Here is a 57,671-nt window from a genome sequence, read left to right on the forward strand (position 1 = left end):
GTGTCTCGCCGTACTCAGGATACTGCTAGGGCTCAAAAGAATTTTAAATACGAGGCTATTACTCTCTTTGGCTTACCTTCCCAGGTAATTCTTCTATCCTTTTAAAGTCCCATGTCGCAGTCCTACAACCCCGAGAAGTAAACTTCTCGGTTTGCCCTCCTGCCGTTTCGCTCGCCGCTACTAAGGCAATCGCGTTTGCTTTCTCTTCCTGCAGCTACTTAGATGTTTCAGTTCACTGCGTCTTCCTTCTCATAACCTTAACAGTTATGGATACTAGCCAGTAGCTAGTGGGTTCCCCCATTCGGACATCTCTGGATCAGCGCTTACTTACAGCTCCCCAAAGCATTTCGTCGTTAGTCACGTCCTTCTTCGGCTTCTAGTGCCAAGGCATCCACCGTGCGCCCTTATTAACTTAACCTTATCTTTTACTAGTATATCTTAACTAGAAAAACTCTTGATTATTCACAGCGTTTTCGGTTTATTTTCTTGTTACTATTCGTACAATCAATTTCTTGATCGTGGAATTTGATATAGATATTCAATTTTCAATGGACAGTTTTTAGGATATCTCTATCCTAATGGAGCCTAGCGGGATCGAACCGCTGACCTCCTGCGTGCAAAGCAGGCGCTCTCCCAGCTGAGCTAAGGCCCCACAAGACCTCTCAAAACTAAATAAGACGACCCTAACGTGTTCCATTTCCTTAGAAAGGAGGTGATCCAGCCGCACCTTCCGATACGGCTACCTTGTTACGACTTCACCCCAATCATCTATCCCACCTTAGGCGGCTGGCTCCTAATAGGTTACCTCACCGACTTCGGGTGTTACAAACTCTCGTGGTGTGACGGGCGGTGTGTACAAGGCCCGGGAACGTATTCACCGCGGCGTGCTGATCCGCGATTACTAGCGATTCCGACTTCATGTAGGCGAGTTGCAGCCTACAATCCGAACTGAGATTGGCTTTAAGAGATTAGCTTGCCGTCACCGGCTTGCGACTCGTTGTACCAACCATTGTAGCACGTGTGTAGCCCAGGTCATAAGGGGCATGATGATTTGACGTCATCCCCACCTTCCTCCGGTTTATTACCGGCAGTCTCGCTAGAGTGCCCAACTTAATGATGGCAACTAACAATAGGGGTTGCGCTCGTTGCGGGACTTAACCCAACATCTCACGACACGAGCTGACGACAACCATGCACCACCTGTCACTCCTGCCCCGAAGGGAAAGTCTATCTCTAGACCGGTCAGGAGGATGTCAAGACCTGGTAAGGTTCTTCGCGTTGCTTCGAATTAAACCACATGCTCCACCGCTTGTGCGGGCCCCCGTCAATTCCTTTGAGTTTCAACCTTGCGGTCGTACTCCCCAGGCGGAGTGCTTAATGCGTTAGCTCCGGCACTAAGCCCCGGAAAGGGCCTAACACCTAGCACTCATCGTTTACGGCGTGGACTACCAGGGTATCTAATCCTGTTTGCTCCCCACGCTTTCGAGCCTCAGCGTCAGTTACAGACCAGAGAGCCGCTTTCGCCACCGGTGTTCCTCCATATATCTACGCATTTCACCGCTACACATGGAATTCCACTCTCCCCTTCTGCACTCAAGTTCTCCAGTTTCCAAAGCGTACAGTGGTTGAGCCACTGCCTTTAACTTCAGACTTAAAGAACCGCCTGCGCTCGCTTTACGCCCAATAAATCCGGACAACGCTCGGGACCTACGTATTACCGCGGCTGCTGGCACGTAGTTAGCCGTCCCTTTCTGGTTAGTTACCGTCACATGGTGGATTTTCCACTCCCACCATCATTCTTCTCTAACAACAGAGCTTTACGATCCGAAAACCTTCTTCACTCACGCGGCGTTGCTCGGTCAGACTTCCGTCCATTGCCGAAGATTCCCTACTGCTGCCTCCCGTAGGAGTCTGGGCCGTGTCTCAGTCCCAGTGTGGCCGTTCACCCTCTCAGGTCGGCTATGTATCGTCGCCTTGGTGAGCCGTTACCTCACCAACTAGCTAATACAACGCAGGTCCATCTCATAGTGATGCAGTTGCACCTTTTAAATGAAAGACATGGGTCCTCCATTGTCATGCGGTATTAGCTATCGTTTCCAATAGTTATCCCCCGCTATGAGGTAGGTTACCTACGCGTTACTCACCCGTTCGCAACTCCTTGAACCGGTGCAAGCACCAGTCCTCAGCGTTCTACTTGCATGTATTAGGCACGCCGCCAGCGTTCGTCCTGAGCCAGGATCAAACTCTCATTAAGATGTGTTTGAACTTACTCGTTCTTTCTGTCGCTGACAGATTTATTTCTCGTTTCTTTGACGGGTAATATGTCTCCATATCACCCTCACATTTGGTTCGTCTTATTCAGTTCTCAAAGGTCTTGTCCTCTTTCGAGACAACTATTTTATTCTATCAACTTTTACTAACTTTGTCAACAGCTTTTTTACTCTTTTTTCCGAATAATTTCAGTCGCCAACGCCTGATCAGCTGACAGCTTTATTAGTATACGATATTTAACCCCTTGATGTCAACAGCTTTTTCGCAGTTTTAATATTGCATTTATTTTAATAAAAATTGATAGATGGCTTGTGCACAACCATCCTTATCATTACTGGATACTTCAGCTTTGGCTAAAGATTTTATGCTTGTGTTTGCATTTCCCATCGCAATACCTAAACTTGCTTCGGCTATCATTTGACATTCATTATCACCATCTCCTACTGCAATGGTCTGTTCGATTTTCAACTGAAGGTGGTTTACTAGAAATATTAAAGATCGACCCTTATTGGCACCCCTTGCTGTGATTTCGATACCGGTTTTTTCTGCTTTGACTGTTTTCAACTAAAAATTGAGCTTTAGAACTTTTTTGCCAAACCAAAAATAACTGAGTATAGCTTTTACTATTGGTTTATGTGTTATGAATAGAAAATGACTCTTTTGAATGTAAACCTAACTTTTAGATATCGCAACCACTATCACTTTTGGCCTTTCTGTACTCTGAGATGACTATTGTACACTTGTTCTCTTGAAAGATGACCGACGAATAATTGTTTCTTAAATTTATTTGTAGGCATAAATAAGTACCCCATTTTCTAAAATAGTTCTAAATCGTTTAGCATACTTTATCGATAACTTTTTCATTACATTTTTAAAACTGCGAAGTATTATGAGTGCTCTCAGTACTTAGTTTATCAAAGTTTTAGAGACTATAATGAACAAAAACTTGAACTATAGCGAAATCTCATTATCAGTAAACGATATAGAAATCATAAGGAGTTATCAACTAACAAATTTTAAAGCACTTCCGATAATATTTACCAAAGGATTAGTCTACTCAACTTGCAATAGCCAATATCATTTTTAAACAGGCTATTATGGTTAACTGGTTAATTATTTGCCATCTCATTTTTTTCTTGTTATAATCAAAATAACTTGTAAAATTATAATTTATTAATTAGAAATAAGGAGATTTAATAGTGTCAAAATACCTAAAATACTTCTCTATTGTTACGTTGTTTCTGGCTAGTATCATTTTAGTTGCTTGTCAGCAGCAAAAACCTCAAACATCAGGACGTAACCGAAAACAACGCCCCAAAGACGAGCTAATAGTTTCTATGGGATCAAAACTCCCTCATGAGTTTGATCCCAAGGATCGCTATGGAATTCATAACGAAGGCAATATTACCCATAGCACCTTATTAAAACGTTCACCTAACTTAGATATTAAAGGTGAACTTGCCAAAAAATACAATATTTCCAAGGACGGTCTTGTTTGGTCTTTTGATTTGAACGATGATTTTAAGTTCTCTAATGGAGAACCTGTTACTGCTGAAGATGTTAAGTTTACATATGACATGCTAAAGGCAGATGGAAAAGCTTGGGATTTAACGTTTATCAAGAACGTAGAAGTAACAAAACCAAATCAATTAACTATTCACTTGACAAAACCACATTCGACCTTTACAGCTCAATTAACAGAAATTCCGATCGTTCCTAGACACCATTATAATGAAAATTACAAGAACAATCCTATCGGATCTGGTCCTTACATGGTAAAAGAGTATAGACCTGGTGAGCAAGCTATTTTTGTTCGCAACCCTTATTGGCATAGGAAAAAACCATACTTTAAAAAATGGACTTGGGTCTTGCTTGATGAGAATACAGCTCTAGCAGCTTTAGAATCTGGTGATGTTGATATGATTTATGCCACACCAGAATTGGCTGATAAAAAAATTAAAGGTGCACGCCTTCTTAACATTCCATCAAATGATGTGCGCGGCCTATCATTACCTTATGTGAAAAAGGGGATTATCAACGATTCTCCTGACGGGTATCCTGTGGGTAATGATGTGACCAGTGATTTAGCTATCCGAAAAGCATTGACTATTGGTTTAAATCGTCAAAAAGTTCTAGATACCGTTTTAAACGGATACGGTAAACCAGCTTATTCTATTATTGATAAAACACCGTTTTGGGAACCAAAAACTATTATCGAAGATAATAAAATAACTCAAGCTAAACAGCTTTTATCAAAAGCTGGATGGAAAGAACAAACAGACGGTATCCGTAAAAAAGGAAACCTTAAAGCAGAGTTTGATCTTTACTATCCTACTAACGATCAACTACGAGCTAACTTAGCAGTTGAAATAACAGAACAAGCTAAAGAACTCGGAATTAATATTAAACTTAAGGCTAGTAATTGGGATGAGATGGCAACCAAATCACACGATTCGGCGTTGCTTTATGCAGGAGGACGGCATCATGCTCAACAATTTTATGAATCCCATCATCCAAGTTTATCTGGGAAAGGTTGGACTAACATTACTTTTTATAACAATCCCACAGTAACTAAGTACCTTGACAAAGCAATGACATCTTCTGATCTTGATAAGGCTAATAACTATTGGAAACTAGCCCAATGGGATGGAGAAACAGGCGCTTCAACTCTGGGTGATCTACCAAATGTCTGGTTGGTGAGTCTTAATCATACTTATATCGGTGACAAACGTATCAACGTAGGAAAACAAGGTATTCATAGCCACGGTCATGATTGGTCACTATTGACTAATATTGCTGAATGGACCTGGGAAGATTCGGCTAAGTAACCATTCTAGTTAACATACATGAATTTTAAGTTTGGAGTCAGAGAAAACAAGTTACACCCTAAGGTGGGAATCGTTTCCTCGACTCTTTTTTATCAATTAAGGAGATTTATCTGTGAAACAGCTTCATATTGTAGTCATCAGGAAAATTCTTAGATGTCTGTCGCTCATTCTTGGAGTATCACTTTTAACGTTTGTTTTATTAAAACAATCACCGATTGATCCGGTAATGGCAAGTGTCAATTATGACACATCACTAACACCCGAGCAGTATAAAGCAATCGCTCACCACTTTGGCTTAGATAAACCAGCCCCAGTCCAATACTTTGTTTGGTTAAAAAATTTTATACACGGACATTTGGGAATATCACTTGTTTATCGACAGCCTGTCATTGATATTATCAAATCACGTTTTGGAGCTTCTTTTATACTCATGGGACTTTCTTGGATGCTATCAGGTATTATGGGTTTCATCTTAGGAACTCTATCGGCTTTTTATCAAGGCAAATGGCTTGATCGAGTTATCCGCTGGTTTTCTTATCTTCAAATTTCTGTACCAACTTTTTGGATTGGCCTTATCTTTTTACTGGTCTTCTCTGTACAATTAGGATGGTTCCCAATTGGTATTTCTTCCCCTATAGGCACTTTAAGTCAAGATATTACTCTAGCTGATCGTATAAAACATCTTATTTTACCTGTTTTTACGTTAAGTATTCTAGGAATTGCGAATGTAACCCTTCATACTAGAGCCAAGATGTTATCTGTACTGTCTAGTGAGTATGTTTTATTTGCCAGAGCACGCGGAGAAACAGAGTGGCAAATTTTTAAAAATCATTGTCTTAGAAATGCTATTGTACCAGCTATTACATTACATTTTTCATACTTTGGTGAATTATTTGGAGGATCTGTACTAGCTGAGCAAGTGTTCTCATATCCCGGACTAGGTTCAACACTCACTGAAGCAGGACTCAAAAGTGATACTCCTCTCCTCCTTGCCATTGTTATGATAGGGACATTATTTGTTTTTTCTGGCAATCTTATTGCAGATATTTTAAATAGTATCATCAACCCACAGTTAAGGAGAAAAGTATAACAGTGAAACATAGAACTCTGATTTTTTTACAATTAGGTATAGCCATTTCTCTCATTCTTAGTATTTTAATCTTAAACATTTACTTTTTTAGGATCCCTTTGCAGACTAATGCTGCTTTTCGGAACCTCTCCCCCTCATTAAATCATCTTTTTGGGACAGATAGTTTAGGTAGAGATATGTTTCTTAGAACGATTAAAGGCTTATCTTTTTCTTTACAGGTTGGTTTATTAGGAGCGCTCATAGGAGTTTTTATTGCAACATTTTTTGGCATTCTCGCTGGTTTAGGAAACAATATTGTCGATAAAATAATAGCATGGTTAATAGACCTTTTTATTGGTATGCCTCATTTGATTTTTATGATTCTTATTTCTTTTGTGGTTGGAAAAGGAGCTAGAGGTGTGATCATTGCAACAGCTGTAACACATTGGCCTTCATTAGCGAGACTTGTTCGTAACGAGGTGTATCATTTAAAAAATCAAGAATTCATCCAGATATCTAAAAGTATGGGAAAGTCATCCTATTATATTGTGAAACATCACATCTTACCTTTAATTGCCTCCCAAATCTTTATTGGATTCATTCTCTTATTCCCTCATGTCATACTACATGAAGCATCAATGACTTTCTTAGGTTTTGGACTTTCAGCTGAGCAACCCTCTGTTGGCATTATCCTATCAGAGGCAGCTAAACATATCTCTCTTGGAAATTGGTGGCTAGTCATCTTTCCAGGACTTTATCTCATTGTAATTGTCCATGCATTTGATACTATCGGAGAAACTTTAAAAAAACTATTTTACCCTCAAACCGATTGTTCTTAGGAGGTAATTATATGACAGAAACATTATTAAGCATCAAGGACCTCTCTATCACTTTTACCCAGTATGGACGATTTTTGAAACCACTTCAATCAACTCCCATACGATCATTAAACTTAGAAGTGAAAAAAGGTGAACTATTAGCCATTATTGGTGCCAGTGGCTCAGGAAAGAGTCTATTAGCACACGCTATTATGGATATTCTCCCTAAAAATGCAACTATCTCAGGAGACATGTTTTACAACGATCAACTATTGACCTCTAGACGAATCAAGCAGTTACGCGGAAAAGCTATTACGTTAATTCCACAATCGGTTAACTATCTAGATCCATCGATGAAAGTCAAACATCAAGTCCGTTTAGGGATCTCGAAAAATGCCAAAATGACTCAAGAGAAACTATTTCAACAATTTGGGTTAAAAGAAAGCGATGGCGACTTATATCCCTTCCAACTTTCTGGCGGAATGTTGCGGCGTGTTTTATTTACGACGTGTATTAGCGATACACTTTCTTTGATTATCGCTGATGAACCAACTCCCGGATTACATCCTGATGCTCAACAAATGGTTTTAGAACAACTACGATCTTTTGCAAATCATGGTATAAGCGTTATCTTTATCACCCATGATATTATAGCAGCCAGTCAAATCGCTGATCGTATTGCTGTTTTTAAGAAGGGAAAAGTCATTGAAACTGCCCCTGCTAGCTTTTTTAGTGAAAATGGCGATCAATTACAAACAGAATTTGCTAGGAATCTATGGCGCTCACTCCCTCAGCAACAATTTTTGAAAGGAATCTCTCATGACCTTAGAAGTTAAAAATCTCGGTTTTTATCGCAAGAAAGACCAGTGGGTCTTTAAAGAGATTGATTTAGAGGTAAAACCTGGCCAAATTTTAGGTATATTCGGAAAAAGTGGTTGTGGAAAAACTACTTTATCTAAAGTACTTGCAGGTTTTTTACGTTCTCAGTCTGGTGACGTATTGGTAGACGGTCATCCTTTACCCAAAAATACTTTTAAACCTGTACAGCTTATTCAACAACACCCTGAAAAGACAATGAATCCTTTATGGCCTATGAAAAAGAGTTTGGAAGAAGCCTATTGTCCAAGTCAAGATTTACTTAATGCTTTTGGTATTCAAGAAAAATGGCTAAATCGTCTACCTAATGAACTCTCTGGAGGAGAACTACAGCGCTTTTCTATTGTCCGTTCACTACATCCAGGTACACAGTACCTTATTGCAGATGAAATGACCACTATGCTGGATAGTATTGCGCAAGCTAGGGTATGGAACAGTCTCTTAAAAATTGTAAAGAATAGAAATTTAGGCCTCATTATTATTAGTCACGACTTTATAATGCTAGAAAAACTTTGTGATTATTGCTATTTAATCGAGGAAAATCGAACTATCAAGCTTTGAACATGATATGCATTATGTCTGAGTGGAGCTCTCGAACTAAGCACATCACCACCTAAACCTCTTCTTTCTATAGCATAAATACAGTCTGATTCAGGCAAGGTAAGATAACCTCATTAACAATGTCTTACCTAAATAAGCCATTACAAACGTCTTTTTGTTTGAATAACAACCCGAAACGTCTAATACTTCAATAAAGACCCTTATTGTGAATTCCTTGTAGCGATTTAGCATTGCATCATCAAATAAAGATGGCAATTGATTATGTCACACAGATAATCGAGAAAACTAGTCAATCAAGCAGTCTGCGCACTATCTTAAAAGAAGCACCTTGCAAGGTGCTTCTTTTACTTGATATTTGCTTAAATTACATATAATCCCATTGTCAAATTAAGTCAATATTATTTTGATTTGAATGGTAAGAAAACAAGAATATTACTTAACATCTAAAACGAAAAAGTTTATTGAAAATCAGTTCTCAGAGCTTATTAAATGAATTATTCAACCCCTCACACAGAGGGTTCTTTTATTTGTCTTATTATCCACAGATTACTTGAATTATAATTTCTTGTATATAGCTAAGTATCACATTTAGCGTTTTACCTCATCAATTTATTGATCCTAGTTGAATTCATTTTTTTCTTTTACATTAATAACAAGGGTAGTAATTGAATAGGTTACACTAAACTAGACAGAATTTATAAAGTGTTCTACACTAAAGAAAATAGGAGAACCGATATGTCTAGAAAAATACGTCGCCACTTCACCGATGATTTTAAGCAACAAATTGTTGATCTTTACAATGCTGGTAGAAAGCGTAGCAGTCTCATCAAGGAATATGAGCTAACCCCTTCCACCTTCGATAAGTGGGTTAGACAAGCCAAAACAACAGGTTCATTCAAGTCTGTTGATAATCTGACAGATGAACAGCGGGAGCTGATTGAACTCAGGAAACGCAATAAAGAACTCGAAATGCAATTAGATATCCTAAAGCAAGCGGCGGTGATTATGGCACAAAAAGGGAAATAATCACTGCTAATAAGGATAACTATAGCATTTCAGCCATGTGTCGTTGGTTGAACATTCCTCGTTCTAGCTATTATTACAAAGCTGTAGAGCCAGTATCTGAAGCGGAACTTGAAGAAAATATCAAAGCTATTTTTCTCGAAAGTAAGGCCAGATACGGATCCAGAAAAATCAAAATATGCTTGAATAACGAAGGTATCACACTTTCACGTCGTCGGATTCGACGCATTATGAAGCGACTCAATTTGGTTTCTGTTTATCAGAAAGCCACCTTCAAACCACATTCCAGAGGCAAGAATGAAGCCCCTATTCCCAACCATTTAGACAGGCAATTTAAGCAAGAAAGACCACTACAAGCCTTAGTCACTGACTTAACCTATGTTCGTGTAGGCAATCGTTGGGCTTATGTTTGCCTTATTATTGACCTATACAACCGTGACATCATCGGCCTGTCTCTTGGTTGGCACAAGACCGCTAAACTCGTTAAGCAAGCCATTCAAAGCATCCCTTACGCCCTGACCAAAGTCAAGATGTTCCATTCAGATCGTGGCAAAGAGTTTGATAATCAGTTAATTGATGAAATATTGGAAGCCTTTGGAATCACACGTTCGCTTAGTCAGGCTGGTTGTCCTTATGACAATGCCGTAGCTGAAAGTACGTATCGTGCTTTCAAAATTGAATTTGTTTATCAAGAAACCTTTCAATCGCTGGAAGAACTAGCTCTTAAGACTAAAGACTATGTTCATTGGTGGAATTACCACCGCATTCATGGTAGTCTCAACTACCAAACACCAATGACTAAAAGATTAATTGCCTAGAAAACACTTTATAAATGTTGTACAGAAAAGTGTTGCCTTTTCAAGTTGCCTTTTCAAATCATTAGCGTTAGTACCAAAATAGCTAATGAAATAATGGAATAAGACTTCAAATCTATATTACTTTTATAAAAATAGGATACTAAACTCATCGGAAAGAGATAAGTAAATACTTCTATGATTCTACTAAAATAACGAAGTTGTAAAAATATTAACGCTAAAACATAGTTTATTAGGATGAAAAAACTAGTTGATAAAATGATATTCTTAAATATTCATTGAAACTATCAATAAAATAAATTCTAATTGAGCTTAGTTTTGTTAAAGTAAGCTGTTGATTTATATAATTAGTTTTTGAAGAATAGGTTGAAGTAATGAGTGGAAATATTAGATACAAACCCATCATTGAAAGCATAAAAAATCCATAAAATAAGTCTTCTAAAATAAATGGTTTATCTTGTAAAGGATTTAATAATATAAAATATCCATTGCCAGCAAGGATAAGAAGAAATATTGCAATTAAAAAATTTTTTAAACCTCTTATTTTAGAAAATCGAAAAAGTTCAGCTTTAATATATGTCATTCTTGTCCCCCTACTTAATTATTGAAAGATAGAAATCTTCAATTGATTCAGTTGAGCTGATATTATTTTTTAATTCATCCTTAAAAATATCAGCAATTATTGTCTGTTTATTTAGAAACAAAAATCGATTACAGATTTTATATAAGTCTGAAAGAATATGACTACTGATGATAATTGTTAATCCCTCAGCTTGATTCAACCTTAGTATCGAATTTCTTAAATCAACAACACCTTCAGGATCAATGCCATTAAAAGGTTCATCAAGAATTAAAAATTTTGGGTTATTCATAAGAGCTAATGCAATTCCTAATCATTGTTTCATGCCTAAGGAATAGTCACCAAATTTTTGATTTCTAGCATGGTATAAATCAACCTCTTTAAGTAACTCTATGCATTTTAATTTGTTATTCTTAAGCTTCTTTAATTTTCCAAAATAAAGTAAATTATCTAGACCACTCAAATATGAAAAAAAATCCGGTGTATCAATTAGACTTGAAATAGAGTCCTTGTTGAAATTTTTGTGATAAGTAACATCTCCAGTATGCTTTATTGGTAATTGAGACAAAATTGTTAATAAAGTTGATTTACCTGAGCCATTCCTTCCAACTAGTCCAATGATATCACCTTCTGAAATCTGTAGATTTATATTTTTAATAATAGTTTTATTTGAATATTTCTTCGAGACATTAGTTGTAGTAAGTAGCATCTCACAACCTTTCTATTCAATAAATAAACTTTCAATCGGTTCTTGTAAAACTCTACCCAAAGCTAAAGCTAATTTTAAAGTAGGATCGTATTTGTTATTTTCAATCATATTGATTGTTTGTCTTGAAACGCCACATTTTTTAGCAAGTCCGTCTTGAGTAATCTTTTTTTCTTTTCTGAGTTTCTTAATTTTATTGTCCATATAATTAATCTTCTCTATTATTTTTCCTAATTTGTAGTTTTAGCTTAATTAAATAATAGATATAAAATAGCGTAGCAATTAGCAAGTACTTATAATCTGATTGAATACGAATGGCTAAAACATCTTTGGAAATATTTCCATAATAAGTATTCATAATGAAAATATTAATAAATAGTGAAATACCAGAAATAGTAGTTAAAATAATGCCAATTTTTTTAAAAGCGTTACCATAAAAATACCTGTACATTTCATCTTTAGATTTTTCGCCAGCCATCTTCAAAATAAATTTATAATATAGATAACACATTAACAAAATCAATAAGTTTATGATAATAACTAAGATATATTCCATATTTTCTCTCCTTTTGTCAAGAACATTTGACATTATTTCATCGTTATACTAACAAAATGTCAAGAGTTTTGGACAAAAAATATTAGAATAATTCAACTTATAAATATATAAAAGTTCTAAAATGAAGTTAACCAGTTGAGAGTATGAAAAAAACATCCCAGAGAGATATAATTGTAGTTTATCACAACAACAATTAGAAAGGCTCCAAGATGCAAAACTATTATACACCCAAAGGGAAACAATTGACACTAGCTGATCGCAGAAACATTGAACGTTAGTTCCACGAAGACTATTCAAATCGTGACATTGCTGGAAGATTGGCTAAAGCTCCTCAAACCATTATCAATGAAGTTAAACGTGGACAAGTGAGATAACAAGTGTGTAAAGGGAAATTTGAAGTACTCTACTCAGCTGATTTCGCTCAAGAAGCTTATCAAAACAATCGCAAACGTTCTGTTAAAAAGGTCTCCCTAACCAAGGGACTCAAAGAAAAGATAACTCACTACATCATACACAGATACTCTCCTGAAATAATAGTCAAAACAAAAGGGATTAAGGTCCCTATTGCAACCATCTATTACTTAATTCTTCATGGGAAATTAAGCCTGCTGGAAAATCTATCGAGGTGCGATCAGAGAGCATTAATAAGCGTGAGCATTTTGGAGACTTTGAGATTGATACTGTTATTCAGCCACGAGCTAAAAATGAGTGTCTTACTGACACTAACCGACACAAAGAGTCGCTATCAACTCATTCGCCTCATTCTTGATAAGTCGGATTCTTCTGTGAACCAAGCGCTAAAAGCTATTCTTAAAGAGTGTCAGATTAACTCTATCAAAGCAGACAACGGGGATGAATTCAGTCCATTAGCTGAAGTTTTTAATCCCGAGCACATTTACTATGCTTATCCTTATGCATCGTGGAAACGTGGGACTAATGCTGATACCCCGTTGGTGGCCTAAGGGAAGTAAAAATGCGACCCAGCAACAAGTCGCATGCATTGAAAATTGGATAAATAACTATCCAAAGAAAATACTAGGTTACAAATCGCCCAGAGAATTTTGGCAAAGTAGCTAACTTGGACTTGAAATTTGCTAAGCTTTATTTGGCTTCAATTAATCCTAAATCACCATCTTCACGACGGTAAAGAATGTTAGTTTCACCATCTTCGGCATCAGTATAGATAAAGAAATCATGCCCTAATAATTCCATTTGTAAACGCGCTTCTTCAACATCCATTGGTTTTAATGTGAGATTTTTAGTGCGAACCACTTTTACTTCTGGTGTTTCATCTACTTGCTCTGCTTCAAATTCTGTTGTGAAGACTTGACCAGTTGGAACTTTTTCACGATGTTTTTTTGCAATTTTAGTTTTATTTTTTCTGATTTGACGTTCAATCTTATCAACGACTAAATCGATTGAACCATACATATCTTGTGATACATCTTCTGCACGAAGTGTTACTGAACCAAGTGGGATAGTAACCTCTACTTTTGAAGATTTCTCACGATAAACTTTCAAATTAACACGCGCATCTATTTCTTGCTCTTCATTAAAGTACTTTTCGATTTTAGTAAGCTTTGATTCTACATAATCGCGAATAGCTTCTGTCACTTCGATATTTTCTCCACGAATACTGAACTTAATCATAGGATACCTCTTTCTCGCGCTTGAAGCGCTTTCTTTATCTTTAATACTATTATACCGCTTTCATGAAAATTTGCAAGTTTTAACGTGCGATTGACAAACTTTTGATGTCACTATTTCCAACATGCATTAATAGTTTTTTCAAAGCGATAATGGTGTTACCGGTAGTGTAAATATCATCAATAACGAGGATTTTTGCTGGTAATTCAGAGAAAGTGGAGAGACGATAGGCATCTTTGGATAATAATCTTTCATTTTTAGTTTTAGAAGACTGACGGCTAGTATCCATTCTTTTAAAAAGCATGCAATAGTTAATATTCCCTGCTTCAAGTATAGCAGTCACTTGATTGAAATGACGTTCTTCATAACGCTCCTTGCTGATAGGAACTGGAACAGGAGTAAAATCTGGATAGTCTTTTTTAATAACTTGGGCTAATTCTTGAGCAAAGACATGTCTTAGCAAGTAGTCTCCTTGAAACTTATATTGGCTAAAATAAGCTTTCATAGCAGCGTTATACTGATATAAACTTCTATGATTAACCTCGTATCCTTTGACTTTCCATTCTAAACAATCAGAACATGGAGAGCTTTGGAAAGGAGCGTTACAGGTTTGGCAACTCGTGAAGCTTACCTTTTGAAACCCTTGTTGACACTCCTGACAGAGAGTTGTTGTTTGAGGTTTCAAAAAGAGAATATCCGTTATTCGCAAGGGTAATGGACTAAATTGTTGACATAGGAGGCATATCATTCGAATAACCTTTCTGATTCATTTCTTTAATTTCTTTTCTTGCATTGCGCATTGCTTGGCTAATCCCATCGTGAAAGAAATACACCTTTCCTGTTGGCCTTTCGATAGATCTCCCGACACGACCTGCGATTTGAACCAAGCTTTGAGAACTGTATCCTCGATGCTGTGCCATAAGCACAAAGACATCCACACCTGGGAAAGTAACACCCCTTTCCAATATTGTGGTGGTCACCAAAATGCCTTTCTTTCCTTGACGAAAGTCATCAATGTCTTTAACTCTGTCAGCTGATTGGCTAGAGACACAGGCAATTTGCTCCTCTGGAAAAGCTAACTTTAATAATTCAGTAACTAATTCTGCCATGGCAATAATAGGAAGAAAAATTAGCAGTGGACATCCTGTTTTCCTTTGTTGACTGATAGATTTAACAAGAGCTCGAGGAAGTTTTTGACAGTGAATTTTTTTTAATAGGCCAAAACTCCTGATAAATTTCGGAAGAATCAAAGGATTATCATGAAATCGTCTAGCTAATGTCAACTTCTCTAATTCCCCACTTTTGACCTGCTCTTCCAGTTCTTTGGTCGATGTCGCGGTCAATACGATACTACTAGCGCCTTCTTTAGCGGCTTGCTGCGATGCATATTGTAGTTGATGATTATTGACAAAAGGAAAAGCATCAACTTCATCAATGATTAAAAGATCAAAAGCCTTATAAAAGGTCAGTAATTGATGGGTAGTAGCTACTATAATAGGACTTCTTTGATAAGCTTCTGAGTCAGCGTGTAAAAGAGTAACTCGGCAAGAAAAAGCAGCTTTTAAGCGATTAGCAAGTTCTATACAAACATCGACCCTTGGGCTAGCTAAACAAACCCAACCTCCAGCATTAACAACTGCTGCTATGGCACCATAAATCATCTCTGTCTTGCCGGCTCCGGTAACAGCATGCACTAAAGTAGGTTTTTTAGCATGAACATTCTTGACTAATTGGTTTGAAATACTTTCTTGGTAGGGTGTTAATATCCCCTTCCATTGAAGATAATTGGCTATAGGAAAAGGATGTGGAGGTATATAATAAAGAGGCCTATCAGCTTGATTTCGGCCAAAAACGAGACAGAAGCGACAGTAGTAAGTGCCGCTTGGTAATCTCGCTTCTGCGGTTATCTGATAATGACAGCGTTGACAAGTGACTTTACCTTTTATGATTACTATACTTTCCAAGGTCTTTGCCAGATGATTTACTTCTTTTGGCAATTGATGTTTTAAAAATAAACGACCGTAACTGTTTTCAATACCTTCCATACTTTATTATTCGACTTTCTTTGCTAATTTTGACCTTTTCTTGTAAAATTTTCTTATGGAAAACTACAAAACAATCAAAGACAATGGTCTTTTTGAAGAAGAGATCAAAAAATCTCGCTTTATTTGTCAGATAAAACGTATCACTACGGAAGAAGAAGGCAAAGCCTTTATTACAGCAATCAAGAAAGAACATTACAAGGCTAATCATTCTTGCTCTGCTATGATTATTGGTGATAAGAGTCAAATCAAACGTTCTAGTGATGATGGCGAACCTTCTGGCACGGCCGGTATACCAATACTTTCCGTTTTAGAAAAGCAAGGTCTAACCAATTTAGTTGTTGTTGTCACTCGTTATTTTGGTGGTATCAAATTAGGAACAGGAGGACTGATTCGAGCTTATTCCGGCGTTACTGCTGCTGCTATTAAAGAACTTGGAATTGTTGACGTCAAGAAACAAGCCGGGCTTAAGGTAACCTTGACTTATCCCCAATACCAAACCTATGCTCAATTTCTCGAACAAGTAGCTTTAATGGAGACTGAGACCTTGTTTTCAGACACCATCACAACCGCTATCTATTTTGATCCGGAACGCGAAGAAGAAATCCTAGCTATCTTGACAGATTATTATCACGGTAAGGTTCAGTTCACAATAATTGACCCAAAGATTATTGAAGTTCCTATCATGAAAGAATGATAGGACTTTATTATCAGAGTGATAGTAAATCTGTATTTTACTTTGAACTAGTATCCTCTTATACTTAAACTAGACTATGATGATAGAGAAATGAGGAAATTCTATGACAGCCATTTACCATAATATAACTGAATTAGTTGGACAAACACCTATTGTGAAACTTAACCACTTGGTGCCTGAAGACGCAGCCGATGTTTATGTCAAACTAGAATCCTTTAACCCAGGTTCTTCAGTTAAAGATCGCATTGCTTTAGCGATGATTGAGGCGGCTGAAGCTGAAGGAAGGATTCAACCAGGAGATACCATTATTGAGCCAACAAGCGGAAACACAGGGATTGGTCTTGCTTGGGTGGGGGCTGCTAAAGGATATCATGTTATTATTGTCATGCCTGAGACCATGAGTGTGGAAAGACGTCAGATTATCCAAGCTTATGGGGCAGCACTCATGCTAACACCTGGAACAGAGGGAATGAAAGGTGCTATTGCTAAAGCTGAAACTTTAGCGACAGAATTAGGGGCTTGGATGCCTATGCAATTCAATAATCCTGCTAACCCAGCTGTTCATGAGAAAACAACAGGCCAAGAGATCTTAGAAGCTTTTGGTGAAACCAAAATAGATGCCTTTGTTGCTGGTGTTGGTACTGGTGGAACTGTTTCTGGCGTTTCACATACTCTAAAAATGGCGAGCCCTACTACTGCTATCTATGCTGTTGAAGCTGAGGAGTCTGCTGTCCTATCTGGTCAAGAACCTGGCCCACATAAAATCCAAGGCATTTCAGCAGGGTTTATCCCCAATACCTTAGATATCGAAGCCTATGATCAGATTATTCGCGTTAAGTCAAAAGATGCTCTAGCAACTGCTCGATTAACTGGTGCTAAGGAAGGGTTTTTAGTGGGTATTTCTTCTGGTGCTGCTCTTTATGCTGCTATTGAAGTCGCTAAACAATTAGGAAAAGGGAAACAGGTCTTGACCATTTTACCTGATAATGGCGAACGCTATTTATCAACTGAACTTTATAATAAACCATCGATGCCGTAACAATACTTGGATAGTTGCTCTTCCATTTTTCCAGAGATAGCAACTATCCAAGTAAGAATTTTATCTTCTTGGAAAGAGAACCCTGACCGTAAACTTCTGATTGTAAGAGTAACGAAAAAGAGTCTGGAACGTAATCGTTCCAGACTCTTTTTAATGCTCTTTTTTTAGAAACTGCAAGCTTTCTTTAATCCACTGCGGTAATTGCTCTTCAAGTGGCTTAAAGCCAATCTTGTGCCGACTATTGGAAAAGCGATGACGATGAACAATATGGTGTTTATCTTCTTCAAGCGTTCTGAGAGATAGGCTTGCCTTGTGGGTAAATTCATCCACATCAACAACCTGAACCAGTACCTTATCCCCGATTGCCAATAACTGATTGATATTATCAATGAAACCTGTCTTTATTTCTGAAATATGAATGAGACCTGTTGTCCCATTTTCAAGGGCAACAAAGGCTCCGTATGGTTTAATCCCAGTGATGGTGCCATGCAGTTTGTCGCCAATTTTCATTAGTCAAATACCTCGATTGTTTCAATGATAATATCTTCTTTAGGTTTGTCTTGCGGACCAGTTTCAACGTTAGCAATACGATCCAAAACTTGGAATGAAGTTTCGTCCGCAAGCTGACCAAAAACCGTATGACGACGATCAAGGTGAGGAGTTCCACCATTTTCAGCGTAAGCAGCTGCAATTGGAGCCGGCCAACCACCACGTTCCAGTTCTTTTTTGGCATAAGGGATCTTACTATTTTGAACAATAAAGAACTGACTGCCATTAGTATTTGGTCCCGCATTAGCCATTGACAAAGCACCACGGAGATTATAGAGTTCATCCGAAAATTCATCTTCAAAACTTTCACCATAGATGGATTGTCCACCCATTCCTGTTCCAGTTGGATCGCCACCTTGAATCATAAATTCAGGAATAATACGGTGGAAGATAATCCCATCATAGTACCCTTCTTTAGCCAAACCTAAGAAATTGGCTACTGTTTTAGGAGCATGATCTGGGAACAAGACCAGGGTCATATCGCCATGGTTTGTTTTAATGATTGCTTTTGGTCCTTTATGGTTGGCCAAATCCAATTGTGGAAACTGTAATTCTTTGTCAATCAATCCTAATTCCTCCAAGGCATATAAAATGCCATCTTCTTCAACTTTTTTTGTGATAAAATCTGCTTTTTCTTGCAGTAATGGATGTGATACTCCCATTGCAATACTGATACCAGCATAGTCAAATAACTCTAAGTCATTGAGTTCATCTCCAAACACCAAAACGTTTTCAGGTTTTAACCCTAAATGGTCAACTATCTTTGAAACACCTAGCGCTTTTGAAGTACCTTTCAAGACCACATCCGATGAGTTATCATGCCATCTGACCAACCTAAGATGTTCAGCTAACTCAGCAGGCAACTGCAAGCCATCTCCCTTGTCCTCGAAGGTCCACATTTGGTAAACATCATGCTGTTCGTTGTAATCTGGGCAAACTTCTAGTTGAGCATAAACGTTATCAATGGCATTGCTAATCATTTCATTTCGAGTGGATAACACTGCTTCATGACGCCCTGCCATTCCATAGTAAATCCCCATCTCATCTGCCCATTTTTTATAAGCCACAACGATATCCGCTGGAATAGGCGCTTGGAAAATAATAGTTTTATCATCATCTTTGACATAAGCACCATTTAATTTGACGCAATAGTCAGCATGTAAATCTTGAACTTCTTGTGGAACACCATAACGAGCGCGACCTGAAGCAATACCAACCAAGATCCCTTTAGCCTTCAAAGCCTTAAATACTCTTTGAATCGATTCAGGCATATAGCCCGTATCTTTAACCCTCAAGGTGTCATCGATATCAAAGAACACCATCTTGATTTTTTTAGCTTTGTATTTTAATTTTGCGTCCATACATTCCTCCAATTTGCTATCCCCTATATTATAGCACTAATTATCATCTTGGGGGACTAAATGGTGTCGGAAAGCGTATACAACAGCTTGAGTTCGGTCATCAACTTCTAGCTTAGCAAGAATATTAGATACATGCGTTTTAACGGTTTTCAAGGAGATGAAAAGTTCATCCGCTATAGTTTGATTATCATACCCTTTAGCTAAAAGATATAAAATATCATACTCGCGCGCGGTTAGTTCTTCATGCAAATCAGGGTGTTGATCATGCGCTTTAATTTTTTTGTCTACCTCTGTTTCAATGGCCAATTCACCTTTTGAAACTTTCCGAATAGCATTTAAAATTTCGGCTGCACTAGAAGTCTTTAACATGTAACCTTTAGCACCAGCATCAATGACAGGGTAAATTTTCTCATTATCTAAATAAGAGGTCAAGACCAATATTTTGGCATCTTTCCACTTATCGAGGATTTTCAAAGTCGCCTCAACACCACCTAGTTCTGGCATCACCAAATCCATAACCAGCACATCTGGTTTTAAGGCTAAGGCCAACTCAACTCCCTCACGTCCATTAGAAGCTTCGCCAATAACGTCGATATCTGGTTGTAAATTCAAAAAACTTTTAAGTCCCATACGGACCATTTCGTGATCATCCACTAGTATCACTCTTATATTATTCATCGTTATCTCCCGTCACTATTGGTAATCGAATATCCATAGATACTCCTTTGCCTTTTTGGCTAATTAAATGCATCGTTCCTGCTAAATCATCTACCCGATCCTCAATATTTTTTAAGCCATAGCTTAAATCTCTTACCTCATCCATATCAAATCCAATTCCGTTGTCAAGCATCTTCAGTTGCAACTCACTTGGTGTCTGATTAAGGTAAACTTCTATACGACTTGCCTTGGCATGTTTTAAAGTATTGCTGATAAATTCTTGCGCAATTCGAAAAAGATTATCTTCCATCGCCCTCGATAATTGGCCGATATTTTCTTTGTAGATGACTTCAATGTCGCTTTTATCAGTTAATTCTTTGAGAATCATATGGAGGCCCTCAGATAGGGTGCGATTGGCTAATTCTGTGGGTCTTAGATGCAAGAGTAAAATCCGTAAATCATTTTGAGCATTTTGCAACATGGCTTCGACAGTTATCAGCTGAGTTTGCAGTTGTTCCTTATCCAGTTGCTCTAAACTCATGGAAACACCCGATAGAATCAGCGAAGAGGCAAATAATTCTTGACTAACCGTATCATGTAAATCCCTAGCAATCCGCTTGCGTTCCTGCTGAACAATTTCTTGGCTATCAATAATATAAGCACTTTCCTTTTTTTGCATGTTACTTGTCATATGAGACATCTTCTCAGAAAGCCTGATTAAATTGGTGTTAATTTCAGAAGTTTCCTCTAAATGAATGCGCTGATTATTGAGAATGCGTTTCAAATTTTGATTAATCGTGCGTTTGCTATTATCGTCTAAAATAATCCATAACAAGAGCAATAAGAGGGTCACTGAAACAATTAATAACAAAATGGAAAACCCTAGCCGTTCAACCTGCCACAGGTGACTGCGGAGGTAAGCGAACGTGATGCCTAAGTTGTCCATAACCACAAAAACGATGGATAGGATAGTGATGGTAGAATAGAGCCAAACAAGTGCATAGTAACGTTTTTTCATCGTCTATCCACCTCAACGTTTCCTGCAATCGTGGTGACCACAATCTTTACCTTCTTCAGTTGCTGACTCTCTGCTTCTCTTAGTTTGATGGACTCATTACGAAGATCATATTGCTGACACTCAAAAAAATCAACACTGCCATATATTGAGCTAACATCCAAGGTAACAGCTACATCAATTGGAACTAAAATTTTGGTATTTCCAAAAATCTTGCGAATCACGATAATATTATCCATACCTGTTACAATAACATTGGTTAAGTCAATAATGTCGTTGCCTGAGATGCGAATAATGTTAATATCATCAAAGGAATAATAATCACTTTCATAGTTAGCTGCGCCAATCCACTGATGCTTGGTGTTGTCCACATCAATCTTTTTTTCCTTAAAACGAATCAAGGCAAAGCGATTTTTCTTTTTAACCTGAGAAAAATGATTAATAAAAACGTAAATAATCCCCAGTAAAACAGCCAAGATAATATAGGGATTGAGCATAAAAATTAAGAAAAGAAGCAATAAACTCACTGTTAAAAGAAAATTATTGCGGCTATCTTGATTGTAGAAACGTAAAGCCAATAGAATCAATACTAAAATTAGAATAAAACTTGATAAATCGTTGTCCAAAATGGTCATAATTCCCATTGCTAAGAGCAAGCATTCAACAAGTAAAAAGAATTGAAATTTTTTCATTAGACCCCTCTCATTTCCTTGTATTTTATCAAAAAAGAACTGAAAATGCACCTTTACACGGTAACTCAAAAAAAAAGAATAGCCAGTTAATGCTATTGTAGCATGAAACTAACTATTCTTTCGTTTTTAAGGAGTTTGACCAGTTGATTCCGATGGGCTTAATTCAGTATTACTACTTGTTCCCGTTCCATCATTTGTTGAGGAACTGCTAGAACTTGCCTCAGAACTGGTTGAACTACTTGAAGAATGCGTTTCTTCTGGGTAAAGGTAAAGGCTTATCTCACCTTTTTCAGAGAGGCTCAATGTGGTACCGTAATAAGGGGTTTGACCACTGACAATAGCTTTTGAACTTGGAGAATTAACCTGAACAAAACCTGTTGCTGAACTTGAGCTTGGAGCATAAGCTTTAATCCTTGAAGCTTCAATACCTAATGCTGTCAAAGTATTTACTGCATCAGCATAGGTATATTCTGTTACCATAGGCATAATGACTGTGTCACTCACGGCAACACTAAGAGTAATTTTAGATTTCCCATTAGGATTAAATTTATCCCCTGCACTCGGAGATTGGCTAATAACAGTATTTTCCGTGTATTCATTGGTCACGATTCGTTCAATCTTAATCTTCGATTTAGGAACACCGTAAGTTTCCATCAAGCTAGCCATGGCTTCTTGATAATCAATCCCTTTGTAGTTTTCCATCTCAAACCCTTTATTACCAATTGACAAGTAAACTGTGATAGCTGAACCCTTGCGCTTGGCTGTTCCCGTTGGTGGATCCGTTCGGACAACATTCCCTTCCGCAACAGTATCACTTTCAATCTGTCTCACCTTACCAACTTTCAAGCCTAAATCTTGCAGTTCCTGCTTTGCAACTTTAAGACTGACACCTGTCACGTTAGGAACTTTTACTGAGGTAGGTTTTGTTAGCACCAAGTAAGTGAAGAGAGCCACGCCTACAATAAAAAGAGAAAAGAGGATTTTTAACAAAGTACCCAAGAAACGACCATTTCGCTTCTTTTTTTGTGGTTTCTGGAGCGTATCCATCTGATTAGTGTGTTCTAAACGACTTTCAGTTGTGGACGTAACAGGAGTTGGAGCTACTTTTGGCGTCGTTACTGGTGCCGGTGTTACTTTAGGGAGAGGTTTTGTGCTTTCCACATCATCAAAAATAACTTTCCGTTCACGACTCCGGTTGTAACTGAGAGCCGTCATCAGATCACGACTCATTTCAAAGGTTGATCCGTAACGATCGCTTAATTTCTTAGCTGTTGCTCGGATAACCACATTCTCTAAAGCTTGCGGTACATTGTGGTTTTCGTCAATAATAGACGGAAGAGGCTTTTGGAAATGTTGCAAAGCAATGGTAACAGCACTATCGCCATCATAAGGGATATGTCCTGTCAACATTTCAAAGAGCATAATTCCCATCGCATAAATATCACTTTGAATGGTCGCTTTTGAGCCGCGAGCCTGCTCAGGCGATAGGTAATGGACGCTTCCCAACATAGAGTTGGTTTGAGTCAAACTCGTTTCCGCAAAAGCAACGGCAATCCCAAAGTCAGTTACCTTAACCACACCATTTTTAGTTAAGAGAATGTTTTGAGGTTTTAAATCTCTATGAACAATCCCTTTCTGGTGAGCTAATGTCATGGCAGAAAGCACCTCTTCCATGATTCTGACCACTTCATTATTGGATAGAGGAGCATGATCTTGAATATACTTCTTTAAGTCAGCGCCATCTACGTATTCCATTACTAAAAATTGCTGTCCGTCTTCTTCACCTATATCCCGGATGGCAACAATATTAGGATGGTTTAACTCAGCCATGGCACGCGCTTCCCGCTGGAAACGGGCAACCGCTACCTGATCTGTCTGATAATTGGTACGTAAGACCTTGATTGCAACGTCTTCATTATCCAAGATTAGATCATTTGCTAAATAAACATCCGCCATACCACCGCGGCCAATAGACTTTAGAATGCGATAACGACCAGCAAATAACTTGCCAATCTGAATCATTCCATGTCCTCACTTTCGTTGTGAACCAAAGCGATAGTGATATTATCTAGACCCCCTCTTAGGTTAGCCAAGTTAATCATTTCTTGATTTTTCTCATCAAGGCTGAGTTCACGACCTAAGATATCGACAATCTCATCATTGGAAATCATATTGGTCAAACCATCGCTGTTAATCACAAGGTAATCACCTTTTTCTAGAACTTTGATGCCTAGGTCAGGTTCTACTGGAGCAGCTTGACCGATAGATTGAGTGATGATATTTTTTTGTGGGTGGCTAGCGGCTTCTTCTTCTGTGATTTGACCCGCCTTAACCAATTCATTCACTAAAGAATGATCACTGGTCAATAGGGTATAATGCCCATCATGAACAAGACCAATTCGTGAGTCACCGATATGAGCATAAATGGCGCTAGACTCAACCAAAGCAACTGCTTCAACGGTTGTTCCCATCCCCTTAAAATCTTCGGATTGTCCCAAGTCGTAAATGTGCTGATTTTCTGACTCAATAGTAGTCAACAACCAATCTCTAATCTCACTTAATTCTGTAAAATCTGTTTTAACCCATTCCCTACCAAGATCTGTAACTGTCATCTCGCTAGCGATATTACCAGCTCTATGACCGCCCATACCGTCTGCTAACACTAATAGGGTGATGCCTTTTTTATTATCAAACTTGTTGATAAAATCTTGATTGTTTGAGCGTTTTTGCCCAATATCTGTTTTTAATGAAATCTTCATACGTTTTTTCTGACTCAGTCAGTTTCCTCCTAAAATACTACAAGACTCGTCTGACTTGTCCAATAAAGAAGCCATCAGTCTGGTATTGTTCTGGTGTGATAATAAGATAACCATCCTTGACAATATCTGCTTGTGTATGGTTCAGTTTTACTTGTTCAAAATTAGGATGACTTTGTAAAAATCCTTCGATGACTTGACGATTCTCCTCATCAAAAATAGTGCAAGTACTGTATGTTATTATACCACCTTTACGCAAGGTTTGACAAACACTAGACAATATCTCTAGCTGAATAGCTTGCAGAGCGTTGAAATCTTGACTTTCTTTATTATATTTGATATCGGGTTTTCGACGAATCAAACCAATTCCTGAGCAAGGAGCATCAACCAAAATCTTATCAAAGCTATCCTTTTCAAAATGACGATGAACCTCTCTGGCATCTAATTTTCTTGTCTCAATGTTATCAGCAACTCCTAAGCGATCAGCATTTTCCTTCACCAACTCTAGTTTATGATCATAGAGATCTAAGGCAATAACCTTACCTGTTTTTAAGTAAGAGGCTATATGAGAGGTCTTTCCACCTGGAGCGCTACATGCATCAAGAATTATGTCTTCACCGTCAATGCTTAAAGTAGGAGCCACGAGCTGACTACTTTCATCTTGAATGGTGATATCCCCGTTAGCAAAATAATCACTGGCTGCAAAATGACCTGACGCTTTGGTTAAACCAGTTGCAGATAAAAGGGAACGCTCGGCATCTAAATCTTCAGCAATATTTTCTAACTTCAAAGGATCTGTCACGCGAATACTAGCCTTACTACGCACAAATAAACTTTCCATGATGGCCACTGATCTGTCAGAACCAAATTGGTCTTCTAACTTTTTAACCAACCAAACAGGCAGTGAATACTTGACCGAATAATACTTATTTCGGCGCTTAATTGTTCCCATATCTGGGAGAGGATGGCTGGTGAATTGACGTAAAATAGCATTGACAAACTTCTCTGCACCTTTTTTATTGCCACGATTTTTGGCAATACCAACCGCATCGTTAACAATAGCATGCGCTGGTAACTTATCTAAATAAATCAGTTGATAAAGACTGAGCATAAGGAGATAATAAACCCATTTGTCCAATTTATCTCGGTCTTTGACATAATGGGCTAAATACCATTCCAAGCTAATTTTACGTGAAACGGTACCATATACAATCTCAGTTAATAGAGCCCTGTCCTTAGCAGATAAAGCTTTATTGCTTAGCTGCTGATTAAGCGCTATGTTTGTATAAGCTCCCTGATCAAAAATATTTTCTAAGGTTAGAAGTGCTTTTCCTCGAATACTTATTTTCCAATTATCTGCCAATGAAATCACCCACTTCAAGCTTTCTACCCAGGCCATTTAAGAAATCTGCAATAGCCATTTTAGGTTTCCCCGCAGGCTGCACAACCAGCAATGACAGGGCTCCTTGACCAGCAGCTACCACTAACATATGTTTTGTTTTGGCAATAATTTCTCCTGGTTGTCCTTCCCCTTCAGCTAATTGAGCTTCATAAATTTTAAAACGTTGACCGTCTAAAAAGGTATGCGCTACTGGCCAAGGGCTCATCCCCCGAATATGGTTAAAGACCTCCCGAGCAGGTTTCGTCCAATCGAGTTGTTCTTGCTCTGGTGAGATGTTGGGTGAAAATGTCACTTGGCTGTGGTCTTGAGGAATAGGTTTTAGCTCGCCAGAAAGGTAACCTGGCAAACTATCCAACAAGAGGTCACGGCCGATAAGAGCTAATTTTTCAAATAGAGTCCCCACATTATCGGTTTCAAGAATTGGCGTACTTGCTTTAGCCACCATATCACCAGCATCCATCTCTTTAACCATTTCCATGATGGTAACTCCAGCTTCTTTTTCCCCATTCATGATTGCATAGTGAATAGGAGCCCCACCACGGTACTTCGGCAACAAGGAAGCATGGACATTGATAGCGAACGAAACGGCATCCAATAGCTTAGTCGGTAAAAATTGTCCAAAAGCTGCTGTGACAATGCCGTCAGCCCCAAGTGTCATGAGTTCTGCTAATTCTTGCGAACCTGATAATTTATTAGGTTGATAAACAGGCAAATCATAGGCAAGTGCCAATTCTTTGACAGGAGTCATTTTGATTTCTTTTTTTCTGCCAACAGCACGGTCTGGCTGTGTCACAACCGCTAAAATCTCATAGTTAGGATTTTCCAGTAGACCTTTCAATACAGTGGCTGAAAATTGGGGAGTCCCCATAAATAATAGTTTTGTCATTAATATCCTCTTTTGTCTTTTTGTCATTATAATACGTTCATCCAATGAGCCAGTCGTAGCTAGTTTACATAAACTGTTGTGGTTCATGGTCAATAATTACTTTTAGATTCCGATTGTCAGCTTCTTGACTCCAGTCAAGAAGACGATTGAGCGTGTCTTCCAAACTGTCTTCAAAGCGGTATTTCAAGATAATCTGATAGTGGTATAGGTTATGCGTCCGGGCAATGGGTTTTGGAGTTGGACCTAGTATCCTAATATTTTCTGATAACCCTTCTTTGAGGAGCCCCATCACTTGGTAAGCTTTTTTGACCACATCTTCTTCTGTGTGATGGGAAAGTGTAATCCCCACAGTAAAATAATAAGGGGGATATGCCATCTGGCGGCGAATCGCCATTTCATAACGGTAAAAAGCTTCAAAATCTTGTTTCTTAGCTAATTGAATAGCATAGTGATCTGGATTATAAGTTTGAATCAAGACTTCCCCTGGCTTATAGGCACGACCTGCCCGACCAGCAACCTGTGTTAACAATTGAAACGTTTTTTCTGACGCTCGAAAATCTGGCAAATTTAAGGAGGTATCTGCATTTAGTACCCCAACCAACGTTACATTTGGAAAATCCAACCCTTTGGCAATCATCTGAGTGCCTAATAAAATATCTGCCTGATGCTTCCCAAAACGATCTAAAATAGTCTCATGACTCCCCTTTTTTCGTGTGGTATCCACATCCATTCGCAAAATCCTAGCTTCTGGAATAACTTCCTGTAATTCGTCAAAGGCTTTTTGCGTCCCTGTTCCATAATAGCGGATGCTATGACTACGGCACTCAGGACAAGCACGTGGGATAGGTTTTTGAAACCCACAGTAATGGCAATTCATGCTCTTGGTATCCATGTGAAGGGTTAAGGAAATGTCACAATTAGGGCACTTATCCACATAGCCACAGTCCCGACACATCATAAAACTAGAGTAACCACGGCGATTTAACATCAATACAACCTGCTCTTTTTTAGCCAGACGATCTTTAATCTTATCAATTAAGTAAGAGGTAAAGTTACTAACCGTTTGCTGGCCAAGGTAATCTCGAAAATCAATAATTGTTACCTCTGGAATCTTAGCGAGTGGGTTGGCTCTTTTCGTTAATTGAATAAAATGATAGACACCCTTACTAGCCCTTGCTCGACTTTCAATACTTGGCGTAGCAGAACCCATAACCACAACTGCTTGATGGTATTTGGCTCTGAGCAAGGCAACCTCTCTGGCATGGTATCGTGGGTTACTCTCTTGTTTGTAAGTTGACTCATGCTCCTCATCGATAATAATCGCACCAATACGTTCTAATGGGGAGAAAATAGCGGAGCGGGCGCCAACCACAACCTTAGCCTGCCCTGATTTTATCTTACGCCACTCGTCAAACTTTTCACCATCTGATAAGCCTGAATGCATAATAGCCACTTGCTTTCCGAAACGAGAAATAAAGCGAGAGGTCATTTGAGGAGTCAACGAAATCTCCGGCACCAAAACAATGGCTGTCTTGTCCTGTTTTAAAACCGCTTCAATGATATGAAGATAAACTTCTGTCTTACCCGAACCTGTAATCCCTTCAATCAAGAAAGGCTTACTCGGTTTTCCAATTTGTTCAACAATATCAGTAACAGCTGACGCTTGCTGTGCATTTAAGGTTAAAAAAGAAGACGGTTTGACTTGGTCAAAATATGGCTCACTGCGATTAATTTGACGTTCATCAATACGAATTAAATTATTTTCCACAAAGTAAGCCACCACATCTCGAGAAAAGTCTTGATAAAGCGTTGCAAGTTTAGCTTCCTTAGGATGGGCTAACAGATAGTCTTTTAATAATTGACGCTTTTTGGCACGATTAGAGATGGGATGTGCCTTTAAGGCGTCTAAGTCGACGTGATAATATTTTTCAATTTTTAGATTTTTCTTGTCTTTAGCTAAATAACTAACAGTAATATGCCCAACTTGTATAGCCTTAAGAGCTATTTTTTCCTTCTCGCGGTCTAAGGTAGAATATAAGACTGATGGTTTTCCTTCAAAAAGAAAGTCTCTAGCGGCCTCTTCTAGACCTGGCTCTGGCCTTAGTTCTTTATCATAGTTAGAGTTGAGAAGATTAGGAATCATTGCTTTTAAGAGCGTGATTTTATAAGAAAAAACTGTTTTTCGAAGCTGATCAGCAAGGGTTAATTGTTCTTGGTTTAGGACCGGTTCAGGATCTAAAACAGTCTGAATCATTTTAAGAGGGCTTGAACCTTCCTGACCAAAGCCAATAACAAAGCCTTGCAACAAACGATTCCCCTTCCCAAAAGGAACATGCACACGAGACCCCAGCTGAACGAGGGAGACTAACTCTTTTGGAATACCATATGAAAAAGGCTTGTCCGTTTGCATCAAAGGAATATCCACAATCACGTGAGCTACTTTTTCCATTTGCTTCTCCTTTCTGTCCCATTTGCCTAGGGAAATATGAAAAAATCTAAGATTTTTTCAACCTTAGATTTTTTCTCCTTCTTCTTCTTTTTCTTTAGCAATTTGCTCTTTAATTTTACGCTCTTCTTCTTCTTTTGCCAAGCGTTCTGCTTCAATCTTTGCACGAACAGCTGCCCGTTTTGCTGAAGGATTTGGATGGATAACAACATTTCCTGACTCAATTTCTTCAAGGGCTCGAAGAGTTGATTTGACTGATTTAAAGCCTTGAGTCGGAGTTGCTCCTGCTTCTAATTCGTGAGCACGTTTTGCTTGCAAAATCACAAGTGAGTATTTGGATGGAACTTTATCTAATAAAGTGTCAATGGAAGGTTTTAACATCATAACATTTGCTCTTTTCTATCGATTATCGAAAGTCTTTGTCGTTTTAATCATCTTGTCATAACGGCCAATAACGCGTTCAACACGGAAATGCTCCGTCTCAATAATGCGTTTCACACGCTCTGCCGCCAAAGGAACTTCATCGTTTACCACTGCGTAATCATATTCACGCATAAGGGCAATTTCTTCCTTAGCTCTTTCAATACGTTGCGCAATAACTTCTTGGCTATCTGTGCCACGTCCTACTAAACGATCTTCTAGTTCATCTAAATCTGGTGGGGTTAGGAAAATAAACACACCATCTGGCACTTTGGATTTCACTTGAAGAGCCCCTTGGACTTCAATTTCTAAAAAGACATCAATCCCCTTATCAAGAGTCTCATTAACATAAGTTAAAGGGGTGCCATAGTAATTACCAACATATTCAGCATACTCTAGCATTTGACCATTTTTTATCAATTCTTCAAATTCTTCTCGTGTGCGGAAGAAATAATCAACCCCATCAACTTCACCTGGTCTTTGCGGACGAGTTGTCATTGAAACTGAATATTCAAATTTATGATCTGGCGTTGAAAAAATTTCTTGTCTCACCGTCCCTTTTCCCACACCTGATGGGCCAGAGAAGACGATTAACAAACCGCGTTCAGACATTGTATTCTCCTTATTAATTGCTTTCTAATAGTTTATCAAAAAGGCTAGTCTTTTTCAAGAACATTTTCACAGGCAATCCATAAAGAAAAAGAGGATAATTCCTCTTTTTCTACTTGGCATAATCAACTGCTCGCATTTCACGAATAACAGTCACTTTAATGTTTCCTGGGTAATCTAAGTTGCTTTCAATCTTTTCTCTCACTTTGTGTGACAAAATAACAACTTGATCATCTGAGACTTTTTCAGGTTGCACCATGATACGGATTTCACGTCCTGCTTGAAGGGCAAAACTATTTTGAACCCCATCAAAGCTTGTTGCAATCTCTTCTAAGTCACGAAGACGCTTGATGTAATTTTCCATTGACTCATTACGAGCGCCTGGACGAGCCGAACTGAGAGCGTCTGCTGCAGCGACTAACACAGCGATAATGGAATCTGGCTCCACATCTCCGTGGTGGCTAGCAATAGTGTTGACAACAACTGGATGTTCTTTATATTTACGCGCAAATTCCATTCCAATTTCCACGTGACTACCTTCAACCTCACGGTCAATAGCTTTACCCATATCGTGCAAGAAACCTGCACGACGGGCAAGAGCAACATTTTCACCTAACTCACCAGCCAAAATACCAGCTAGTTTACCAACCTCAACAGAGTGACGTAGGACATTTTGACCAAACGAGGTACGGAATTGAAGGCGTCCCATGATTTTAATCAAATCAGGATGAAGGTTTGGTGCACCAATCTCATAGGCTGCAGCTTCACCGTACTCACGAATACGATTATCCATTTCAAGACGATTTTTCTCAACCAATTCTTCGATACGAGCTGGATGAATACGACCATCTGCAATCAGAGATTCCAAGGTCATACGAGCAATCTCGCGACGAATAGGGTCGAATCCTGACAAGACAACCACCTCTGGCGTATCGTCAATAATAACGTCAATACCAGTTAAACTTTCTAGGGTACGAATATTACGACCTTCACGTCCAATAATACGTCCCTTCATGTTATCATCTGGGAGGTGAACACTAGTGATGGTTTGTTCCGTCACATATTCACCAGCAAGACGTTGCATGGCTTGTGACAATAAGTCTTTGGCTGTTTTGTCTGTTCTATCTTTGATGTCACGTTCGGCATCTCGAATACGAGTGGCAATCTCATGAGTCAGTTTATTTTCTGTCTCCATCAAAATCACTTCACGCGCTTCTGCAATTGTCATCGCAGCAACTTTTTCTAGTTCTGCTTTTTTCTCCTCTTCAAGTTTTTCCACTTGAAGTTGCCGCTCATCAATATGTTTAGATTTATCGGTCAGACTTTGTTCTTTACTATCCAGTACTTTTTCTTTACTTGATAGGTTTTCATCTTTACGATCAAGAGTTAGGGAGCGCTCCGCTAAGCGTGTCTCTAGTTGCTTAAGCTCTTGTCTTTCAGATTTGAATTCCTGTTCAATCTCTTCACGATATTTTCTTGCCTCTTCTTTTGCTTCCAAAAGTAATTCTTTGCGATTTGCTTTACTTTCACGTTGAGCTGTTTTTTTGATGTGTTCAGCATCTACTTCTGCTTTTCCACGGATATCAACAGCATCTTGTTCAGCGTTTAAAAGAGTCAACTCTGCAGCTTCCTTCGCAGACTTGAGTCTAATCGAAATAAGTGCATAACCTAATATTAAACCAATGAGGGCAGAAACAATTAATAAAATAATATTAAACATGTTTGTACCTCAATATATTCTAGATTTCATTAATAGAAAGCTACCTCTTAGTTTATCATAAATTGAGCGTTTACACAATTGCTATTCTCTCTCATAAACCAAGCACTGGTTGCATTTCTAACTCTGTTATTTTGAAAATGACTGTAACAAATCATCCATGATAAATGATTCGACCTCAGAATAATTTTTTTTATGCAAGCGGGTTAAAACCACTCTCCAAGAAATTGGCTGTTCCATAGGAATACATTTAATATCGTTTAACTGGTATAATTCTGTAATAGGTTTAGGACATATCGTTAAGATGTTATGGTTTATTTTCGTAGAGTTGAGCATAAAATCCCAGGAAGAGGAGGTCAAAACAATATTAGGCCTAACTTGATGGCGCTCACAGGCCTCCATCACTAAATGGTGCACCATAAAACTCGGATCGAACAAAGCCAGTTGTTCATTGGTTAAATCTTCCCAAGTGATAACTGTTTTAGACGCAAGATTATGTCGGGGTGATAAACACACCGCTAATTCTGATCGTTGAATTTCGTAGGTTTCTACCATGTTATCAGGAATACCTGTTGGAGACAGTAAGACTGCAATATCAACATTTCCAACCAACAATTCATTTTTTAGTTGGTAGGCCCCTATTTCTTTGAGGTTAAATTGAATGCCAGGATTTTCTAAAATCAGTTTTGGCATTACTTCTGAGAAAACAACTGATAAAATAAGAGGGGGAATTCCGATATTAATAGTTCCCTTTAAACCTTTACTATGATCGTGTAATCTTAAAAACATATCATCATACATGTTTAAAATACGCTGAGCATCATTATAGTAATTTTCACCCAGATAGGTTAGACCAATAATACGTCCTCGTTTGCGTTTAAATAGTTTAACATTTTCTCTTTTTTCAAAATCGTTAATCATCATACTCAGCGTCGGTTGAGAAACATATAGTAATTCTGCTGCTTGGCTGAGGTTAAAATGATTTTCAACAATGGCAATAAAATAACGAATTTGTTTAATATCCAAATAGGATTCTCCTTGTCTTATCAATTGCTTTTTCCGGTATAATTACCTATATTATGACACAAGTAGATGTTAAATGCTATTGCCAACTCTATCAAAAAAATTTATACGCTTATAAAAATTCTATATTTTTATTTTTAGCGTTTTCTTGTTATCTTAGAAGTACAGAAAGCGCTTTCTAAAACTGAAAGGATGTTTATTTTATGAAAAACATAGTTATCGTTGAAGCTTTACGAACTCCTATCGGAGCTTTTGGAGGCTCCTTTAAAAGTGTCTCTGCTGTTGAACTTGGAACAACTGTACTGAAAAAAATCCTTGATAAAACGCAAGTAAAGCCTGAAATGGTTGATGAAATCATCCTAGGAAACGTCCTTCATGCAGGCCTAGGACAAAATGTGGCAAGACAAGTTGCGGTCCACTCAGGAATTCCTGAAGATAAAACAGCTTTCACATTAGATATGGTTTGCGGTTCTGGACTTAAAGCGATCCAATTAGCTGCGCAAAGTATTATGCTTGGTGACGCTGATATCGTTATTGCTGGTGGCGTGGAAAACATGTCACAGGCAGCTTATGTCTCAACTCAGCATCGTTTTGGACAACGACTTGGCAATAGTCAATTGATTGATACTCTTGTTCATGATGGATTGACAGATGCTTTTAACAATTATCATATGGGTATCACTGCTGAAAACATTGCTCAGAAATATGGCATCTCGAGAGAAGAACAAGATCAATTTGCTTTAGAAAGCCAAGAAAAAGCTGCTAAGGCATTAGAAAATCATCGTTTTGCTGACGAAATTGTCCCTGTCTCTGTGCCTCAACGACGCAAAGATCCTTTAATTGTTACGACGGATGAATACCCCAAATTAGACACTACCCTTGAAAAATTACAGCAATTACGTCCTGCTTTTCTCCCTAAAGAAGGAACCGTTACTGCTGGGAATGCCTCAGGAATAAACGATGGTGCAGCCTTATTGATGTTAATGACTGAAGAAAAAGCCCTTGAATTAGGGTTAACACCTTTAGTCACTATTGAAAGCTATGCTAGTGCAGGTGTTGCACCTGAACTGATGGGAACTGGACCAATTCCTGCCACTCAAAAAGCCCTTAAGAAAGCTGGATTAACAATTTCTGACTTGGACTTAGTGGAGTCCAATGAAGCATTTGCAGCACAATCCTTGGCGGTTTTAAAAGATTTAAAGTTAAACCCAAAAATCGTGAATGTGAATGGGGGAGCCATCGCTTTAGGTCATCCTATCGGTGCCAGTGGCGCTCGCATTCTAGTTACATTAATCCACGAAATGAAAAAACGCCAAGTGACCAGAGGACTAGCAACACTTTGCATTGGTGGAGGTCAAGGAACTGCTGTTATCGTGAAAAACAATACTTAGTCTCGTGAAAGTTGGTAGAAAAAATGTGTAAAGAAATCACAATAAAAGAAGCGGTAGCTCACGTTAAAGACGGTAATACCATTATGGTTGGTGGCTTCATGACGAACGGCACACCAGAAAAATTAATTGATGCGCTTGTGGAAAAAGGTGTCAAAGACCTGACTTTAATCTGTAACGATGCCGGTTTTCCTGACAAAGGCGTTGGTAAAATGGTTGCCAATAAACAGTTTTCAACTATTATTGCTTCCCATATCGGTCTCAACCGTGAAGCGGGACGCCAAATGACTGATGGTGAAACAACTATTGACCTTGTTCCACAAGGGACACTTGCTGAGCGCATCCGCAGTGGCGGTTTTGGACTTGGCGGTTTCTTAACACCTACTGGAATAGGAACTGAAGTTGCCAAAGGAAAAGAAGTTATTACTATTGATGGCAAAGAATACCTTCTTGAAACGCCTTTAAAAGCTGATGTGGCTCTTGTATTTGCTAACAAAGCAGATAAAAATGGTAATCTGCAATATGCTGGTTCTGAAAACAACTTTAACCATGTCATGGCAGCAAATGCGAAAACAACCATTGTTGAAGCAAGAGAAATCGTTGAGACTGGACAAATAGACCCAAACGTTGTTCACACTCCAGGCATTTTTGTCAATTATTTAGTGAAAGGATAAGACAATGGTCGTTACAGATACAATTCTTTCAAAAGAAGAAATTCAAACACGTATTGCAAAGCGTGTAGCCCAGGAACTTGAAAATAACACCCTTGTTAATTTGGGAATTGGCTTGCCGACCAAAGTGGCTAACTACATTCCTGAAGATGTTACCATCACCCTACAATCAGAAAATGGGTTTATTGGGCTAACAGGATTAACAGAAGATCATTTTGATCCTACAATCGTCAATGCAGGGGGACAACCTGTCGGAATCAATCCTGGAGGCGCCTTCTTTGACAGTTCAACTTCATTTGGCATTATCCGAGGAGGACATGTTGCTGCTACTGTTTTAGGGGCCTTACAAGTCGACAAAGAAGCAAATATCGCTAACTACCTCATTCCCGGAAAAATGGTTCCTGGAATGGGGGGCGCTATGGACCTTTTGGTGGGCGCCAAAAAAGTCATTGTTGCAATGGAGCATACCAATAAAGGCAAAGCTAAAATTTTAGATAGCTGTTCCTTACCTCTGACTGCAAAAGGGGTCGTGAACCTCATCATTACAGAAATGGGTGTCTTTGAATATCAGGAAGAAGGGTTATGTGCCCTTGAAATCCACCCTGACTACACTTTCGAAGAGGTTCAACGCGTGACGGAAGTAACTCTAATTGATAAAACAAACTAAAGACTAACCGAGAGAAAGACGAGGACATTATCATGACACATATTAAAGAAGTTGCATTTATCACTGGTGCTGCAAGCGGAATCGGAAAACAAATCGGGAAAACCTTCTTAAAAGAAGGGAAAACGGTTGTCTTCTCAGATATTAATAAAGAAAAGCTAGATGAGGTAGTTGCAGAATACACCAATGAAGGTTACGATGCCTTTAGCGTTGTGTGCGATGTTACTAAAGAAGAGGCTATCAACTCTGCCATTGATACTGTTGTTGAAAAATATGGACGTCTTGATATTCTTGTTAACAATGCAGGCCTTCAACACGTTGCAATGATTGAAGACTTTCCAACGGAAAAATTTGAGTTTATGATTAAAATCATGTTAACAGCACCATTCATTGCTATTAAGCGTGCCTTCCCAACAATGAAAGCTCAAAAACATGGACGTATCATTAATATGGCATCCATTAACGGTGTCATCGGATTTGCTGGAAAATCAGCTTATAATTCTGCGAAACATGGTCTAATTGGACTAACTAAGGTAACTGCCTTAGAAGCTGCTGATTCTGGGATTACTGTCAATGCTATCTGTCCTGGATATGTTGACACACCGCTTGTTCGTGGACAATTTGAGGACCTTTCAAAAACAAGAAACATTCCACTAGAAAACGTTCTTGAAGAAGTGTTATACCCACTTGTACCACAAAAACGTCTCATTGACGTTCAAGAAATTGCGGACTACGTCTCATTCCTTGCTAGCGATAAAGCCAAAGGAGTTACTGGTCAAGCTTGTGTTCTAGATGGTGGTTACACTGCCCAGTAATGTAAATTAACAAAATAACTAAATGGGACTAGATTCTGTACAATACATTTGGACTTATCAACTGAAGAGCCCAACCTATGTGAGTGCGATCGATAGCATCACACCTTTAGGCGAGTACAGGTCTAGCCCTATTTTCTTTAAGTTAATGTCAGCAAGGAGAAAAATCATTATGGAAATTATTGGTTCTCTAGGCGTCCTATTAGCCATTATAGCTATTATCTACTTCTCACTAAGAGAAATTAATATTTTAGTAGCTGCTCCTTTAGCAACTGCTATTGTGATTATCTTTAATCAAATGAACCCCGTTGTTACCCTCCTAGGCAAAGCTCCTAACCAATATATGGGAGCCTTGTCTGGATATATTCTTAACTATTTTGCTGTTTTCCTATTAGGGTCCATCTTGGCAAAATTAATGGAAGCTAGTGGCGCAACAACTGCAATTGCTAATTACATTTTAGAAAAAGTAGGACATGACAGTCCCTATAAAATCATGGTTGCTATCTTTGTTATCAGCTCTATTTTAACCTACGGAGGAATCAGTTTATTTGTGGTCATGTTTGCTGTGTTACCATTAGCACGTAGTCTTTTCAAAAAAATTGACCTCTCCTGGCATCTCATTCAATCTCCACTTTGGCTTGGAATTGCGACCTTTACGATGACGATCTTACCTGGAACACCCTCTATCCAAAATGTCATCCCCATCCAATACCTCAATACATCTCTGACAGCCGCTGCTATTCCCAGTGTCTTAGGAGCTATAAGTTGTGTTATCTTTGGTCTCTTTTATATGAAACACTGCCTCAATAAAAGCCTTGCAAAGGGTGAAACTTATGCCACCTATGCTTTAGATACTTCTGACGTGATTGAAGAAAGAGAACTTCCTCAATTCTTACCAAGCATTGCCCCTCTTGCTTCTCTTATTGTCATTGCTTTAGCGGGAAGCATTTTGGGCAGCGAATTTGTGAAGAAAAACATTATCTACATTGCCCTACTTGTGGCTATTTTACTAGCCGTTGTCTTGTTTAAACGTTTCATTGCAGAACCTCTAAAAACAATTAACTTAGGAGCTGTAGCTTCCATCAGTCCCATTTTTGCTACTGGTTCTGCCGTTGCCTTTGGCTCTGTAGTGGTAACCTCTGTCGGTTTTAATGTTTTTTCAAAACTCATTTTAAACCTTCCAGGTAATCCTTTAATTAGTTTAACGGTTTTAACCTCTTCCATTACGGCTATCACTGGTTCTTCCTCGGGATCGTTAGGAATTGTTTTGCCAAACTTTGCTCAATTTTATTTGGATAAAGGGGTTGAGCCAGAGATGATTCATCGGGTATCTGCCATTGCGTCAAATATCTTTACAGTTGTTCCACAAAGTGGCGTTCTCCTCACTTTCTTAGCCTTAACAGGCTTGACTCATAAAACTGGTTTTAAAGAGACTTTCATATCTGTTGCCGGAAGCACTTCCCTTGCTTTAGTCGTGATTATCCTTTCCAATATGGTACTTCATTAAAGAAAGGCTTCCTACTTTCTTATCAAGAGCACTCCAGAGGTCCAGCCTAATAAAATAGTTTATTACTCACTATTCTGAGACTGACTAGTAATTATAAAGAATAGCCTACGCTAGAGCTTAGCCTATGGTCAATCTCCTCCACTTGGCTAGGCGCACGGCGTATAAAAACTACTGATGACTTACCCAGGCAATACATTCTCTTTGAGTTTGTTTCGTTTACCAAACTTCAACCAGTTTCATCCCTAGTCTTTTTATGTTATGATGAAAAGGTAACCATAAAGGAGATTGAAATGACAAAAGAAGTTATCGTCGAAAGTTTTGAACTAGACCACACTATTGTAAAGGCTCCCTATGTCCGCCTTATTTCTGAAGAATTCGGTCCAAAAGGTGATGTCATTACCAACTTTGACGTTCGCCTAGTGCAACCTAATCACAATTCCATTGAAACTGCCGGTCTGCATACTATTGAACACTTACTGGCCAAGCTAATTCGTCAGCGCATTGACGGCATGATTGACTGTTCACCCTTTGGATGCCGAACAGGCTTTCACCTGATTATGTGGGGAAAACATAGTTCAACCGATATTGCCCGCGTGATTAAGGCGAGCTTAGAAGAAATTGCAACTGGAATTACCTGGGAAGATGTTCCAGGAACAACCATTGAATCCTGTGGGAACTACAAAGACCATAGTCTTTTTGCTGCCAAGGAATGGGCTCAACTGATTTTAAATCAAGGTATCTCAGATGATCCTTTTGAGCGTCACGTCATCTAACACCCGTTTCTTGCATAACAAGATAGCTTAGTGAATATGAAAAAGACCAGCCACCTTTAAAAAGGTGACTGGTCTTTTTCATATTATTGGTATTAGTAGATACTAGCTCTATTTTAATAGTCTAAAGCATCTGAGTGCCCTTTGGCATTCCCTACAAAATAACCGGTTTTGCAATTAATAGAGAAAAGATATGTCCCATCAGGCTTAAACATATTATAGTAACCATTGCCATTAATAATATTAACAGGCTCTAAAATATACTGATTGCCTGAAATGTACCCTCTTGCCTGCGAGGTAGCAACAATTTTCTCGAGAATCCCTGGATTAAAAGTCCAAGCAGGATTACCACTATCAGCAATAACTGAATCGTTGTAAGGTACACGAGACAATTGTCTTTGAAGGCTTGCAGGGTTATAGGCCGTGATGCCATAACCAGATGATGGCCCCATTGCACTAGACGTCTGAGCTGCCGGTACTTCTGTAGCCTGCTGTGCTTGAGCTGCTGCCTGGTCACTTGCCGCTTTCGCTGCTTCAGCCTTAGTTGCTAATTGTTGGCGACCTTCTGTAATGCTTGCCTGTAAAACAGCATCCAAGTTGGCATTGCCTGTTGTTAATGTAGCACTTGATAAGTCATCAAAGTTAGCATCTGGCTTGACCTCGGCTGCAACCTTATTCCCGTCTACAATAGCATCTGAAACAAATTTCCCATTGACAGCTGTAATCGCTGTGATTGCTTTTTTCAGCGCATTTACCTTTTCTTTTGCCTTATCATAATAGCTAGAACCTTCTAGAGATTTCAAGGCTTTTTCTAACTCTGGCAAGTTTGTAAAAGCACTATTTTTTAGGTTGCTTTTTGTCGCATCCGTATAAAAGGCACTATATTTTTTCTCAAAAGCTTTGGCATCAGCCTTCAACTGTTGCGCTTTTTTAGAAGCCTCTGTTTTTGAGGTCTGAGTTGTTGGACTACTTGCAGCTTTGTTTGTCTTAGTATTATCTTGTTTAAGATAATTCCAGCCAAATACAGTAGCAATGATGGCTAAGAGCAATAAAAGTAAGGCGATTAACCATCCTCTTTTTTGCCTTGGTTTGCTAGCATCAGTATCAGTAAAGAATTGTTCTCTTACAGGTTCTTCCTGTGTTACCTGAGGTTCTGGAATCGTCTTTTCAACTGGATCCACAGGAACCATTGCTTCGACCGGAACACCTGTTGTGACTGCAGCAGCCTCCACAGAAGCCAATTCATCAGGGACACCCTCGCTTGAAGGCTCTGATAAGTTGGTAGCAGCTGGCTCATTCTCTACAAAATCGTCATCAACAAGACCAACTTTACTCAACTCTTCTCGTTGCTTTTTGATAAAGTTATCTAAACTAGCTGTATCAAGCTCTGTGTACTTAGCAGCATCAAACTTTTGAGAAGAAACTTCGTCACGGTGTTGCTTAATGTACTTATCTAAAATGCTATCATCCTCTGTAACACCTGCTTTTATCTCTGACTCTTTGCGTACCGCTTCACCAACTGTCATTGACTTGGCTTCATTGAGTCCCAATATTTGCGATTCTTTTGTTACTTCGACTTCTTTGCTTTCTTCTGACACGCTTATTACCTCTCTATATCAGATGTCGCTTTACCCGTTCCCCGTAAAATTGATATAAATCAACTCTTAGGGTACCGTTATAAAGTTTACGCTTCTTGTCAGCCGTCTGGCCGTATTTTTTTTCAAACTGTTCATCACTAGTTAGGATAAATTTACTCCATGTTTTCAAAGGAGCAAATGTTTGTCCCATTTCATTATACAAGATGTCAACTGCTTTGTCATCAAGCAACCTTTCCCCATAAGGAGGATTTGAGATAATCACTCCGTTGACCTTGTCTGTGCGGAAATCTTGAAGACGCATTTGCTTAAAGGTAATCACATCGGACAAGCCTGCTTCCTCAGCATTACTTTTAGCAATTTCAATCATACGACCATCAATATCAAAGCCAGAAATATCCAATTCAGCATCATAGCGAGCCTCTTGTTCAGCCTCATCACGAACCTTTTGGATGATTTCCTTGTCGACCCAACTCCACTCTTCAAAAGCAAAGGAACGGTTAAATCCCGGGGCAATGTTCATTCCTATCAAAGCAGCCTCGATGCAAAACGTTCCAGATCCACAGGTGGGATCAACCAGGGGTTTATCTGGAAACCAGTTAGATAATGCCAAAATAGCGGCTGCCATATTTTCCTTGATCGGTGCTCCACCTTTTTGAACGCGATAGCCTCGTTTAAATAAGCTAGATCCTGTGGTATCAATCATAACAGTAGCTTGGTCTTTTAAAATAGACACCTCGATATTAACAGTTGATCCAACTTCCTGCAGTGGGACTCCTTCTGGCCTATGAAAGTACTTTTGTAATTTTTTAACAACGGCCTTTTTGGTAATCGCTTGAACGCTTGGCTCATTGTGCAGCTTTGACTTGACACACTTGGCTTTTGAGATTGGAAACTTAGCTCCTAGAGGGACATAATTTTCCCAATCCAAAGCAAAGACACCTTGAAACAGTTCCTCAAAGGTTCTAGCAGGAAACTGGCCGACGATAATTTTAACGCGGTCTGCTGCCCGTAACCAAAGGTTCGTTTTAGCAATAGCCTCTAAATCACCTTCAAAATAAACTTTTCCGTTTTCGACCTGACAGTCAAAACCTAATGCCCTTACTTCTTTGCCAACAACGGCTTCCAATCCTGCGGCTGCAGTTGCCACTAATTTAAACGTTTCTTTCATAATTCTCTTTCTTTTAAATCAAATAAAAGCTAGCAAGTGCTAGCTTAACCTATTATGCAATTTTCTATAAGCCATGTTTTGTTCCAGAAATGACTAGGTCTCATCTCTTTCGATAATCATCTGTCTACTGTCTAATAACAGTCAGGATAGCTTGTTCGTTTCCAACTATCCCATGCCCCTACCAAAGTTTGGGTTGCTAGCTTGAGGGGTTTACCGCGTTCCATTTTTTACGTTTCCATAAAAACTTCGTCACTGTGGCACTTTCAGAAGTACTTTGGCATATCCAAGGACTTAGCCATTTTCTTCGCCGTAATGTATAAGCACATCCCTAGGCTTATTTGTTCGCCTAGCACAATCACTACTGGCATCACAGCCAGTGCTAGCATGGACTTTCCTCATAGTATTGGAATACTACGCGATTATCCAAAAATTGCACAGTTTTCATTACTCAATAATTTGTTTACCAAAAACTTCTTTTTCCAACCGGCTAATGCGTTTTAGAATGTCAAAATTGGTAGCTGACTGGGTCACGCGTGTTGGTTGTGGCATGGTCTGCTGAGAAGTAGCCGCCACTGTATTCCTAGCTTGAAATTTAGCTTTTTTCAAAGCTTCGTTCTCAGCTTTTAAAGCTTCAATCTGGGCACTAAAATTCTCATAATCTTTGATAACGTTGTCAAGAAATTCATCGACTTCTTTCTTATCAAACCCTCTCATACTAGTCTTAAACTCTTGCTCAAAAATGTCCTTTGGACTATAAATAATACCTGTCATTCTATGCTCTCCATACGGTCAATCTTTTTACTAAACTACGATTTAGTATCATTATTAATGATACAGAAAAATGGCTTAAAAAGCAAGTATTTAAATACCAATCCTTATTAAAAATGCATTACTATTCTTCTACAATCTCATTTAAGCGTTCAAAGGTCAGAAAGGATAAGTCATAATCTGGAAGCTGCTTCATTTTTGCAACCAAGTATTTAAGATTGGTTTCATGTTCTGTATCATAAAAAACATAGGCTCCTTCTGTATTTGCTAATAAAAATTGATGATAGGAGCTAAATTGTTGTAGATTTTCATAAGTTGAAAAGCTATATTTGACAAAATCTACCGCTTTAAATTGGCTTAATAATTCCTGATTTTGTTCATTCCAGTTGTTTCCATGGGTTTCAAAAGGAAATATAGTTGCCACTTGTAAAGGGTACTCTGTTTTCAGGTCGTTCACAACCTCCAATGCCCACTGTTCAAATCCTAAATTTCCTGTAAAAATGAACCAGTCCACTCCTTCTTCCAAGTAATTGATTAGGTCTTTACGAATAGCTGTTTTTATAATCGAAATCCGCTGGTCTTTGGAACTAAAAATTCCCAGCTCAAAGCTTTGATAACCTGTTATCAGAATTGCAGTCATTCAGTGTTATCCTTTCAAAAAATATGTTATAATGAAAATGCTTAAATTTTTAGCATTAAGTAAATGATGTTAGGAGAACAATGGTCAACTACCCTCATAATCTTATTCGACAAAAAGCACCTTCCGTGCCAAAGCAATCAAAACAAAATAAGGTAGGCTTTGCCAATCGCGGCATGTCTTTTGAAGCAGCTATCAACGCGACAAATGATTATTATTTGTCGCGGCAAATTGCTGTTATTCATAAAAAACCTACCCCCATCCAAATTGTCAAAGTGGATTACCCTAAACGCAGTCGTGCGAAAATCATTGAAGCGTACTTTAGACAAGCTTCAACGACAGATTATTCTGGGGTTTACAAGGGGCATTATATTGATTTTGAGGCTAAGGAAACCAGACAAAAAACAGCCATGCCTATGAAAAATTTTCATCTCCATCAGATTGAGCACATGGCAGCTGTTGTGGAACAAAATGGAATTTGCTTTGTCTTACTTCACTTTTCAACATTGAAAGAAACCTACTATCTGCCTGCTCAGGCTCTTATTGCTTTTTATCAGATTGATAAGGGGAACAAATCAATGCCCCTCGATTATATCAGAAAACATGGCTTTAAGATAGTTATTGGAGCCTTTCCACAAGTCCCTTATCTAGACATAATAGAACAAAATTTTTTAGGCGGTGATTACAATTAAAAATCCAAAAATCCTTAAATGGCTAAAGTATGTACTCGGTGCTATCCTTAGCCTTATCATTCTTGTTATTGTTATTGGTGGTCTTTTATTTGCCTTCTATATTAGTAGCGCTCCCAAACTATCAGAAGCTGAGTTGAAATCAACCAACTCTAGTTTGGTCTATGATGGCAATAACAATCTTATCGCTGATTTAGGCTCTGAAAAACGCGAAAATGTGACGGCTGATAGTATTCCAATCAACTTGGTCAATGCTATCACTTCAATTGAGGACAAACGTTTCTTCAATCACCGCGGAGTTGACCTTTATCGTATTTTTGGTGCTGCTTTCCATAATTTAACCAGTAAAACCACACAAGGTGGATCAACTCTGGATCAGCAACTCATTAAATTAGCTTATTTCTCAACCAATGAGTCAGATCAAACCTTAAAACGTAAGGCCCAAGAAGTTTGGCTCGCCCTTCAAATGGAGCGTAAATACACCAAACAGGAAATCTTGACTTTCTACATTAACAAGGTTTATATGGGAAATGGGAATTATGGCATGTTAACTGCTGCGAAGTCCTATTATGGTAAAGATCTTAAAGATTTATCCTATGCTCAGCTAGCCTTATTGGCTGGTATTCCACAAGCTCCAAGTCAATATGATCCTTATACACAGCCTGAAGCAGCTCAAAACCGTCGTAATGTCGTGCTACAACAGATGTACATGGAAAAAAATATTACGAAAGCTGAGTACGAAGCCGCCCTTGCCACTCCTGTAGCTGATGGTCTTCAGCCCCTCCAACAACGCTCGACCTATCCAAAATACATGGATAATTACTTGAAACAAGTCATCGACGAGGTTAAGAAGGAGACTAATAAAGATATTTTTACCTCTGGACTAAAAGTTTATACTAACATTATTCCAGAAGCGCAACAAACCCTCTACAATATCTATAATTCCGAAAACTACGTTTATTATCCAGATAAGGATTTCCAAGTAGCTTCAACGATTGTTGATGTGACCAATGGCCATGTGATTGCCCAATTAGGTGGTCGTAACCAAGACGAAAATGTTTCTTTTGGAACCAACCAGGCTGTCTTAACAGACCGCGACTGGGGCTCTACCATGAAACCCATCACCGATTACGCTCCCGCTATTGAATCCGGTGCCTATAGTTCAACGGCTCAATCTACAAACGATTCTGTTTACTACTGGCCTGGTACAACAACTCAGTTATACAACTGGGATCGCAAATACAACGGCTGGATGACTATCCAATCTGCCTTAATGCTCTCACGTAACGTACCAGCTGTCAAAGCCCTTGATGCAGCTGGCCTTGACTATGCTCGTTCTTTCCTAAGCGGACTTGGTATTAACTATCCTGAAATGCATTATTCAAATGCGATTTCAAGTAATAATAGCAGTTCAGAAGCTAAATATGGAGCAAGCAGTGAAAAGATGGCTGCTGCTTACGCTGCCTTTGCCAATGGTGGTATTTATTATAAACCACAATATGTCAATAAGATTGAATTTAGCGACGGAACAAGTAAAGTCTTTGAAGAAAAAGGCAAACGTGCAATGAAAGAAACAACTGCCTATATGATGACAGACATGCTGAAAACCGTTCTTACTTACGGTACCGGTACTGCTGCTGCCATCCCTGGAGTTGCTCAAGCTGGTAAAACAGGTACCTCTAACTACACCGATGAGGAACTTGCTAAAATTGGTGAAAAATACGGTCTTTATCCAGACTATGTCGGTACCATGGCACCAGATGAAAACTTCGTTGGCTACACTAACCAATACGCTATGGCCGTCTGGACTGGTTACAAGAACCGTCTTACTCCAGTTTACGGGTATGGGTTAGAAATTGCTGCAGATGTTTACCGCAACATGATGACATACTTGACAAATGGTTATAGTGAAGACTGGACCATGCCAAGTGGACTCTATCGTAGTGGAGGATTCCTCTACTTAAGTGGTACTTATGCAAGCAACAATGACTACACTAATTCCGTGTACAATAATCTCTATGGCAATAACACGTCAACATCTTCAAGCCAGTCCTCTTCAGATGATTCAACTGATGTAACTGATGCCAACACTTCAACACATACAGAAAATGGAGCTGAGCATTCCGCTAATGAAGATAAAAAAACAAACCATTAACCTCAAAAACCTTTCGGCTGCTAGGCCGAAAGGTTTTTTTACTGTATTAAGCTAAAGCTCCCATTGGGTCCCATGGTGCTAGAACTTTTGCTTCTGCTTCATAGGCCGCTAATTCCTCTGCACTTAGGAACTCTTTGCGAACAACGATTTGATAGGTATAGTTGTCCATCCAAGCATCGGAAGCGACAAAGTAACCTTTGTCTCCAACTTTATCTCCCCACGAATTTTCAATTTTCCATTTTAATGGTTTTCCAGTCTCATCTAAGTCTACACCTGTTAAAACCATCGCATGTGTCATCAAACTTTCACTGTAATCTAAACGCCCTGCCTTATCTTGGCTTAAGGTGATATCCATGCTAGCTTCAAAATCATAGGTATTTGTTGCTAAAATCCCTTTTTGACGATCTGAGACTTGACCCACATCAGAGCCAAACCAAACAGACTCTCCGGCTTGTAGTTGTTTGATAGTAAGCTCTTTAAAGCGTTCCATCTCTACATTGAGGTAGCGAACCTCACGGCTTCCTACCACATTGCCTAGCATATCAACGGTATAAGATTTGCCATAAGGCTTATCAGCAGTTGGGGCATTGATGACAGATACATAATCAGATAACTTTAAGCCAACAAATTTATCGTAAAAAGCTTGAGGGGTCAATGCTTTTTCAAGATGATACTCATCATCCTTGTCACGGTAAGCAAAGTCAAATTGACGCGGTGGCAAGCCCAAGGTCATGGCTAAAAAGTTAAAAATCTCTTGAAGAAGCTCTGCTTTTCGATCCTCAACCTGTTGGGTATTAGCACCTGATGCAATCAAATCACGAAGAATTTGAGCATCTTGTCGCAACAGTTTGTTCAAATATTGGTTTAGCTCACGACTGTTGCTTGAAGCAATAGACTCTGGGTAAACGGATTTTGGCACAACTCCATATTTTTCAAATAAGGACACCACCATATCCCACTGTCCTCCGTCTTGTTGAGGAACATCTAAAAGAAATGTTACCTTTCGACTAGTCAAGTCTTGATCAGCTGTTGCAATTACCTGCTCCATAAACCAGTTAGCTTTTTCATACTTATCCCAAAAGAAGGTATGTGCTTGTGAGAGTTCGAAGTTTTCTAATTTAAACTCTGTGATTAATTTGTGTCTGAAAGTGTTCAAAGCGGCAAACATCCAGCAGCGACCTGATGCTTTTTGGTTAGACACTTTGTCTTTGGTTAAATCAATAGAGAAGACAAAGTCATTGTCCACTTCACTTTGACGTGTTTCTAATGATTTCAACAAGCCATTGTGGGTAACAGCATTTTCAATAGCTGAAAATTTGGCACTGGCTTTGTAATTAGCAAATAGTTGTTCTGTAAATGTCTCTGTTAATGCTGACATTCGTATCCTCCTAAAATCATAAGATTAAACTCCACTGAAAGAAAATTAGCAATCCAGGGCAACCTAGCTAATTTCAATCTAAAGGATTACTTCTATTATAGACCTTATATGATTTTGTTCAAGAAAAAAGTTAGGCTAACCTAACTTTTTTATATTTTTTAAAAAAATTTCTTTCCGGGTCATTTCCAAAAGTCATCAAAGATAGTAATTGGCAAGTGGCGCTTATGTTGTCCTTTATGCCACCATTTTTCAATAGTTGCTTGAGCTGCTTCGGAAATCAGATTCCCTTCCAAATAGTCGTCGATTTCTTGATAGGTAACTCCGAGGGCAACCTCGTCAGCCAAGCCTGGTTTTTGATCTTCTAAATCAGCTGTTGGAACTTTTTCATACAAAGCAGAATCCGCTCCTAAAACCTGTAAGAGCGCCTTCCCTTGACGTTTGTTAAGCCTAAAGAGGGGAAGAATATCTGCTCCACCATCACCAAATTTGGTAAAGAAACCAGTAATATTCTCTGCCGCATGATCCGTTCCAATAACAGCACCAGCCATTTGACCAGCAATGGCATATTGGCTGATCATCCGCTGACGTGCTTTGATATTACCTTTGTTAAAATCAGAAATCTCAACGCCTGCTGCTTGTAGAGCCTCTACTTGGCCATCAACAGCTGCCTTAATATTAATAGTCAGTGTTTGGTCTGGCATGATAAAAGCCAAGGCCTTTTGCGCATCTGCTTCATCAGCCTGAACCCCATAAGGCAAGCGAACAGCTATAAATTGGTAAGCTTGATCACCTGTTTCCTCCCGTAGCTCTGCAATGGCCATCTGGGCTAGCTTTCCAGCGAGGGTAGAATCCTGACCTCCAGAAATGCCTAAGACATAAGTTTTCAAAAATGAGTGCTTACGCAGATAAGCCTTTAAAAAATCAACAGTTTTTCGAATTTCTTCTTTCGGATCAATGCTAGCCTTGACGCCTAATTGTCGAATTATCTCTTCTTGTAAGGTCATGTCATTCACTCTTTCCATAAGCATCTTTGCGAATTTTATCAATTAGGGTCATCTTATTTTGCCACACATCACGGGCTAAGTCTACTGGGTAGTCTTGAGGATTCAAGACACGCTTGTATTCATCCCAAAGTTTGTCAAATTCTTTTTTAGCATAGGTCTTAATTTCTGATAAGGTTGGTAACTGGTATACCAATTTACCTTTCACAAAAATATCAACCAGAAGAGGAACCGCATCAAATTCTTTAACGGTTTTCTTAATATAGGTATAGGTCGGATGGAACATCTCAATCTCAGTTAATTCATTGACATTAATATCAGTAAACGTGATATAGTCGCCTTCTGATTTACCTTTTTCACGACTAGTGATGCGCCAAACTTGTTTTTTACCTGGTGTGGATACTTTTTCTGCATTATTTGATAATTTGATAGTATCACGCATGCTACCATCTTCTTGCTCAATAGAGACAATCTTATAAACAGCTCCTAAGGCAGGCTGATCATAGGCTGTGATTAATTTGGTTCCAACACCCCAAACATCAATCTTAGCCTTTTGCATTTTTAAGTTAAGGATGGTATTTTCATCGAGGTCATTGGAAGCATAAATCTTAGCCTGAGTAAAGCCGGCATCGTCTAACTGCTGACGAACTTTTTTAGAGAGATAAGCCAAGTCCCCAGAATCCAAACGAACTCCTAGAAAATTAATCTTATCACCCATCTCTTTGGCTACTCGAATAGCTGTTGGGACTCCCACTTTAAGCGTGTCATAGGTGTCAACAAGAAATACACAATCTGTATGGGTCTTAGCATAAGCCATAAAAGCATCATAATCATTACCATAGGCTTGCACTAAAGCATGAGCATGCGTACCTGAAACAGGGATACCAAAGCGTTTACCTGCCCTCACGTTACTTGTTGCATCTGCTCCGCCAATCATCGCGGCGCGCGTTCCCCAAATCGCAGCATCTAGTTCCTGTGCACGACGGGTGCCAAATTCCAAAAGGGGTTCATCCTCAATCACAGAACGAATACGAGCAGCCTTTGTAGCAATCAAGGTCTGGAAGTTAACAATGTTTAAAAGAGCTGTTTCGACCAACTGACACTGACCTAGAGGGCCTTCTACTTGCACAATCGGCTCATTAGCAAAAACCAAATCTCCTTCTTTAGCTGAACGGATGGTCAATTCTAATCGTAACTCTTTAAGATAAGTCAAAAAGTTTTCTGGATAACCAAGTTCTTCAAGGTAAGCTAAATCTGTTTCTGAAAATTGAAATTGCTCTAGGTACTCCACCATGCGCTGTAAACCAGCAAAAACAGCATAACCATTGTTAAAAGGTTCCTTGCGGAAATAGACTTCAAACACCGCATGACGATTATGAATGCCCTGTTCAAAATAAACTTGCATCATATTAATCTGATATAAATCAGTATGGAGTGTTAAACTATCATCTTTATACATAAAGGGGACTCCTTTGAATTATTGTTACTATTATAACATATTTAAAAAAAGGCTCTTGGACTAGGGTTTAGAAATATCTTGAGTTACCGTTAAAGTAAAAAAGAACTGATCCATCATGTCACTCTCAAATAAGAAAGAGTTAATGGATTCAGTTCTATATCGCTAACTATTATTTAAATTTGACATTGCTATAAATCCCAAAAACAATAATCCAAATCATTGCTCCAACGGCACCGATATAGGTGGATTCTTGTAAGAAAAGAGAAATAAAGACAAAGGCAAAGAAAGCAAGGGTCAAAGGCGTTGTCAACTTATATTTTGGCATCAAATAACCATCTGCCATAAAGTCCTTAGATTGACGGTACTTCCAGTGAGCAATCATGGTTAAAGCGTAGATAGCAATGTATACACCTGACGAAGATGCCGTAATGAGTGAGAACGCATCTGCAACTCCTGGTAGGATATTAATCAAAGCTGAGATACCAACCACAACCGCTGAAGCAATAATGGCACGACTTGGTACTCCTTGTCGAGATAAAGTGTTAATCTTTAAGCGATTGGTCAAGGCATTTGGGGTCTCATTAGCAATCTGATAGAGATGACGACCGGTTGAATAAAGGGTTGAGTTAAGCGCTGACGCTGCTGACGTTAAGACTACAAAGTTAATCAAGGCTGCTGCCCATTTAATACCAATCAATTTGAACACCATCACAAAAGGAGATTCATCAACTGGTAACTGATGCCATGGCACAATTGCCATAATAGAGACCAAGGCTCCCACATAAAAGATCACAATACGGGTTGGAATTTCTTGAATAGCCTTTGGTAAAACTTTTCTTGGGTTAGCCGTTTCAGAAGTAGTAATCCCCACAAATTCGATAGCTTGATAAGCAAAGAAAACCATTTGGAAGGCCATAAAGAACTTCAGCTTTCCATTCGGAAACATGGAAAAATGATCAAAAATATTGGAAAGGCTAGCATGGCCTGTATGGGTTTCAAAACCCGTTAAAACCATGAAAATAGCTGTTGCAATCAAAGCCAAAATAGCTACAATCTTAATCATGGCAAACCAAAATTCAGTTTCCCCAAAGACGCGCACAGCAATTAAGTTGATCGAGCTAAGTAAGACTAAGAAAACCAACTGAATCAACCAGGCTGGCCAGGTTGGAAACCAAAATTGCACATAGGAACCAACAGCGGTGATTTCTGCCATGCCTATAAAAATTAAGGAAATCCAATAAGATAGACCTGAAAAATAACCCCATCCTGGACCAATATATTTGGTGATAAAATTGATAAAGGTGTGTTGATCTGGATCATAATAAAGCATTTCGCCGATGGCACGCATCATCATGAACATGAAGGCACCTGTAATCATATAAACGAAAATGATAGACGGCCCTGTCAAGGCAATAGAGCGGCCTGCTCCTAAAAAGAGACCTGTTCCAATCGTTCCTGCAATCGCAATTAATTGAACATGACGATTTTCTAAGCCCCTTACCATTCCATTTTCTAGTTCGGTATTGTCTTTCTGATCTTTTGTAGACATCATAAACTCCATTCACTAAAATACTACTTATTATATCCTTTTTTCAGAAAATTTTCAACATTTATCTAAGAGAGAATTGAGCAAAACTGAGGGTTCTACCAGCAGGGGTTAGCCAACAGATTAATTAAAAAGAGTGGGGCAACTGCTCCACTCCTTCTAGCCTTATGACGGCATATTCTCAATGTAATGATAAACTCCTTGACCAGCAATTGCCCCATCTCCAACAGCTGTTGTGATTTGACGAAGGTCTTTTTGACGAACATCTCCAATTGCAAGAATACCAGGAATACTTGTCCTCATATGATCATCTGTGACAATCCAACCTTCTGAATCGGTAATCCCTAGTTCACTTACCATACCTGTCACAGGAATCATACCAACATAGATAAAGACACCTCCAAAAGCGTGGTCAGTGACTTGGCCCGTTTTCACATTTTCGATTAGGACATTGGAAACTTTAATATCATTACCTTGAATTTCTTTGACAACAGAATCCCAGATAAAGTCAACCTTCTCATTAGCGAAGGCACGGTCCTGCAAGATTTTCTGAGCTCTTAGTTGGTCACGGCGGTGAACAACGGTTACCTTTTTAGCAAATTGGGTAAGGTAGATAGCTTCTTCTACAGCTGAGTCTCCTCCCCCTACTACAAGTAAATCTTGATTTCTAAAGAAGGCGCCGTCACAAACCGCACAGTAAGAAACACCTCGACTGGTATAATCTTCTTCTCCTGGAACACCTAAGACACGGTATTTGGCCCCTGTTGCAATAATGATGGTTTTGGCTTCATAGCTGTCATCTTCAGTTGATACGCGCTTGTAAGAACCAAAATCCTCTACTTTTTGAACAATACCATAAATATTTTCAACCTTAAATTTTTCCAAAGGTTCATACATCTTCATCGATAATTCTGGCCCTGAAATATGATCATACCCTGGATAATTCTCGATTTCAGAAGTATTGTTCATTTGACCACCTGGGGCACCTTGTTCAATAATGCCCACACGTAAATTACTTCTTGCTGCATATAAAGCAGCTGTCATGCCCGCTGGTCCTGAACCTATAATTAATGTATCATACATGCTCTAACTCCTTTGAATAATTCTGTCAACATTGTAGCAATCTCAATTCTTTATTGCAATGATTATGATTTCAAGACAACCAAAACACTCATAAAAGCAAACGATAAAATTGGGATGGTTAAAATAGCAATCATTAACATCTCATATAGAAATGCCTGCCTTTCAGCCAAACTCTTATCTTTCTTGGTTTTTGCTCGCCATAGCGTCCATAGTAAACACACAGATACCATGGTTAAGCTTGATAAGATGAGTCCTTTAAGATAAAGGCTAAAAATTTCTACTAACATATTTCCACCTGGTCATTCTTACTTTTCCACAAACTTTTCCATAACATCAGACAAGAAAAGCCCAGGAATACCTAGACCTTTTTATTATAACAAAAGAATAGCATTAAATGTATGTTTTTGAATAGCTTGCGAAAAATTCTTTGGTTCGTTCTTTTTGAGGATGTCTAAAGACTTCTTCAGGCGTTCCTTGTTCCAAAATTTTACCTTGATCTAAAAAGAGAACTCTATCAGCCACTTGGTAAACAAAATTCATGTCGTGACTAACCAAAACCATGGTCTGCCCAGATTTAGCAGCATCTGCAATCGATTTTTCGACTTCACCCACTAGCTCAGGATCTAGAGCTGAAGTCGGTTCATCTAAGAGCAAGACATCCGGTTTCATAGCGAGGGCTCTAGCTAATGCCACCCTTTGTTTTTGCCCACCGGATAAGTAACGAGGGTAATGATTTTCGCGATCTACTAAACCAACCTTAGCCAATTCTGCTCGTGCCAGTTTAGTCGCTTCTTGGTCAGACAGTTTTTTGACCACCTTAAGACCTTCTTTGACATTCTCCAATGCTGTACGACGTTCAAAAAGGTTAAATTGTTGAAAAACCATGGCAAGTTTCCGGCGCAACATCAAAACTTGCTCTGTGGTGATGGTCTCAAAATCAACCGTAAAGTCATCAATACTAATGGATCCCGAATCTGGTTTTTCAAGATAGTTCATACTACGAAGGAAGGTCGATTTCCCTGCTCCTGAAGCACCTACTAAAGCAATCACTTGACCTTGTTCAATCTCAAGATCCAGACTGTCCAAGACTTTCTGACCGGAGAAAACCTTGCTCAAATTTCTAATCTTAATCATCAACGCAATTCTCCTAACCTTTCATTACTAGCTTGTTCTGGTGCTTTTATAGCCATCCTGTTTTCAATCAAGCGACCTACTTGCTCAATTAAAATACTGATAGACCAATAGACAAGCGCAACAGAGATATAACGTTCAAAATAACGGTAATCTGAACCACCCAAAATTTGTGCTTGAGCAAACAGTTCCACGATACTGGCACTAAAGGCAAGCGATGTTCCTTTTGTTAAGCCTATCAAGCCATTAATCAAGGTTGGAATAGCCACAACAGCTGCATTGGGAATGATGACACGACGATAAACCTGAACAGAGTTCATGCCTAAACTTTTAGCAGCTTCAATCTCTCCTGTGTCAACAGATAAGATTGCTGCTCGAATAGTCTCACTCGCATAGGCTGCTTCATTAAAAGCAAAGGCTGTAATAGCAAAGACAGAAGCTGGAATGGCATTAATATTCCAATCAAAGCCATACTTTTGGTTGAGAAACTTGAGAAAAAGAGGAATACCATAATAAGTCAACATTAGTTGAACGAGAATAGGCGTGCCTCGCAAGAAACTCACAAAAACGGCTTGAATAGGATATAAGATTTTGACTTTATTAATTTTAACAATAGCAAAAATCAAAGCCAAAATTAAGCCGAAAACAGCACCTGCCAGTGTCAAACCAAGGGTAATTGGAAGGCGTTGGATAATATTTGGAATGGCATCAAAAACAGCATGCCAACTAAAAAGTTTCCCATGTGGAATAGGTGAGATGAGTTGATCATACCAAGCCCAACCACTAGTTAAAAACACTGATGTCATGGATTTCCCCTTTATACTTCTTGTCTTAATATTCTAACACTCTTACACCCACATGTAAAATAGTAAATCTATATTATAGCAATAAGCAAAACTTATCACGACAGCTTTTTTGTCAGCCTCTAAAACCAGATGGATCAAATCGTTCACTTCTTAGGGAAGCTCCGAAACAAAGTCTCCTCCAAAAAAGTCCTGACTGTAAGTTTGTAATTGACCTGACTCTTGTAACTTGGTTAATCGTTTATTAACAAATGTTTGTAGTTCTTTCCCTTTTTTATCCTTAGCAAACACATAATATTCTAGACCATCTTGATGGTTGGCTACTTTTTCGGTGAGGCGATTCACTTTTAAGGAAAATCCCTGCTCTTTAATAGCCGTCTCTAAAGAGATAGCATCATAAAAAAGAAAATCTAGCTGACCTTGTTCAACTTGCTGCAAGCGTTGGGTAAGAGGAACTTCTCCTGAAGCGTAACCAAGCCTAATAGGTTTCTGATTGGGATGAGTTTGATTCCATCTTTCTAAAACCTGCATGTAGTTGGTCCCTGCTATGCCTTGTGTTTTTTTTCCTGAAAGTTCCTCAAAACGGCGGTAAGCTCGTAATGGTTTGCTTGCTATAGCATAATGAGATTGTGAAATAGGCTTTGAAAAGAGGTATTTTGCTGCTCTTTCCTTACTATAACCAAAATCGTTAGCACCAATATGGTATCGTCCAGAATCAATCCCGGATAAAATTGAAGGAAAAGAAACTGTCTTAATGGTGAGACGATAGGTTTTGGAACCTTTAAAAATTTGTTTCAACACTTCAATATCATAGCCAGTATGTCGCTCTCCTTCTTTATAGGTAAATGGTTTAGTAGCTGCATCTGTGGCCACGATAACCTCTTCTTTTTGAGAAGCACTGACCTGAGAAATTATAGCTAATTGAGTCAAGACAAGACCTATTAAGACGATTCTCGTCACTTTATTGATATACCGATTCATAATGTACCTCTAGTCTGTAATCTTCTCACAAGTCTAACAAAAATGAAAGGCTTTGCCTAATACCATTTAACTATCAAACTGATCAAAATAATAATCACAACCTCATTTAAGAGAAGTTTAAGCATTTAGCATAAAACATATGAATACAAAAAACAGAGCCCCATCATATTGCTGGAGGCATCTGTCTTTTACTCTTAAAAACTTTGTTTTTTAGCCTTACGCTCGGCACGGCCTTTGGCACGGTTCTCAGCACGACGTTCTTTGCGACGTTTTTCATCAACCGCCCACTGAATTTTTTTCTTATAACCTGGTTTAACTTTTTTCTTTTTCTTCTTCACCAAACCAATCATTTCCGTGTCTAATTTTTGGTAAGATTTCTCACGGTTTTGACGACGATCCCGATCATAGGTGTCTTGGAATTCTCCATTTTTGAGCATCTTCGGTGTAAAGACAATTCCCATTTTTTCCAACTCTTTGATATCTGAATCATCACTTGGTTGATAAAGGGTAATAGCAGTTCCTGCCATGCCGTTTCGACCTGTCCGTCCTACACGATGGACAAAGAAAGATAAATCTTGTGGAATAGCATCATTGATGACATGGCTGACCCCTTCAATATCAATTCCGCGCGCTGCCAAGTCAGTAGCAACAATGTATTCAAAATCGAGTTTTTTAACTTGATTCATGATGCGTTTACGTTCTCTTGGAGGAATCCCACCATGAATCTTGGCTACCTTCAAACCATTGGCCACTAAAAAGGCATGTAAGTCATCTGCGCGCTCTTTAGTATTGACAAAAAGCATTGCCATATAAGGCTGCATCGTTTTAAGGATCTCTAAAATTTGCCCATTTTTATCCCGACCTTTTGTCGACACAAGCCAGTTATCAATCGTATCAGCGATAACTGTCTCTGTCTTGATTTGTTCAATAACAGGATTGGACAAGTATTTTTTCAAAAAAGGCTGTAATTTCTGTGGAATGGTTGCTGAGAACACCAAAATCTGAACAGACTTTGGAAGCGAAGCTGCAATTTTATCAACCGTATCCAAAAAGCCCATGTCCATGGTCATGTCAGCCTCATCCACAACGAAAGTCGTGGCCTTATGAATCGCTAAATCACCAGATTTAACCAAATCATAAATACGACCCGGAGTTCCAATGACAATGTGTGGCTGGCTGCTTTTTAACTTTTCAATTTGGCGTAATTTATCCGTACCTCCCACATAGTTAGTTAAACGGATATCTTTGGGAGAATGCTTTGCAATTTGTTTACAGGCGTCAAAAATTTGAGTAGCTAATTCACGGCTAGGAGCTGTAATAACAACTTGCACTTCTGCTTTAGCCTCATCAAGTTTTTCAAAAATGGGCAACAAAAAGGTGTGGGTTTTCCCTGAACCTGTTTTTGATTCCCCAACTAAGTCACGACCGGAGTTGACAATAGGAATCAAGCGTTGTTGGACCTCTGTTGGATTGACAAAGCCAATTTCCTCCAGTGCTTGCTGGATGTATTGCTTAAAATGATAATCTTTAAATGACATGTTTTACCTCGTTTTCTTCCATATTATATCATTAATGTTAGAGACAAGCAAAAGGAGTGGGATAACACTCACAAAATCAGTCTTTGTGGGTCATCTCCACTCTCTCATTGATTACATTAATCAGAATGCTTTTGGTGACTATTCTTGGTAGTCGCCTTAGAACACGTATAAGATAGCCAAGATCAGTAAACTTGCTAGGCTTCCTACTCCCCATAGAAAAGCATCTACCTGCCACTCTGACCATGTCTTGTCTTTTCCAGATAGACCGCCTAATTCTAAATGATGGTGGAAAGGCGTCATCCTAAAGATGCGACGACCTTCTCCGTATTTTTTCTTAGTATATTTAAAGTAGGATACTTGTAACATCACAGAACTTGTTTCAAGAACGTAGACAATTCCGATAATGAGTAAGGTCCATTCCTGACGAAGGGCAATGGAAATCGCTGCCAACATAGCTCCCAAGGCCAAACTCCCCACATCTCCCATAAATACTTTGGCAGGTTTGTGGTTAAAGAGGAAGAAGCCAAGTAAAGCACCAATCATGGTTCCAATCAATAACAAGACATCAAATTGCCCCTGAACGTAGGCAATAGTACCGTAAGTCAATAAACTAATCACCACTGAGATGGAAGCTAAACCATCGATACCGTCTGTCAAATTAACGGCATTTGAAAAACCAACCACCCAGAATAAAACAAAGAATAGGTAGAAAATTCCCAGCGGCAGCTGATAACCAAACACATTGATCGAAGAAATGCCACTTGGACTAACATGTAAAAAATAGAAAATCAATCCTCCAACCAACTGCAAGGCTAACTTTTGTTTGGCAGTTAACCCTTCGTTGATTTGTTTAAAGATTTTTA

54 protein-coding genes, 1 tRNA gene, 2 rRNA genes, 1 other RNA gene and 1 pseudogene (2 of these 59 running past the window's edge) are annotated in these 57,671 nt (G+C 38.8%); 17 read left to right on the top strand and 42 right to left on the bottom strand.

What is annotated here, in order from left to right:
* From DYD17_RS08545 to DYD17_RS08560, 4 genes are all read right to left on the bottom strand, one after another.
* Positions 1-418, bottom strand: a 23S ribosomal RNA gene (locus tag DYD17_RS08545) (it extends 2,485 nt beyond the left edge of the window).
* Between the two features lie 161 nt (positions 419-579).
* Positions 580-652: transfer RNA gene (locus tag DYD17_RS08550), tRNA-Ala, on the bottom strand.
* 53 nt (positions 653-705) lie between these two features.
* Positions 706-2,254 (bottom strand): 16S ribosomal RNA (locus tag DYD17_RS08555).
* Together the 16S and 23S rRNA genes with 1 tRNA gene alongside form the textbook arrangement of a ribosomal RNA operon.
* 299 nt (positions 2,255-2,553) lie before the next feature.
* Complete coding sequence (locus DYD17_RS08560; protein ID WP_115253060.1) at positions 2,554-2,835, bottom strand: HAD hydrolase family protein; 282 nt, start codon at positions 2,833-2,835, stop codon at positions 2,554-2,556.
* 635 nt (positions 2,836-3,470) lie between these two features.
* Between DYD17_RS08560 and DYD17_RS08565 the strand changes: the two genes are divergently transcribed.
* The 6 genes from DYD17_RS08565 to DYD17_RS08590 all read left to right on the top strand — a co-directional run bounded on the left by DYD17_RS08565 (position 3,471) and on the right by DYD17_RS08590 (position 10,264).
* A complete protein-coding gene (locus tag DYD17_RS08565; RefSeq protein ID WP_115253061.1) occupies positions 3,471-5,099 on the top strand; it encodes an ABC transporter substrate-binding protein in 1,629 nt (542 codons plus the stop codon).
* Positions 5,100-5,211: 112 nt separating this feature from the next.
* Complete coding sequence (locus tag DYD17_RS08570; protein ID WP_115253062.1) at positions 5,212-6,189, top strand: ABC transporter permease; 978 nt, start codon at positions 5,212-5,214, stop codon at positions 6,187-6,189.
* On the top strand, positions 6,186-7,007 hold the full coding sequence (locus tag DYD17_RS08575) for an ABC transporter permease (protein WP_037584999.1): 822 nt from the start codon (positions 6,186-6,188) through the stop codon (positions 7,005-7,007). The genes DYD17_RS08570 and DYD17_RS08575 overlap by 4 nt, the downstream gene beginning before the upstream one ends.
* Positions 7,008-7,018: 11 nt before the next feature.
* Positions 7,019-7,822 (top strand): ATP-binding cassette domain-containing protein, encoded by an 804-nt coding sequence (locus DYD17_RS08580; protein WP_115253063.1) that lies wholly within the window; start codon positions 7,019-7,021, stop codon positions 7,820-7,822.
* Entirely contained in the window at positions 7,806-8,423 is a 618-nt protein-coding gene (locus DYD17_RS08585) for an ABC transporter ATP-binding protein (RefSeq protein WP_115253064.1), read from the top strand. Before DYD17_RS08580 ends, DYD17_RS08585 begins: the two co-directional genes overlap by 17 nt.
* A 735-nt stretch (positions 8,424-9,158) precedes the next feature.
* A protein-coding gene (locus DYD17_RS08590) for an IS3 family transposase (protein WP_115253065.1) occupies positions 9,159-10,264 on the top strand; the annotation gives its coding sequence in 2 pieces (ribosomal slippage) (positions 9,159-9,435 and positions 9,435-10,264; 1,107 coding nt in all).
* A gap of 229 nt (positions 10,265-10,493) precedes the next feature.
* Here DYD17_RS08590 and DYD17_RS08595 read toward each other — a convergent pair.
* Genes DYD17_RS08595 through DYD17_RS08615 form a run of 5 tightly spaced genes read right to left on the bottom strand, consistent with a single transcriptional unit; the run spans position 10,494 to position 12,103 of the window.
* Entirely contained in the window at positions 10,494-10,844 is a 351-nt protein-coding gene (locus DYD17_RS08595; protein ID WP_115253066.1) for a hypothetical protein, read from the bottom strand.
* Between the two features lie 10 nt (positions 10,845-10,854).
* The gene (locus DYD17_RS08600; RefSeq protein ID WP_115253067.1) at positions 10,855-11,133 is read right to left on the bottom strand and encodes an ATP-binding cassette domain-containing protein; all 279 of its coding nucleotides are present in this window, start codon (positions 11,131-11,133) and stop codon (positions 10,855-10,857) included.
* Positions 11,134-11,154: 21 nt separating this feature from the next.
* Positions 11,155-11,550, bottom strand: coding sequence for an ATP-binding cassette domain-containing protein (locus DYD17_RS08605; RefSeq protein ID WP_115253068.1), 396 nt, complete (start codon positions 11,548-11,550; stop codon positions 11,155-11,157).
* Positions 11,551-11,562: 12 nt separating this feature from the next.
* Entirely contained in the window at positions 11,563-11,751 is a 189-nt protein-coding gene (locus tag DYD17_RS08610) for a helix-turn-helix transcriptional regulator (RefSeq protein ID WP_003052131.1), read from the bottom strand.
* A 4-nt stretch (positions 11,752-11,755) separates the two neighbouring features.
* Entirely contained in the window at positions 11,756-12,103 is a 348-nt protein-coding gene (locus tag DYD17_RS08615) for a hypothetical protein (protein WP_003052134.1), read from the bottom strand.
* A gap of 209 nt (positions 12,104-12,312) precedes the next feature.
* Between DYD17_RS08615 and DYD17_RS08620 the strand changes: the two are divergent.
* Positions 12,313-13,250: pseudogene (locus DYD17_RS08620) on the top strand (IS30 family transposase).
* On the opposite strand, the gene hpf reads toward DYD17_RS08620, so the two are convergent.
* The 3 genes from hpf to DYD17_RS08635 form a co-directional block, all read right to left on the bottom strand.
* Entirely contained in the window at positions 13,205-13,753 is a 549-nt protein-coding gene (gene hpf / locus DYD17_RS08625) for a ribosome hibernation-promoting factor, HPF/YfiA family (protein ID WP_003052138.1), read from the bottom strand. The pseudogene DYD17_RS08620 and the gene hpf overlap by 46 nt on opposite strands.
* A 79-nt stretch (positions 13,754-13,832) precedes the next feature.
* Positions 13,833-14,498, bottom strand: a complete 666-nt coding sequence (locus DYD17_RS11365) for a ComF family protein (RefSeq protein ID WP_115253069.1) — start codon at positions 14,496-14,498, stop codon at positions 13,833-13,835.
* Complete coding sequence (locus DYD17_RS08635; RefSeq protein ID WP_003052142.1) at positions 14,470-15,795, bottom strand: DEAD/DEAH box helicase; 1,326 nt, start codon at positions 15,793-15,795, stop codon at positions 14,470-14,472. Before DYD17_RS08635 ends, DYD17_RS11365 begins: the two co-directional genes overlap by 29 nt.
* Before the next feature lie 55 nt (positions 15,796-15,850).
* On the opposite strand from DYD17_RS08635, the gene DYD17_RS08640 reads away from it, so the two are divergent.
* Together DYD17_RS08640 and cysK are read left to right on the top strand one after the other, a co-directional pair.
* Positions 15,851-16,489: a YigZ family protein gene (locus tag DYD17_RS08640; protein ID WP_003052144.1), complete on the top strand. Its 639-nt coding sequence runs from the start codon at positions 15,851-15,853 to the stop codon at positions 16,487-16,489.
* A gap of 103 nt (positions 16,490-16,592) precedes the next feature.
* Positions 16,593-17,528, top strand: a complete 936-nt coding sequence (gene cysK, locus DYD17_RS08645; RefSeq protein WP_003052146.1) for a cysteine synthase A — start codon at positions 16,593-16,595, stop codon at positions 17,526-17,528.
* Positions 17,529-17,678: 150 nt separating this feature from the next.
* Here the strand turns inward: cysK and DYD17_RS08650 are convergent, their stop codons facing one another.
* The 14 genes from DYD17_RS08650 to DYD17_RS08715 all read right to left on the bottom strand — a co-directional run bounded on the left by DYD17_RS08650 (position 17,679) and on the right by DYD17_RS08715 (position 33,064).
* Positions 17,679-18,038 (bottom strand): S1 RNA-binding domain-containing protein, encoded by a 360-nt coding sequence (locus DYD17_RS08650; RefSeq protein WP_003052148.1) that lies wholly within the window; start codon positions 18,036-18,038, stop codon positions 17,679-17,681.
* Positions 18,038-19,438 carry a bifunctional Cof-type HAD-IIB family hydrolase/peptidylprolyl isomerase gene (locus DYD17_RS08655; protein WP_115253070.1) on the bottom strand — a complete coding sequence of 467 codons (1,401 nt, stop codon included), beginning with the start codon at positions 19,436-19,438 and terminating at the stop codon, positions 18,038-18,040. Before DYD17_RS08655 ends, DYD17_RS08650 begins: the two co-directional genes overlap by 1 nt.
* Before the next feature lie 36 nt (positions 19,439-19,474).
* Positions 19,475-20,116, bottom strand: a complete 642-nt coding sequence (locus DYD17_RS08660) for a response regulator transcription factor (RefSeq protein WP_003052152.1) — start codon at positions 20,114-20,116, stop codon at positions 19,475-19,477.
* The gene (locus tag DYD17_RS08665) at positions 20,109-21,113 is read right to left on the bottom strand and encodes an envelope stress sensor histidine kinase LiaS (RefSeq protein WP_003052154.1); all 1,005 of its coding nucleotides are present in this window, start codon (positions 21,111-21,113) and stop codon (positions 20,109-20,111) included. Before DYD17_RS08665 ends, DYD17_RS08660 begins: the two co-directional genes overlap by 8 nt.
* Positions 21,110-21,802, bottom strand: coding sequence for a cell wall-active antibiotics response protein LiaF (gene liaF, locus DYD17_RS08670; RefSeq protein ID WP_003052156.1), 693 nt, complete (start codon positions 21,800-21,802; stop codon positions 21,110-21,112). The genes DYD17_RS08665 and liaF overlap by 4 nt, the downstream gene beginning before the upstream one ends.
* Before the next feature lie 126 nt (positions 21,803-21,928).
* Complete coding sequence (gene pknB / locus DYD17_RS08675) at positions 21,929-23,824, bottom strand: Stk1 family PASTA domain-containing Ser/Thr kinase (RefSeq protein WP_003052158.1); 1,896 nt, start codon at positions 23,822-23,824, stop codon at positions 21,929-21,931.
* Positions 23,821-24,561, bottom strand: a complete 741-nt coding sequence (locus tag DYD17_RS08680) for a Stp1/IreP family PP2C-type Ser/Thr phosphatase (RefSeq protein WP_003052160.1) — start codon at positions 24,559-24,561, stop codon at positions 23,821-23,823. The genes pknB and DYD17_RS08680 overlap by 4 nt, the downstream gene beginning before the upstream one ends.
* Positions 24,562-24,598: 37 nt before the next feature.
* On the bottom strand, positions 24,599-25,921 hold the full coding sequence (gene rsmB, locus DYD17_RS08685; RefSeq protein WP_115246324.1) for a 16S rRNA (cytosine(967)-C(5))-methyltransferase RsmB: 1,323 nt from the start codon (positions 25,919-25,921) through the stop codon (positions 24,599-24,601).
* Entirely contained in the window at positions 25,911-26,846 is a 936-nt protein-coding gene (gene fmt, locus DYD17_RS08690) for a methionyl-tRNA formyltransferase (RefSeq protein WP_003052166.1), read from the bottom strand. The genes rsmB and fmt overlap by 11 nt, the downstream gene beginning before the upstream one ends.
* 64 nt (positions 26,847-26,910) lie before the next feature.
* Complete coding sequence (locus tag DYD17_RS08695) at positions 26,911-29,295, bottom strand: primosomal protein N' (protein ID WP_115253071.1); 2,385 nt, start codon at positions 29,293-29,295, stop codon at positions 26,911-26,913.
* Between the two features lie 63 nt (positions 29,296-29,358).
* Entirely contained in the window at positions 29,359-29,676 is a 318-nt protein-coding gene (rpoZ, locus tag DYD17_RS08700; RefSeq protein ID WP_003052170.1) for a DNA-directed RNA polymerase subunit omega, read from the bottom strand.
* Between the two features lie 15 nt (positions 29,677-29,691).
* The gene (gene gmk, locus DYD17_RS08705; RefSeq protein WP_003052171.1) at positions 29,692-30,324 is read right to left on the bottom strand and encodes a guanylate kinase; all 633 of its coding nucleotides are present in this window, start codon (positions 30,322-30,324) and stop codon (positions 29,692-29,694) included.
* 109 nt (positions 30,325-30,433) lie between these two features.
* Positions 30,434-32,041, bottom strand: coding sequence for a ribonuclease Y (locus tag DYD17_RS08710; protein WP_003052173.1), 1,608 nt, complete (start codon positions 32,039-32,041; stop codon positions 30,434-30,436).
* 126 nt (positions 32,042-32,167) lie between these two features.
* Positions 32,168-33,064 (bottom strand): LysR family transcriptional regulator, encoded by an 897-nt coding sequence (locus tag DYD17_RS08715; RefSeq protein WP_003052175.1) that lies wholly within the window; start codon positions 33,062-33,064, stop codon positions 32,168-32,170.
* Positions 33,065-33,264: 200 nt separating this feature from the next.
* Between DYD17_RS08715 and DYD17_RS08720 the strand changes: the two genes are divergently transcribed.
* The 6 genes from DYD17_RS08720 (at position 33,265) to DYD17_RS08745 (ending at position 38,876) form a co-directional block, all read left to right on the top strand.
* Positions 33,265-34,452 carry an acetyl-CoA C-acetyltransferase gene (locus tag DYD17_RS08720; RefSeq protein WP_003052177.1) on the top strand — a complete coding sequence of 396 codons (1,188 nt, stop codon included), beginning with the start codon at positions 33,265-33,267 and terminating at the stop codon, positions 34,450-34,452.
* 23 nt (positions 34,453-34,475) lie between these two features.
* Positions 34,476-35,123, top strand: a complete 648-nt coding sequence (locus DYD17_RS08725) for a CoA transferase subunit A (RefSeq protein ID WP_003052178.1) — start codon at positions 34,476-34,478, stop codon at positions 35,121-35,123.
* Between the two features lie 4 nt (positions 35,124-35,127).
* Complete coding sequence (locus DYD17_RS08730; protein WP_115246329.1) at positions 35,128-35,787, top strand: 3-oxoacid CoA-transferase subunit B; 660 nt, start codon at positions 35,128-35,130, stop codon at positions 35,785-35,787.
* Between the two features lie 32 nt (positions 35,788-35,819).
* Positions 35,820-36,599 (top strand): 3-hydroxybutyrate dehydrogenase, encoded by a 780-nt coding sequence (locus tag DYD17_RS08735; protein ID WP_003052180.1) that lies wholly within the window; start codon positions 35,820-35,822, stop codon positions 36,597-36,599.
* A gap of 169 nt (positions 36,600-36,768) precedes the next feature.
* On the top strand, positions 36,769-38,103 hold the full coding sequence (locus tag DYD17_RS08740; RefSeq protein WP_003052183.1) for a GntP family permease: 1,335 nt from the start codon (positions 36,769-36,771) through the stop codon (positions 38,101-38,103).
* Positions 38,104-38,393: 290 nt separating this feature from the next.
* Positions 38,394-38,876 (top strand): S-ribosylhomocysteine lyase, encoded by a 483-nt coding sequence (locus tag DYD17_RS08745; RefSeq protein WP_003052185.1) that lies wholly within the window; start codon positions 38,394-38,396, stop codon positions 38,874-38,876.
* Positions 38,877-38,989: 113 nt separating this feature from the next.
* Here DYD17_RS08745 and DYD17_RS08750 read toward each other — a convergent pair whose 3' ends face one another.
* From DYD17_RS08750 to DYD17_RS08770, 5 genes are all read right to left on the bottom strand, one after another.
* On the bottom strand, positions 38,990-40,471 hold the full coding sequence (locus DYD17_RS08750) for a cell division site-positioning protein MapZ family protein (RefSeq protein ID WP_115253072.1): 1,482 nt from the start codon (positions 40,469-40,471) through the stop codon (positions 38,990-38,992).
* Between the two features lie 13 nt (positions 40,472-40,484).
* A complete protein-coding gene (locus DYD17_RS08755; RefSeq protein WP_003052190.1) occupies positions 40,485-41,639 on the bottom strand; it encodes a THUMP domain-containing class I SAM-dependent RNA methyltransferase in 1,155 nt (384 codons plus the stop codon).
* 62 nt (positions 41,640-41,701) lie between these two features.
* Positions 41,702-42,070: RNase P RNA component class B (rnpB, locus tag DYD17_RS08760), an RNA gene on the bottom strand.
* A gap of 13 nt (positions 42,071-42,083) precedes the next feature.
* Complete coding sequence (gene gpsB, locus DYD17_RS08765; protein ID WP_003052194.1) at positions 42,084-42,410, bottom strand: cell division regulator GpsB; 327 nt, start codon at positions 42,408-42,410, stop codon at positions 42,084-42,086.
* A 121-nt stretch (positions 42,411-42,531) separates the two neighbouring features.
* Entirely contained in the window at positions 42,532-43,047 is a 516-nt protein-coding gene (locus tag DYD17_RS08770; RefSeq protein WP_115253073.1) for a DUF1273 domain-containing protein, read from the bottom strand.
* An 80-nt stretch (positions 43,048-43,127) separates the two neighbouring features.
* On the opposite strand from DYD17_RS08770, the gene recU reads away from it, so the two are divergent.
* The gene (gene recU, locus DYD17_RS08775; RefSeq protein WP_003052199.1) at positions 43,128-43,736 is read left to right on the top strand and encodes a Holliday junction resolvase RecU; all 609 of its coding nucleotides are present in this window, start codon (positions 43,128-43,130) and stop codon (positions 43,734-43,736) included.
* Positions 43,723-45,888: a penicillin-binding protein PBP1A gene (gene pbp1a / locus DYD17_RS08780; protein WP_115253074.1), complete on the top strand. Its 2,166-nt coding sequence runs from the start codon at positions 43,723-43,725 to the stop codon at positions 45,886-45,888. Before recU ends, pbp1a begins: the two co-directional genes overlap by 14 nt.
* Before the next feature lie 46 nt (positions 45,889-45,934).
* On the opposite strand, the gene pepC is transcribed toward pbp1a, so the two are convergent.
* From pepC to mraY, 11 genes are all read right to left on the bottom strand, one after another.
* A complete protein-coding gene (pepC, locus tag DYD17_RS08785; RefSeq protein WP_115253075.1) occupies positions 45,935-47,266 on the bottom strand; it encodes an aminopeptidase C in 1,332 nt (443 codons plus the stop codon).
* Positions 47,267-47,445: 179 nt separating this feature from the next.
* Positions 47,446-48,270 (bottom strand): ammonia-dependent NAD(+) synthetase, encoded by an 825-nt coding sequence (nadE, locus tag DYD17_RS08790; protein ID WP_003052203.1) that lies wholly within the window; start codon positions 48,268-48,270, stop codon positions 47,446-47,448.
* Between the two features lies 1 nt (position 48,271).
* A complete protein-coding gene (locus DYD17_RS08795) occupies positions 48,272-49,726 on the bottom strand; it encodes a nicotinate phosphoribosyltransferase (protein WP_003052205.1) in 1,455 nt (484 codons plus the stop codon).
* A 169-nt stretch (positions 49,727-49,895) separates the two neighbouring features.
* Entirely contained in the window at positions 49,896-51,275 is a 1,380-nt protein-coding gene (locus tag DYD17_RS08800) for an amino acid permease (RefSeq protein ID WP_115253077.1), read from the bottom strand.
* A 162-nt stretch (positions 51,276-51,437) separates the two neighbouring features.
* Entirely contained in the window at positions 51,438-52,355 is a 918-nt protein-coding gene (gene trxB / locus DYD17_RS08805) for a thioredoxin-disulfide reductase (protein ID WP_115253078.1), read from the bottom strand.
* Positions 52,356-52,417: 62 nt separating this feature from the next.
* Positions 52,418-52,642 (bottom strand): DUF4059 family protein, encoded by a 225-nt coding sequence (locus tag DYD17_RS08810; protein ID WP_115246339.1) that lies wholly within the window; start codon positions 52,640-52,642, stop codon positions 52,418-52,420.
* 103 nt (positions 52,643-52,745) lie between these two features.
* Entirely contained in the window at positions 52,746-53,489 is a 744-nt protein-coding gene (locus DYD17_RS08815; protein ID WP_115246340.1) for an amino acid ABC transporter ATP-binding protein, read from the bottom strand.
* Entirely contained in the window at positions 53,489-54,292 is an 804-nt protein-coding gene (locus DYD17_RS08820; protein ID WP_003052214.1) for an amino acid ABC transporter permease, read from the bottom strand. Before DYD17_RS08820 ends, DYD17_RS08815 begins: the two co-directional genes overlap by 1 nt.
* Before the next feature lie 150 nt (positions 54,293-54,442).
* Complete coding sequence (locus DYD17_RS08825) at positions 54,443-55,270, bottom strand: transporter substrate-binding domain-containing protein (RefSeq protein ID WP_115253079.1); 828 nt, start codon at positions 55,268-55,270, stop codon at positions 54,443-54,445.
* 194 nt (positions 55,271-55,464) lie between these two features.
* Complete coding sequence (locus DYD17_RS08830) at positions 55,465-56,808, bottom strand: DEAD/DEAH box helicase (protein ID WP_003052216.1); 1,344 nt, start codon at positions 56,806-56,808, stop codon at positions 55,465-55,467.
* Positions 56,809-56,964: 156 nt separating this feature from the next.
* On the bottom strand, positions 56,965-57,671 hold the 3' portion of the coding sequence (gene mraY, locus DYD17_RS08835; RefSeq protein ID WP_115276461.1) for a phospho-N-acetylmuramoyl-pentapeptide-transferase. The gene runs 304 nt beyond the window's last position; only the last 707 of its 1,011 coding nucleotides appear in the window; its start codon lies beyond the right edge, outside the window; it ends in the stop codon at positions 56,965-56,967.

The organism is Streptococcus dysgalactiae subsp. dysgalactiae (genome assembly GCF_900459225.1).
GTDB classification, from domain to species: domain Bacteria; phylum Bacillota; class Bacilli; order Lactobacillales; family Streptococcaceae; genus Streptococcus; species Streptococcus dysgalactiae.

Bases quoted from the DNA above. Each gene is read 5' to 3' on its own strand.
- DYD17_RS08580 (WP_115253063.1), top strand. From the start codon at position 7,019: ATGACAGAAACATTATTAAGCATCAAGGACCTCTCTATCACTTTTACC.
- DYD17_RS08585 (WP_115253064.1), top strand. From the start codon at position 7,806: ATGACCTTAGAAGTTAAAAATCTCGGTTTTTATCGCAAGAAAGACCAG.
- DYD17_RS08595 (WP_115253066.1), bottom strand. From the start codon at position 10,844: ATGACATATATTAAAGCTGAACTTTTTCGATTTTCTAAAATAAGAGGT.
- DYD17_RS08600 (WP_115253067.1), bottom strand. From the start codon at position 11,133: ATGAATAACCCAAAATTTTTAATTCTTGATGAACCTTTTAATGGCATT.
- DYD17_RS08605 (WP_115253068.1), bottom strand. From the start codon at position 11,550: ATGCTACTTACTACAACTAATGTCTCGAAGAAATATTCAAATAAAACT.
- DYD17_RS08610 (WP_003052131.1), bottom strand. From the start codon at position 11,751: ATGGACAATAAAATTAAGAAACTCAGAAAAGAAAAAAAGATTACTCAA.
- DYD17_RS08615 (WP_003052134.1), bottom strand. From the start codon at position 12,103: ATGGAATATATCTTAGTTATTATCATAAACTTATTGATTTTGTTAATG.
- hpf (WP_003052138.1), bottom strand. From the start codon at position 13,753: ATGATTAAGTTCAGTATTCGTGGAGAAAATATCGAAGTGACAGAAGCT.
- DYD17_RS11365 (WP_115253069.1), bottom strand. From the start codon at position 14,498: ATGATATGCCTCCTATGTCAACAATTTAGTCCATTACCCTTGCGAATA.
- DYD17_RS08635 (WP_003052142.1), bottom strand. From the start codon at position 15,795: ATGGAAGGTATTGAAAACAGTTACGGTCGTTTATTTTTAAAACATCAA.
- DYD17_RS08640 (WP_003052144.1), top strand. From the start codon at position 15,851: ATGGAAAACTACAAAACAATCAAAGACAATGGTCTTTTTGAAGAAGAG.
- cysK (WP_003052146.1), top strand. From the start codon at position 16,593: ATGACAGCCATTTACCATAATATAACTGAATTAGTTGGACAAACACCT.
- DYD17_RS08650 (WP_003052148.1), bottom strand. From the start codon at position 18,038: ATGAAAATTGGCGACAAACTGCATGGCACCATCACTGGGATTAAACCA.
- DYD17_RS08655 (WP_115253070.1), bottom strand. From the start codon at position 19,438: ATGGACGCAAAATTAAAATACAAAGCTAAAAAAATCAAGATGGTGTTC.
- DYD17_RS08660 (WP_003052152.1), bottom strand. From the start codon at position 20,116: ATGAATAATATAAGAGTGATACTAGTGGATGATCACGAAATGGTCCGT.
- DYD17_RS08665 (WP_003052154.1), bottom strand. From the start codon at position 21,113: ATGAAAAAACGTTACTATGCACTTGTTTGGCTCTATTCTACCATCACT.
- liaF (WP_003052156.1), bottom strand. From the start codon at position 21,802: ATGAAAAAATTTCAATTCTTTTTACTTGTTGAATGCTTGCTCTTAGCA.
- pknB (WP_003052158.1), bottom strand. From the start codon at position 23,824: ATGATTCAGATTGGCAAGTTATTTGCTGGTCGTTATCGCATTCTAAAG.
- DYD17_RS08680 (WP_003052160.1), bottom strand. From the start codon at position 24,561: ATGAAGATTTCATTAAAAACAGATATTGGGCAAAAACGCTCAAACAAT.
- fmt (WP_003052166.1), bottom strand. From the start codon at position 26,846: ATGACAAAACTATTATTTATGGGGACTCCCCAATTTTCAGCCACTGTA.
- DYD17_RS08695 (WP_115253071.1), bottom strand. From the start codon at position 29,295: ATGGAAAAAGTAGCTCACGTGATTGTGGATATTCCTTTGATGCAAACG.
- rpoZ (WP_003052170.1), bottom strand. From the start codon at position 29,676: ATGATGTTAAAACCTTCCATTGACACTTTATTAGATAAAGTTCCATCC.
- gmk (WP_003052171.1), bottom strand. From the start codon at position 30,324: ATGTCTGAACGCGGTTTGTTAATCGTCTTCTCTGGCCCATCAGGTGTG.
- DYD17_RS08710 (WP_003052173.1), bottom strand. From the start codon at position 32,041: ATGTTTAATATTATTTTATTAATTGTTTCTGCCCTCATTGGTTTAATA.
- DYD17_RS08720 (WP_003052177.1), top strand. From the start codon at position 33,265: ATGAAAAACATAGTTATCGTTGAAGCTTTACGAACTCCTATCGGAGCT.
- DYD17_RS08725 (WP_003052178.1), top strand. From the start codon at position 34,476: ATGTGTAAAGAAATCACAATAAAAGAAGCGGTAGCTCACGTTAAAGAC.
- DYD17_RS08730 (WP_115246329.1), top strand. From the start codon at position 35,128: ATGGTCGTTACAGATACAATTCTTTCAAAAGAAGAAATTCAAACACGT.
- DYD17_RS08735 (WP_003052180.1), top strand. From the start codon at position 35,820: ATGACACATATTAAAGAAGTTGCATTTATCACTGGTGCTGCAAGCGGA.
- DYD17_RS08740 (WP_003052183.1), top strand. From the start codon at position 36,769: ATGGAAATTATTGGTTCTCTAGGCGTCCTATTAGCCATTATAGCTATT.
- DYD17_RS08745 (WP_003052185.1), top strand. From the start codon at position 38,394: ATGACAAAAGAAGTTATCGTCGAAAGTTTTGAACTAGACCACACTATT.
- DYD17_RS08755 (WP_003052190.1), bottom strand. From the start codon at position 41,639: ATGAAAGAAACGTTTAAATTAGTGGCAACTGCAGCCGCAGGATTGGAA.
- gpsB (WP_003052194.1), bottom strand. From the start codon at position 42,410: ATGACAGGTATTATTTATAGTCCAAAGGACATTTTTGAGCAAGAGTTT.
- DYD17_RS08770 (WP_115253073.1), bottom strand. From the start codon at position 43,047: ATGACTGCAATTCTGATAACAGGTTATCAAAGCTTTGAGCTGGGAATT.
- recU (WP_003052199.1), top strand. From the start codon at position 43,128: ATGGTCAACTACCCTCATAATCTTATTCGACAAAAAGCACCTTCCGTG.
- pepC (WP_115253075.1), bottom strand. From the start codon at position 47,266: ATGTCAGCATTAACAGAGACATTTACAGAACAACTATTTGCTAATTAC.
- nadE (WP_003052203.1), bottom strand. From the start codon at position 48,270: ATGACCTTACAAGAAGAGATAATTCGACAATTAGGCGTCAAGGCTAGC.
- DYD17_RS08795 (WP_003052205.1), bottom strand. From the start codon at position 49,726: ATGTATAAAGATGATAGTTTAACACTCCATACTGATTTATATCAGATT.
- DYD17_RS08800 (WP_115253077.1), bottom strand. From the start codon at position 51,275: ATGTCTACAAAAGATCAGAAAGACAATACCGAACTAGAAAATGGAATG.
- trxB (WP_115253078.1), bottom strand. From the start codon at position 52,355: ATGTATGATACATTAATTATAGGTTCAGGACCAGCGGGCATGACAGCT.
- DYD17_RS08810 (WP_115246339.1), bottom strand. From the start codon at position 52,642: ATGTTAGTAGAAATTTTTAGCCTTTATCTTAAAGGACTCATCTTATCA.
- DYD17_RS08815 (WP_115246340.1), bottom strand. From the start codon at position 53,489: ATGATTAAGATTAGAAATTTGAGCAAGGTTTTCTCCGGTCAGAAAGTC.
- DYD17_RS08820 (WP_003052214.1), bottom strand. From the start codon at position 54,292: ATGACATCAGTGTTTTTAACTAGTGGTTGGGCTTGGTATGATCAACTC.
- DYD17_RS08825 (WP_115253079.1), bottom strand. From the start codon at position 55,270: ATGAATCGGTATATCAATAAAGTGACGAGAATCGTCTTAATAGGTCTT.
- DYD17_RS08830 (WP_003052216.1), bottom strand. From the start codon at position 56,808: ATGTCATTTAAAGATTATCATTTTAAGCAATACATCCAGCAAGCACTG.